General features: G+C 58.7%; 56 protein-coding genes and 2 tRNA genes (1 of these 58 cut by a window edge). 41 read left to right on the plus strand and 17 right to left on the minus strand.

The window, feature by feature from the left end; all coding sequences use genetic code 11:
* Window positions 1–608 precede the first annotated feature (608 nt).
* The 3 genes from B30_RS19415 to B30_RS19425 form a co-directional block, all read right to left on the minus strand.
* On the minus strand, window positions 609–1703 hold the full coding sequence (locus tag B30_RS19415; protein ID WP_009573904.1) for a quaternary amine ABC transporter ATP-binding protein: 1095 nt from the start codon (window positions 1701–1703) through the stop codon (window positions 609–611).
* Window positions 1696–2586 (minus strand): ABC transporter permease, encoded by an 891-nt coding sequence (locus tag B30_RS19420; RefSeq protein WP_009573905.1) that lies wholly within the window; start codon window positions 2584–2586, stop codon window positions 1696–1698. The genes B30_RS19415 and B30_RS19420 overlap by 8 nt, the downstream gene beginning before the upstream one ends.
* 73 nt (window positions 2587–2659) lie before the next feature.
* Entirely contained in the window at window positions 2660–3673 is a 1014-nt protein-coding gene (locus B30_RS19425) for a glycine betaine ABC transporter substrate-binding protein (protein ID WP_009573906.1), read from the minus strand.
* A 438-nt stretch (window positions 3674–4111) separates the two neighbouring features.
* On the opposite strand from B30_RS19425, the gene B30_RS19430 reads away from it, so the two are divergent.
* The 3 genes from B30_RS19430 to B30_RS19440 all read left to right on the plus strand — a co-directional run bounded on the left by B30_RS19430 (window position 4112) and on the right by B30_RS19440 (window position 6999).
* Window positions 4112–5899, plus strand: coding sequence for an ABC transporter transmembrane domain-containing protein (locus B30_RS19430; protein WP_009573907.1), 1788 nt, complete (start codon window positions 4112–4114; stop codon window positions 5897–5899).
* 76 nt (window positions 5900–5975) lie between these two features.
* Window positions 5976–6398, plus strand: a complete 423-nt coding sequence (gene lysM / locus B30_RS19435; RefSeq protein WP_009573908.1) for a peptidoglycan-binding protein LysM — start codon at window positions 5976–5978, stop codon at window positions 6396–6398.
* 241 nt (window positions 6399–6639) lie between these two features.
* A complete protein-coding gene (locus B30_RS19440; protein ID WP_009573909.1) occupies window positions 6640–6999 on the plus strand; it encodes a hypothetical protein in 360 nt (119 codons plus the stop codon).
* Here the strand turns inward: B30_RS19440 and B30_RS19445 are convergent.
* Complete coding sequence (locus tag B30_RS19445) at window positions 6963–8081, minus strand: beta-ketoacyl-ACP synthase III (RefSeq protein WP_009573910.1); 1119 nt, start codon at window positions 8079–8081, stop codon at window positions 6963–6965. The two genes, B30_RS19440 and B30_RS19445, sit on opposite strands and share 37 nt — an antisense overlap.
* 245 nt (window positions 8082–8326) lie before the next feature.
* On the opposite strand from B30_RS19445, the gene B30_RS19450 reads away from it, so the two are divergent.
* Together B30_RS19450 and B30_RS19455 are read left to right on the plus strand one after the other, a co-directional pair.
* Entirely contained in the window at window positions 8327–10225 is a 1899-nt protein-coding gene (locus B30_RS19450) for an acyl-CoA synthetase (protein WP_009573911.1), read from the plus strand.
* A gap of 219 nt (window positions 10226–10444) precedes the next feature.
* Window positions 10445–10657 (plus strand): hypothetical protein, encoded by a 213-nt coding sequence (locus B30_RS19455; RefSeq protein WP_009573912.1) that lies wholly within the window; start codon window positions 10445–10447, stop codon window positions 10655–10657.
* A 447-nt stretch (window positions 10658–11104) separates the two neighbouring features.
* On the opposite strand, the gene B30_RS19460 is transcribed toward B30_RS19455, so the two are convergent.
* Window positions 11105–11179 (minus strand) — tRNA-Thr (locus B30_RS19460).
* A 209-nt stretch (window positions 11180–11388) separates the two neighbouring features.
* Here B30_RS19460 and B30_RS22420 point away from each other — a divergent pair.
* From B30_RS22420 to B30_RS19550, 19 genes are all read left to right on the plus strand, one after another.
* Window positions 11389–11547, plus strand: a complete 159-nt coding sequence (locus tag B30_RS22420; RefSeq protein WP_009573913.1) for a hypothetical protein — start codon at window positions 11389–11391, stop codon at window positions 11545–11547.
* Between the two features lie 6 nt (window positions 11548–11553).
* Window positions 11554–12819: a UDP-N-acetylglucosamine 1-carboxyvinyltransferase gene (gene murA / locus B30_RS19465; RefSeq protein WP_009573914.1), complete on the plus strand. Its 1266-nt coding sequence runs from the start codon at window positions 11554–11556 to the stop codon at window positions 12817–12819.
* Between the two features lie 10 nt (window positions 12820–12829).
* Entirely contained in the window at window positions 12830–13309 is a 480-nt protein-coding gene (locus B30_RS19470; protein WP_009573915.1) for a DUF2948 family protein, read from the plus strand.
* Between the two features lie 75 nt (window positions 13310–13384).
* Window positions 13385–13828: a hypothetical protein gene (locus B30_RS19475; RefSeq protein WP_009573916.1), complete on the plus strand. Its 444-nt coding sequence runs from the start codon at window positions 13385–13387 to the stop codon at window positions 13826–13828.
* A 117-nt stretch (window positions 13829–13945) separates the two neighbouring features.
* On the plus strand, window positions 13946–15259 hold the full coding sequence (hisD, locus tag B30_RS19480) for a histidinol dehydrogenase (RefSeq protein ID WP_009573917.1): 1314 nt from the start codon (window positions 13946–13948) through the stop codon (window positions 15257–15259).
* Complete coding sequence (locus tag B30_RS19485) at window positions 15252–15728, plus strand: UPF0262 family protein (RefSeq protein WP_009573918.1); 477 nt, start codon at window positions 15252–15254, stop codon at window positions 15726–15728. Before hisD ends, B30_RS19485 begins: the two co-directional genes overlap by 8 nt.
* Before the next feature lie 5 nt (window positions 15729–15733).
* Entirely contained in the window at window positions 15734–16192 is a 459-nt protein-coding gene (locus tag B30_RS19490) for an arsenate-mycothiol transferase ArsC (protein ID WP_009573919.1), read from the plus strand.
* Between the two features lie 12 nt (window positions 16193–16204).
* Window positions 16205–16618 carry a ketosteroid isomerase-related protein gene (locus tag B30_RS19495; RefSeq protein WP_009573920.1) on the plus strand — a complete coding sequence of 138 codons (414 nt, stop codon included), beginning with the start codon at window positions 16205–16207 and terminating at the stop codon, window positions 16616–16618.
* The gene (locus B30_RS19500; protein ID WP_009573921.1) at window positions 16615–17202 is read left to right on the plus strand and encodes a hypothetical protein; all 588 of its coding nucleotides are present in this window, start codon (window positions 16615–16617) and stop codon (window positions 17200–17202) included. Before B30_RS19495 ends, B30_RS19500 begins: the two co-directional genes overlap by 4 nt.
* Window positions 17199–18074, plus strand: a complete 876-nt coding sequence (locus B30_RS19505) for a nitrilase-related carbon-nitrogen hydrolase (RefSeq protein WP_009573922.1) — start codon at window positions 17199–17201, stop codon at window positions 18072–18074. The genes B30_RS19500 and B30_RS19505 overlap by 4 nt, the downstream gene beginning before the upstream one ends.
* 87 nt (window positions 18075–18161) lie before the next feature.
* Entirely contained in the window at window positions 18162–18380 is a 219-nt protein-coding gene (gene infA / locus B30_RS19510; protein WP_009573923.1) for a translation initiation factor IF-1, read from the plus strand.
* Window positions 18381–18402: 22 nt separating this feature from the next.
* On the plus strand, window positions 18403–18981 hold the full coding sequence (locus tag B30_RS19515; RefSeq protein ID WP_009573924.1) for a Maf family protein: 579 nt from the start codon (window positions 18403–18405) through the stop codon (window positions 18979–18981).
* On the plus strand, window positions 18978–20018 hold the full coding sequence (locus B30_RS19520; RefSeq protein WP_009573925.1) for a ribonuclease E/G: 1041 nt from the start codon (window positions 18978–18980) through the stop codon (window positions 20016–20018). The genes B30_RS19515 and B30_RS19520 overlap by 4 nt, the downstream gene beginning before the upstream one ends.
* On the plus strand, window positions 20015–20221 hold the full coding sequence (locus B30_RS19525; RefSeq protein ID WP_009573926.1) for a DNA gyrase inhibitor YacG: 207 nt from the start codon (window positions 20015–20017) through the stop codon (window positions 20219–20221). The genes B30_RS19520 and B30_RS19525 overlap by 4 nt, the downstream gene beginning before the upstream one ends.
* 190 nt (window positions 20222–20411) lie before the next feature.
* Window positions 20412–20486, plus strand: a tRNA-Phe gene (locus B30_RS19530).
* Between the two features lie 322 nt (window positions 20487–20808).
* Window positions 20809–22455, plus strand: a complete 1647-nt coding sequence (locus B30_RS21580) for an FkbM family methyltransferase (protein WP_193217642.1) — start codon at window positions 20809–20811, stop codon at window positions 22453–22455.
* Window positions 22456–22562: 107 nt separating this feature from the next.
* Window positions 22563–23285: a DUF484 family protein gene (locus B30_RS19540; protein WP_009573928.1), complete on the plus strand. Its 723-nt coding sequence runs from the start codon at window positions 22563–22565 to the stop codon at window positions 23283–23285.
* The gene (locus B30_RS19545; RefSeq protein ID WP_009573929.1) at window positions 23282–24220 is read left to right on the plus strand and encodes a tyrosine recombinase XerC; all 939 of its coding nucleotides are present in this window, start codon (window positions 23282–23284) and stop codon (window positions 24218–24220) included. Before B30_RS19540 ends, B30_RS19545 begins: the two co-directional genes overlap by 4 nt.
* An 87-nt stretch (window positions 24221–24307) precedes the next feature.
* Complete coding sequence (locus tag B30_RS19550; protein WP_009573963.1) at window positions 24308–24541, plus strand: hypothetical protein; 234 nt, start codon at window positions 24308–24310, stop codon at window positions 24539–24541.
* 123 nt (window positions 24542–24664) lie between these two features.
* Here B30_RS19550 and ileS read toward each other — a convergent pair whose 3' ends face one another.
* Window positions 24665–27652 (minus strand): isoleucine--tRNA ligase, encoded by a 2988-nt coding sequence (gene ileS / locus B30_RS19555; RefSeq protein ID WP_009573965.1) that lies wholly within the window; start codon window positions 27650–27652, stop codon window positions 24665–24667.
* 99 nt (window positions 27653–27751) lie between these two features.
* Window positions 27752–27931: a hypothetical protein gene (locus B30_RS19560; RefSeq protein ID WP_040403020.1), complete on the minus strand. Its 180-nt coding sequence runs from the start codon at window positions 27929–27931 to the stop codon at window positions 27752–27754.
* On the opposite strand from B30_RS19560, the gene B30_RS19565 reads away from it, so the two are divergent.
* Window positions 27930–28349, plus strand: coding sequence for a group III truncated hemoglobin (locus B30_RS19565; protein ID WP_009573966.1), 420 nt, complete (start codon window positions 27930–27932; stop codon window positions 28347–28349). The two genes, B30_RS19560 and B30_RS19565, sit on opposite strands and share 2 nt — an antisense overlap.
* A gap of 77 nt (window positions 28350–28426) precedes the next feature.
* Window positions 28427–29617 (plus strand): FAD-dependent oxidoreductase, encoded by a 1191-nt coding sequence (locus B30_RS19570; protein ID WP_009573967.1) that lies wholly within the window; start codon window positions 28427–28429, stop codon window positions 29615–29617.
* Here the strand turns inward: B30_RS19570 and B30_RS19575 are convergent.
* The gene (locus B30_RS19575) at window positions 29602–30627 is read right to left on the minus strand and encodes a YcjF family protein (protein WP_009573968.1); all 1026 of its coding nucleotides are present in this window, start codon (window positions 30625–30627) and stop codon (window positions 29602–29604) included. The two genes, B30_RS19570 and B30_RS19575, sit on opposite strands and share 16 nt — an antisense overlap.
* The gene (locus B30_RS19580) at window positions 30624–32027 is read right to left on the minus strand and encodes a YcjX family protein (RefSeq protein ID WP_009573969.1); all 1404 of its coding nucleotides are present in this window, start codon (window positions 32025–32027) and stop codon (window positions 30624–30626) included. Before B30_RS19580 ends, B30_RS19575 begins: the two co-directional genes overlap by 4 nt.
* Before the next feature lie 106 nt (window positions 32028–32133).
* Here B30_RS19580 and truA point away from each other — a divergent pair, with 106 nt between their 5' ends.
* The 3 genes from truA to B30_RS19590 all read left to right on the plus strand — a co-directional run bounded on the left by truA (window position 32134) and on the right by B30_RS19590 (window position 35099).
* On the plus strand, window positions 32134–32919 hold the full coding sequence (gene truA, locus B30_RS19585; RefSeq protein ID WP_009573970.1) for a tRNA pseudouridine(38-40) synthase TruA: 786 nt from the start codon (window positions 32134–32136) through the stop codon (window positions 32917–32919).
* Between the two features lie 87 nt (window positions 32920–33006).
* Complete coding sequence (locus B30_RS22270) at window positions 33007–33156, plus strand: hypothetical protein (protein WP_157789845.1); 150 nt, start codon at window positions 33007–33009, stop codon at window positions 33154–33156.
* A gap of 194 nt (window positions 33157–33350) precedes the next feature.
* On the plus strand, window positions 33351–35099 hold the full coding sequence (locus B30_RS19590; protein WP_009573971.1) for a sugar phosphorylase: 1749 nt from the start codon (window positions 33351–33353) through the stop codon (window positions 35097–35099).
* An 83-nt stretch (window positions 35100–35182) separates the two neighbouring features.
* Here the strand turns inward: B30_RS19590 and B30_RS19595 are convergent, their stop codons facing one another.
* From B30_RS19595 to B30_RS19630, 8 genes are all read right to left on the minus strand, one after another.
* Window positions 35183–35899, minus strand: a complete 717-nt coding sequence (locus B30_RS19595) for a sugar transferase (protein WP_009573972.1) — start codon at window positions 35897–35899, stop codon at window positions 35183–35185.
* A gap of 374 nt (window positions 35900–36273) precedes the next feature.
* Window positions 36274–37596 carry an amidohydrolase family protein gene (locus tag B30_RS19600; RefSeq protein ID WP_009573973.1) on the minus strand — a complete coding sequence of 441 codons (1323 nt, stop codon included), beginning with the start codon at window positions 37594–37596 and terminating at the stop codon, window positions 36274–36276.
* Entirely contained in the window at window positions 37593–38477 is an 885-nt protein-coding gene (locus B30_RS19605; protein ID WP_009573974.1) for an aromatic ring-hydroxylating oxygenase subunit alpha, read from the minus strand. Before B30_RS19605 ends, B30_RS19600 begins: the two co-directional genes overlap by 4 nt.
* A 25-nt stretch (window positions 38478–38502) precedes the next feature.
* A complete protein-coding gene (locus B30_RS19610; protein WP_009573975.1) occupies window positions 38503–39912 on the minus strand; it encodes an 8-oxoguanine deaminase in 1410 nt (469 codons plus the stop codon).
* Entirely contained in the window at window positions 39909–40844 is a 936-nt protein-coding gene (locus B30_RS19615) for an ABC transporter permease (protein ID WP_009573976.1), read from the minus strand. Before B30_RS19615 ends, B30_RS19610 begins: the two co-directional genes overlap by 4 nt.
* Before the next feature lies 1 nt (window position 40845).
* Complete coding sequence (locus B30_RS19620; RefSeq protein ID WP_009573977.1) at window positions 40846–41913, minus strand: ABC transporter permease; 1068 nt, start codon at window positions 41911–41913, stop codon at window positions 40846–40848.
* On the minus strand, window positions 41910–43481 hold the full coding sequence (locus B30_RS19625) for an ABC transporter ATP-binding protein (RefSeq protein WP_051130671.1): 1572 nt from the start codon (window positions 43479–43481) through the stop codon (window positions 41910–41912). Before B30_RS19625 ends, B30_RS19620 begins: the two co-directional genes overlap by 4 nt.
* Before the next feature lie 3 nt (window positions 43482–43484).
* Window positions 43485–44609 (minus strand): BMP family ABC transporter substrate-binding protein, encoded by a 1125-nt coding sequence (locus B30_RS19630; protein WP_009573979.1) that lies wholly within the window; start codon window positions 44607–44609, stop codon window positions 43485–43487.
* Between the two features lie 361 nt (window positions 44610–44970).
* Between B30_RS19630 and B30_RS19635 the strand changes: the two genes are divergently transcribed.
* The 12 genes from B30_RS19635 to B30_RS19690 form a co-directional block, all read left to right on the plus strand.
* Window positions 44971–45234 carry a hypothetical protein gene (locus tag B30_RS19635; RefSeq protein ID WP_009573980.1) on the plus strand — a complete coding sequence of 88 codons (264 nt, stop codon included), beginning with the start codon at window positions 44971–44973 and terminating at the stop codon, window positions 45232–45234.
* A complete protein-coding gene (locus B30_RS19640; RefSeq protein WP_009573981.1) occupies window positions 45231–45890 on the plus strand; it encodes a Rieske (2Fe-2S) protein in 660 nt (219 codons plus the stop codon). Before B30_RS19635 ends, B30_RS19640 begins: the two co-directional genes overlap by 4 nt.
* Window positions 45887–46516 carry a glutathione S-transferase family protein gene (locus B30_RS19645; RefSeq protein ID WP_009573982.1) on the plus strand — a complete coding sequence of 210 codons (630 nt, stop codon included), beginning with the start codon at window positions 45887–45889 and terminating at the stop codon, window positions 46514–46516. The genes B30_RS19640 and B30_RS19645 overlap by 4 nt, the downstream gene beginning before the upstream one ends.
* Window positions 46516–47439 carry a LysR family transcriptional regulator gene (locus B30_RS19650; protein ID WP_009573983.1) on the plus strand — a complete coding sequence of 308 codons (924 nt, stop codon included), beginning with the start codon at window positions 46516–46518 and terminating at the stop codon, window positions 47437–47439. The genes B30_RS19645 and B30_RS19650 overlap by 1 nt, the downstream gene beginning before the upstream one ends.
* Window positions 47440–47540: 101 nt before the next feature.
* Window positions 47541–48041 (plus strand): thiamine pyrophosphate-binding protein, encoded by a 501-nt coding sequence (locus B30_RS19655; RefSeq protein ID WP_009573984.1) that lies wholly within the window; start codon window positions 47541–47543, stop codon window positions 48039–48041.
* On the plus strand, window positions 48038–48646 hold the full coding sequence (locus tag B30_RS19660; protein WP_009573985.1) for a thiamine pyrophosphate-dependent enzyme: 609 nt from the start codon (window positions 48038–48040) through the stop codon (window positions 48644–48646). Before B30_RS19655 ends, B30_RS19660 begins: the two co-directional genes overlap by 4 nt.
* A gap of 14 nt (window positions 48647–48660) precedes the next feature.
* Window positions 48661–50199 carry a GMC family oxidoreductase gene (locus tag B30_RS19665; RefSeq protein WP_009573986.1) on the plus strand — a complete coding sequence of 513 codons (1539 nt, stop codon included), beginning with the start codon at window positions 48661–48663 and terminating at the stop codon, window positions 50197–50199.
* The gene (locus tag B30_RS19670) at window positions 50187–51557 is read left to right on the plus strand and encodes an amidohydrolase family protein (protein WP_009573987.1); all 1371 of its coding nucleotides are present in this window, start codon (window positions 50187–50189) and stop codon (window positions 51555–51557) included. The genes B30_RS19665 and B30_RS19670 overlap by 13 nt, the downstream gene beginning before the upstream one ends.
* A gap of 11 nt (window positions 51558–51568) precedes the next feature.
* A complete protein-coding gene (locus B30_RS19675; protein WP_009573988.1) occupies window positions 51569–52420 on the plus strand; it encodes a phenylpropionate dioxygenase in 852 nt (283 codons plus the stop codon).
* The gene (locus B30_RS19680; protein ID WP_009573989.1) at window positions 52417–55479 is read left to right on the plus strand and encodes a molybdopterin cofactor-binding domain-containing protein; all 3063 of its coding nucleotides are present in this window, start codon (window positions 52417–52419) and stop codon (window positions 55477–55479) included. Before B30_RS19675 ends, B30_RS19680 begins: the two co-directional genes overlap by 4 nt.
* Window positions 55476–55937, plus strand: a complete 462-nt coding sequence (locus B30_RS19685; protein ID WP_009573990.1) for a (2Fe-2S)-binding protein — start codon at window positions 55476–55478, stop codon at window positions 55935–55937. The genes B30_RS19680 and B30_RS19685 overlap by 4 nt, the downstream gene beginning before the upstream one ends.
* Window positions 55934–56962, plus strand: the 5' portion of a protein-coding gene (locus B30_RS19690) for an aldehyde dehydrogenase family protein (RefSeq protein ID WP_009573991.1). It continues 480 nt past the right edge of the window; only the first 1029 of its 1509 coding nucleotides appear in the window; its start codon is at window positions 55934–55936; the stop codon falls past the right edge of the window. Before B30_RS19685 ends, B30_RS19690 begins: the two co-directional genes overlap by 4 nt.

Raw genomic sequence — 56962 nt, forward strand, 5'->3', positions numbered from 1 at the left:
GCAACCCCTTTTTTCAGTTTTATGACAGAAGATCGGATATTTTCTCTGAAACCCCTTATTTTATGGGCGATGCAGCATAATTTTTTTGCATCTGCGAAGGCTGATTTCGGCTTTTTGGGGCGATACGCAGGTGAATCACCGAGTCCTCTCAGGGTGTTTGCGAGGTGAATCGGCAAATCACTCGCCCCATAGGTGCAAATCACCCAAACATGCCCCAACGTAAGGCGAGTGATTTTGTGAATCAGCGGGTGAATCGGGCGAGTCACCCGACTCGCAAACCATCTGATGCGACTCACCGGGTCGCCAAAACGAAAGCGATGAGCGATTCATTCAATGATCTGGTTGTTCACAGGAACCGGGAAAGCCTCATCCATTGGCTTTAAGTAGGGGGCCCCTCTTCCGCATCTGCGTCACAGGTAGCCACGACATTCTCCTGCAAGATCAGCCGCACTGTCATAGACATCACCACTGTCGTTGCGCGGATATTTTAAGAGTGCCTTTACCAAAGGCTGCCAAACCAATCTGTCCCCAAAGACCATCACATGTGTTCGCATAAAAAAGGGCGAGGTCTCCCCCGCCCGTCTTCCTATACATATATATGTGCGCGCTCAGGCGTACCGCACGTCATCCCCTTCGCTCTCCGGGGCTTTGAGCGCCTCAATCGCCGCATCAATGGTGACATTGCCGCAGACCGTGCCATCGGGCCGCTGCACCGGACAACACTTGCTTGGCGATCTGTGCAGCTTCGGCAGCGCGTCTTCGATCGAATCCGTGGTCAACACAGGTTTGCCTTGAGAGTTCGCCGGGGCTTTCATGATCGAACGAATGCGCACGACCTTGGCACGGTTCACATCCTTGATGAAATCGGTGATGTAATCATCGGCCGGGTTCATGATGATCGCTTGCGGATCGCCGGACTGGATGATCTCGCCATCCCGCAGGATCGCGATCCGATCGCCGATGTTGAGCGCCTCATCCAAATCGTGGGTGATAAAGATGATGGTCTTATGCAACTCCTCTTGCAGCTCCAACAGGATCGACTGCATATCGGTGCGGATCAGAGGATCAAGCGCCGAAAAGGCTTCGTCCATCAACAGGATGTCCGCATCGGTCGCCAAGGCACGAGCCAGACCCACGCGCTGTTGTTGACCACCGGAGAGCTGTGAAGGGTATTGATCCTCAAACCCGGCCAGACCGACCCGATCCAACCATTTGCGCGCCCGTTCCTCTGCTTCTTTGGCTTGCACGCCTTGGATCTCCAGCCCATACATCGCGTTTTCCAACACTGTGCGATGAGGCAAGAGGCCGAATTTCTGAAACACCATCGACATTTTAAACCGACGCAGATCACGCAACTGTTTGTCATCCATGGCCAGAACATTCTCGCCATCGACCCAAATCTCCCCGGCGGTCGGTTCGATCAGCCGATTGAGGTGACGGATCAAGGTGGATTTCCCCGATCCCGACAGGCCCATGATCACTTGAATCTTACGCGCCGGGATATCGAGGTTGATGTCATTGAGTCCCAACGCATGATTGTGAAGGTCCATCAGTTCGGGTTTGCTCATCCCGGCGCAAACATGCTCCAACACAGCTTCGGGCATTTCCCCAAAGATTTTATAGAGCCCTTTGATGCGGACCTTCGGGGCGTCTTCACCCGCATCCGCACGCGGCACCGCCTCTGTCATATGAACCTCAGCCATGCCCCGTCTCCCGATATGCTTGCAAGCGCTTGCCGTAAGTCTGGCTGACGCGGTCGAAAATAATCGCCAAAGCGACAATGGCGAGGCCATTCATCAAGCCCAAGGCAAGATATTGGTTGCCAATTGCACGCAACACCTGTGTGCCAAGGCCATGCACGCCAATCATCGACGCGATCACCACCATGGAGAGTGCCATCATGATGGTTTGGTTCACGCCCGCAAAGATGTTCGGCAAAGCCAGGGGGATTTGCACGCCAAAGAGTTTCTCGCGGCTGGACGCGCCAAAGGCCTCCGCCGCCTCCATCACATCGCGGTCCACCAAACGAATGCCCAGATTGGTCAAACGCACGATGGGCGGAATGGCGTAGATGCACACGGCGATCAGCCCCGGCACCTTACCGATGCCCAAAAGCATGACGACCGGAATAAGATAGACGAAGGACGGGATCGTCTGCATCACATCGAGGATCGGGGTGACAAGCGACTGCGCCCGATCACTGCGCGACATCAATACGCCGATGGGAATGCCCAACGCCACACACAAAGAGGTGGCCACCGTGATCATCGCCAAGGTGGACATGGTGTCTTCCCACATCCCAAAGATGCCGATCAGCAAAAGCGAGATGACAGCACCCGTGGTGATTTTCCAACTGCGCGCGCCAAACCATGTCAGCGTGGCGATCACCAAAATGACCAGCGGCCATGGCGCGCCGGTTAAAACATCCTCAAACCAGATGAGGAATTGAAGAAGGGGATTGAAGAAGGCCTCGATCGCCTCGCCATTGGCGCGCGAAAAGGTGCGAAATCCTTCATCAATCCCCTGCTTGAATGACGACAAATCCTGTCGGCCAAGAGAAGGGAATTCTGTTAAAAACTCCAGCATATGTGTGTTCCTTATATATGGAAGAAGGGCCCGCAACCAAGTTGCAGGCCCTCGATATCCTTCAAACGCGGACTTAAAGCGCGTCCTTGACCTTTTCGGCCACCTCAGGGGTCACCCACTGGGTCCACACGTCTTCATGCTTCGCGAGGAACTCATATGCGGCATCTTCACCAATCGCTTGGTTCTCGGTCATGTAGACCAACATCTCGTTCATCACCTCACCGGGGAAAACGCGGGATTTGAGATAGGTGAGAACGCTCTCCGGCGCAATGTCCGGCACATCGGCGGTGACAACCGTCGACACTTCGGATTTGGTCCAGCTCGACGGCTTCGGATCCATACACTCGGATTCGGATTTCACGATACATCCGTCCCAGTTCTCAGACCCCGCCCATTCGGTTTCAAACGCCAAAGGCACCAGTTTGTATTTGCCGATCACCGCGGTCGGGTTCCAGTAGTAGCCAAACCACGACTGCTCACGCTCGGCCGCTTTCGCGATGGAGCCTTCGAGACCTGCGGCAGAGCCCGGATCTACCAGAACCCAGCCTTTTTCTTCCATGTCAAAGGCACGGAACATATTGGCGTTGGCGGGCTGACAGCCCCACCCCGACGGGCAGCCCATAAAGGCACCTTTGCTTTTGTCCTCAGAGTAGGGGAACAGCTCCGGGTGTTCGATCAGCTTTTCAACCGTATCGAGTTCCGGGTGCTCGGCGGCAAAAGACGGTGTCACCCACCAGCCCTCGCCCAGACCCGTGATCGGGCCATCAAGCAGTTTGATCATACGACCGTCTTCGACCGCTTTCGCCAAAGGTTCGCGCACCGCATTGGTCCAAAGTTCGGGCGCGATCTGCGGTTCGCCTTTTTCATTCATCGAGGCAAACAATGTATTGGTGCCACCGTTGACCAGTTCAACGTCACAACCAAAGCCTTCTTCAAGGATGATGGCATCCACGTTGGCCATCAACTCGCCCGACGCCCAGTTGAACTCTGCCACTTTGAGATCACCACAGTCCTCAGTCGCGAAAGCGCCGCCGGCCATGGTGCCGAGTGCCAATACACTGGCCGCAAAAAATTTAGTATTAGTCATAAGGGGGACCCCCGCTTACTTCGTGTGTGTTCCCCGGCCAGACGCGAACGAATGCGTCCCTCGGACCGGCCACCACCCCGAATTGGGCGATTTCTCCGCGCTTGCCGTTCGTAGCCCATGAAAGAGCACCCAGAGCACGCCCCTATATATAATGTGTACAAAACCACTCCCGTGACACACTCATATATAGAGGCCCCGAGGCACGAGCCGGCGGAGCGTGGCCCTAAACGAACACATCACACCTCGTGATGCAACCCGATAGCCCGGCTGATGCATCAGCTTTTCCCGATATATCCGCAAACTCCACCTATCTCACGCCATTGTCGCAGTTCACACGGTCGTCGCCCTTTTCCACACTTGGCAGCGGTTGCGCGGCCCGGCGCGGGGGTCTATCTGTCGAACACCCCCCACGACTGTCACGGGACAAAAGGATAAAGCATGGCCGCTGACCGCACCCTTACAGACGCCGCAGAGCGTGAAAAATCGAAACGGGTTGGCGCGCTCGCCGAGCTTTGGCCCTTTATCAAACCCTATAAGCGCCTGATGAGCGCGGCCTTTGCCGCCCTCGTCCTCACGGCCTGTATTTCCCTGATCCTGCCCGTCGCCGTGCGCCGCGTGGTCGATGGGTTCCAAGAGGCGGGCGGGTTGTTGTTGGACAAATATTTTGGCGCGGCCTTGATGATCGCCGGGCTTTTGGCCCTTGGCACCGGGATGCGCTATTATCTTGTCACCCGCTTGGGTGAACGCGTCGTCGCCGACATTCGCAAATCCGTGTTTGACCGGATGATCCGCATGTCGCCGGCGTTCTATGAAAAGATCATGACCGGCGAGGTGCTCTCAAGGATCACCACCGACACCACGCTGATCCTGTCCGTCATCGGCTCGTCGATCTCTGTCGCGCTGCGCAACACTTTGATCATGATCGGTGGTTTGGCATTGATGCTGTTCACGTCGGCCAAACTCACCGGACTCGTCCTGTTGATCGTGCCCGTCGTGATCATCCCAATCATCGTCCTGGGTCGCCGCCTCCGGGTGTTGTCGCGCGAGAACCAGGATTGGATCGCGTCTTCGTCGGGCACCGCCTCCGAGGCGCTTTTATCGGCACAAACGGTGCAATCCTTCACCGCCGAAGACCCACAGGCCGCCCGGTTTGACGAGGTCACGGAGAAAAGCTTCACTGCCGCCCACACCCGGATCAAAACCCGCGCCGTGATGACCGTGATCGTCATCGCGCTGATCTTTTCCGGCGTTGTTGGCGTGCTTTGGATCGGCGCACGCGATGTGCGCAATGATGTCATGTCCATCGGTGAGCTGGTGCAATTCGTGATCTACGCCATCATGGTCGCCGGGGCTTCCGGGGCCTTGTCCGAGATTTGGGGCGAGTTACAGCGCGCGGCGGGTGCGACCGAACGGCTGATCGAACTGCTCTCCTCCGACGACCCGGTCCATGACCCGGCCGATCCCAAACCTTTCCCAACCCCCGCCAAAGGCGCGATTTCCTTTGACGATGTGCGGTTCTTTTACCCGTCACGGCCCAACAGCCCGGCCTTGAATGGCGTGTCTTTTGACATCAAACCCGGAGAAACCGTGGCGCTTGTGGGTCCCTCGGGAGCCGGGAAATCGACGATTATTCAATTGCTTCAACGGTTTTATGATCCGCAGCAAGGCGTGATCTCCATCGACGGGATGCCGATCTCCGAGATGCTGCGCGCCGATTTCCGCCAGCATCTCGCGCTTGTGCCGCAAGACCCGGTGATCTTTGCCGCCTCTGCCGCCGACAATATCCGCTTTGGCCGTCCTGACGCCACAATGGAGCAAGTCATCAAAGCGGCCAAAGCCGCAGCCGCTGACGATTTCATCGCCAAACTGCCCGAGGGCTACGACAGCTATCTGGGCGAGCGCGGCATCATGTTGTCGGGCGGGCAAAAGCAACGGGTCGCCATCGCTCGCGCGATCCTGCGCGATGCGCCGATCCTGTTGTTGGACGAAGCCACCTCTGCGCTTGATTCCGAGAGCGAACAAGCCGTGCAAAAAGCGGTCGAAGATATGGCCCGCACCCGCACCACCTTGATCGTGGCGCACCGTTTGGCCACGGTGAAAAAGGCCGACCGCATTTTGGTGTTCGAAGATGGCCAGATCGTTGCCATGGGCACCCACGAGGCGCTTGTCGCCGAAGGCGGGCTTTATGCGCGCTTGGCCAAGTTGCAATTCACAAACGGGGAATAACACGCGGATTTCCCGTTTTCATTTTGTCACGAACCGCTGATACTTGGTAAAACCACCTGAAACATAGGAGTTGGGTATGGGGATCTGGAATTTTGTAAAAGGCGCCGGCAAGAAGGTCTTTAAGAAAGAAGAAGACAAGCCGAACGCGGATGACCTGTTGGCCGAAATCGCGGCACTTGGCCTTCAGGCGGATGGCATCGACGTGGCCGTGGATGGCGACAAGGTTGTCTTGGGTGGCACCGCTCTGTCTCAGGAAGCCAAAGAGAAAATCATCATGGCCGCGGGCAACATCGAAGGCATCGCCTCGGTCGAAGACACGATTGCGGGTGCCGATCCAGTGTTTCACGAAGTGAAAAAGGGCGATACGCTTTGGGCCATCGCTGCCACAACCCTTGGCAACGGCAGCCGCTACACCGAAATCTTTGAAGCCAACAAACCGATGTTGTCACACCCGGACAAAATCTATCCGGGCCAGATGTTGATCATTCCGCAGGCCTAAGTCGCGCGAGGGTGACCTTACTTTGTCTATCGTGAAAGGCGTCCCCCATGGGCGCCTTTTTCATGTCTTCTCACAACACGCTCAGACACCTCCCACCCTCTAGATGCTGTCGCATGAGACAAATCCACCTAATTTTGCTTTTTGGTCGCACGCAGTTACCAATAGCGAAACAATGTCTTGGTCCGACTCATACCCAGCGTCTAATCTTATCAGGTATTTACGAGGAATCGGGCCGCAGGCAGTGGGTACGAGTGAAGAGCAGGACAAGCTGGAGGAGACAATCATTCAGCAACTGGTGTTTGACCGCCAAAACCCGGGCACTGTGGTGCGTGGGCTTTTATCTGGTCCAAACCCACCTGACCCGCTGCAAACCGTCTTTGCTCTGACCACCGTTGCCGCCGACCTGTCGGGCTGGCACGAACCCGAACTGCAAGACCTGTCATCGCGCTGTTTCGAAGAGGCCACTCTGATGATTTGCGAACTTTGGGCCGCGGGGTTTCGCCTCACCAAACCCAAAGTGGCCAAAGACCAGACGGCAGAGCAAAGGGAAAAACGGAAACGGTCTCAGACCTTTTCCACCACCACAGAGCCAACCGAATAGCCCGCCCCAAACGAACAGATCAGCCCCAGATCGCCAGCCGTCATGCCATCCGAATGTTTGGCAAAGGCAATGATCGACCCCGCCGATGAGGTGTTGGCATAATCCTGTAAAATATTGGGTTGCTCGCCCGGCTCCGGCACCCGGCCCAGGACCTTTTTGCCGATGTAATCGTTCATCGCCTTATTGGCCTGATGTAACCAAAGACGCTTGAGCGCGGTCGCATCTAGGCCCTCCTCCTCCATATGCTGCGCAATATGGTGTGACACCAACGGCAGCACCTCTTTGAACACTTTGCGACCGTTTTGCATGAACTGCATGTCGCGACGGTCGTCCATTTGATCATGCGCCCGACGCAAAAAACCCATGTTGTTGCGAATGTTGTTGGAGAACTGCGTCGCACAGCGGGTCGAGCGCAGTTTGAACAGCGGCTTTTGCGCCGCCTCCGCAGCCTCAAGCACCACGGCAGTCGCCACATCGCCAAAGATGAAATGGCAATCGCGATCGCGCCACTCCAAATGCCCAGAGGTGATTTCAGGACAGATCACCAACGCGCGTCGCACAGAGCCTGCGCGGATCATATCGGACGCGGCCTGTATCCCGAACGTGGCCGACGAACAGGCAACATTCATGTCAAAGGCAAAACCGCCCGCACCCAAAACCTGTTGAATTTCAACGCCTATCGCCGGATAGGCGCGTTCCATATTGGAGGCGGCACAGATGATCAGGTCGATGTCCGCGGCCTCAACCCCCGCCATATCAAGCGCCTTGGTCGCCGCATCCAATGCCATTTCTGCCATCATGGAGGGGACGTCGTCGGCGCGCGGCGCATAGCGCGGGCACATCCGGGTCGGGTCTAAAATCCCCTCTTTGTCCATCACGTAGCGGGTTTCGATTCCCGAAGCGGCGGTGATGAACGCCGACGAAGACGGTGCCTTGGCCTCCACCGTTCCCGCCGCGATTGCATCGGCGTTTTCGGCATTATAAAGCTCGACATAGGCGTTAAAGGAGGCGACGAGTTCGTCGTTGGAGATGGCATAGGGCGGCGTAAACACCCCGGTCCCACTGATCACAACCTGTTGCATCATTCCTCTCCCCTATGGCGCTTTGAGTGCAGGCAACCTAGTCGCGCACATCCCCGTCGTCCAGCGTTCACACCGGACACTGCCACAAACTGACGTTGCGTCGAGCCGGTGCAAGGCCTGATTAATAAACGATGACGCTGCGTTGCAGGCCATGGGCGGCGTCTTGCGCGCGCTCCGGTTTCCCCGCATCATAGCCGTCGAGGAATACATCCGGGCCTGGACCCGGAGGAGAAGGGGAGGAGACGATGCCGCAGGACTTTAGTTCGCTTGAGGCGCGCAATGCGATTGAGGCCGAGATGGAATGGGAGGCGCGTGGCGAGCCTGTGACCATCTACGAGCGGGTGACAAAAACGGCCGAGACATTCGCCGACCGCCCCGCGTTTTCCTATCAAATCACCTCCGGTCCAAAAGACAAGGCGGAGACGATGAGCTGGCGCGAGACCCAGCAAAAGATGGTTCAGGCCGCCAATATGTTTCGTGCTCTTGGCATCGGCGAAACCGATGTTGTGGCCTATATCATGCCCAACGCCAACGAAACCGTCGTCACCTTTTTGGGCGGGATGGTGGCCGGGATCGTGAACCCGATCAACCCGCTGTTGGAACCGGAACAGATCGCCGCGATTTTACGCGAAACCAACGCCAAAATTGTGGTGACGCTCAAGGCCTTTCCAAAGACCGACGTGGCCCAAAAGGTGGCCGAGGCAGTGCGCCATGCCCCCAATGTGAACACGGTACTTGAAGTCGATCTTTTGCACTATCTCACACCGCCGAAAAAATGGATCGTGCCTTTTATTCGCCCCAAAAATCCAACCGCCGTGGCGCATCACGCCGATCTCTTGGATTTCACTACTGAGTTGGCGAAATACCCCTCGGATCGGTTGACCTTTGAGGACAGCAAAGCCGACCGCGTGGCGGCCTATTTCCACACCGGCGGCACCACAGGGATGCCGAAAGTCGCGCAACATAAATACTCGGGCATGATCTACAATGGCTGGCTTGGCAGCCGCTTGTTGTTCACCGAACAAGACAACATCATGTGCCCCCTGCCCCTGTTTCACGTCTTCGCCTGTCAGGTGATCGTGATGTCCCAGATCACATCTGGCGCACATGGGGTCTATCCAACGCCGGCGGGCTATCGCGGTGAAGGCGTGTTCGACAATTTCTGGAAACTCTGCGAACGCTGGAAAATCTCGTTTATCATCACCGTGCCGACCGCGATTTCGGCGATGATGCAGCGCAAAGTGGATGCCGATATTTCCACCGTCAAGATCGCCTTTTCAGGCTCGGCACCCTTGCCCGTCGAACTGTACAAACGGTTCGAAGCGGCGGCAGGCGTTGAGATCATCGAGGGCTATGGCCTGACCGAAGCAACTTGTCTTGTGGCTGTAAACCCGATCGGTGGGAAAAAGAAAATCGGCTCTGTCGGCATTCCTTTCCCGCACACCGATGTCAAAATCCTGCGCCATACGCCCGAAGGTCCGGTGGAATGCGATGTTGATGAGGTGGGCGAGATTTGTATCGACAGCCCAGGCGTGTTCCCTGGCTCGACCTATACGGAACAGGACAAGAACCACGACCTGTTCCACCATGACGTCTATCTGCGCACCGGGGATTTGGGCCGGATTGATGCCGATGGCTACATTTGGATCACCGGGCGCGCCAAGGATTTGATCATCCGTGGGGGTCACAACATCGACCCCGCCGAGATCGAAGAGGCCTTGGCCGGTCATGAGGCCGTCGGCTTTGTTGGGGCGATTGGGCAACCCGACGCCCATGCGGGTGAAATCCCCTGCGCCTATGTCGAGTTGGTCGATGGCGCGAGTGTGACACCCGAGGCATTGATGGCCTATGCCAAGGTCCATATCCACGAACGCGCCGCGATCCCGAAACACATCGAAATTCTGGACGAGTTGCCGAAAACCGCTGTCGGCAAAGTGTTCAAACCGGACTTGCGTAAACGTGCAATCACGCGGATTTACAATGGCGCGCTTGAGGCGTCAGAGCTTTCGGCTCGGGTGATCCATGTGGTGGATGACAAAAAGCGGGGTCTGGTGGCGCAGGTTGATCCGCAAGCCAAATCTGAGGAGGCAACGGTGTCACAAGTCTTGGGGCGCTTCACCAACCCGTGGGAATGGGCCGAGTAAACTCCAAGCCTCAAAAGCCCGGCCATTGCCGGGCTTTTTTGCGTGTCGCTCACAGGGCGATGGCACGAAACGGCTGAAAACCCTGAAAATTTGAGCCAGATCATGTCGGGTTAACCGAATTTCAACCTCTTATACGCCATGATTGTGCCCAGATCGCTGATTAGCGTGGTCTCATTGCGATCAAAGCCCGAACAAAAGGGCCTCATGAAAGGCAAACCCATGGTTGTTGGACTTATCCTTTTCTCATCTTTAGTTGCAGCCCTCATGACCGGGCTGGGCTTGGCGTTTGGGATGCCCATTTGGGCAGCACTGATCACCTATGCCGTGGTCGGATCGCTCACATTGCTTTGCGCTGCGGCCGTTCTCTATGCCCGCGCGCAAGCGACATCAAATCAGGATTGCGACCACCACAAAGATCTCGCCACCGTCTGAATCGCTGTTTCAGAGAAAATTACCTAAGGGCCTTTAAACTGGCTCAACCCCTTTAAAGTTGCGTCACAGTTTGAGGCTGCGTCACGGTGCTTCGAACCACTCATGTACAAATGTTGATGTTGATGTCACCTCGCCGCAAGGCCGCCCAAACATCCGTTTCGGGCCAAGCCTACGTCGTCAGCAATGCTGGCATCGCTCTCAAACTCCAGCAACATGCTATCCCTGATCGAAACTCTGCTGAACGCTTTCCATGAAACCAAAAGGCGCGCCGATTCCTCATGAACAGCAAGGCCTTATACGGGACAAAGCCCGCAGTTCTTCGCACAATGCCTACAGTGCATCAATAGAACCTATCAGCGCTTAAAACGCACATCCTGGTTGATCAGCATGCGAAGAAACCGCTCTAACCAAAGTGATCGCACTCAACTCAGACAATCTCTTGAAAAATGGTGCTGCTGGAGAGAATTGAACTCTCGACCTCTCCCTTACCAAGGGAGTGCTCTACCTCTGAGCTACAGCAGCGCCGGACCGGGTGGGCAAAAGCCCCTCACCGTGGGCGGCTAATTAGACGTGATCGGGCGGCGGCGCAAGCGCAATTTCGTGAAAAATTTGACCTTGAGCGAAGTTTCTGATGTCGCATGCAAAACGGTGTGCGCGAGAAACAGACCACAAAGGACGCAAGGGCGTGCAAAGGCTGGACGTGACAGCGCGCTTTGGCTACATGAAACCCCATGGAAAACAAATCCGATCCCACCCGGAAAAGCGGCAAATCTGCGCCCAAAGACCGCGAAGAGCGACTCAAGGCGGCGCTGAAGGCGAACCTTGCCCGGCGCAAGGCCCAAAGCCGCGCCCGCAGGACTTCCGAGGGTACGGACAATAAAGACGAGTGAGGCGGCATGGATTCGATTTTGGTGCGCGGCAATGGGCCGGTGACTGGGGATATTGAGATTGCGGGGGCGAAAAACGCCTGCCTGACCCTTATGCCCGCCACGTTGTTGTCTGAGGAGCCGCTGACGCTGACCAATGCGCCGCGCCTCTCGGACATCAAAACAATGACCGCGCTTTTGACCTCACTGGGTGCCGAAATCAGCAGCCTGCAAGAGGGCAAGGTGTTGACCATGTCTTCACATGCTGACCTCAACCCGGTGGCGGATTACGAAATCGTACGCAAAATGCGCGCCTCCAATTTGGTGCTCGGCCCGCTCTTGGCGCGTTTGGGTCATGCGGTTGTGTCCCTCCCCGGCGGATGCGCGATTGGCGCGCGCCCGATGGATTTGCACACCACGGCGCTTGAAGCCCTTGGCGCAGAGATTGAATTGAAAGACGGTTATCTGCACGCCACGACACGCGGCGGTCTCAAGGGCGCGGTGCATAAAATGCGCTTTCCGTCTGTGGGCGCGACCGAGAATTTCGTCATGGCCGCGAGTTTGGCCAAGGGCACATCCGTATTGGAAAATGCCGCGCGTGAACCGGAGATCGTCGATCTTGTCGCCTGTCTGAAAAAGATGGGTGCACAAATCGAGGGCGAAGGCACGGATCGGATCGAGATTCAGGGTGTGGACCGTCTGCATGGCGCGACCCATCCGGTGGTGACTGACCGGATCGAATTGGGCACATTCATGCTGGCCCCCGCAATCTGTGGCGGCGAAGTGACCTGTTTGGGGGGCAAACTGTCCTTGGTCGAGAGCTTTGTCACCAAATTGAACGAAGCGGGCATCGAGGTGACGGAAAGCGCGCGCGGCCTGACCGTCAAACGCACAGGAGACCGGGTGAAGTCCGTCAATGTGACAACAGAACCCTTCCCCGGCTTTCCGACCGACCTTCAGGCGCAAATGATGGCCCTGTTGTGCACTGCGACGGGCACGTCGGTGTTGGAAGAAACCATCTTTGAAAACCGCTTTATGCACGCCCCCGAATTGATCCGCATGGGCGCACAGATCGAGGTCCACGGCGGTCATGCCACGGTGCACGGGGTTGAACGCCTCAAAGGCGCACAAGTGATGGCGACCGACCTGCGCGCCTCGGTGTCGTTGATCTTGGCGGGTCTGGCCGCCGAGGGCGAAACCGTGGTCAGCCGGGTCTATCACTTGGACCGTGGCTATGAATTCGTCGAGAAAAAACTATCCGGCATTGGCGCTCATATCGAGCGGATCAAAGCGTAAAGGAAATCCCATGGTCGAAGACGCCCGGTTCGAAGACGGCGGCGAAGAGCCGATTTATCTCAAGGCCCTAGATGCAGAAGATCTGACCGTGATTTCGGCGCTCGCACAGGATGCCATCGTGCCGATGGGCGAGATTTCCTATGACGCGACCCAGCGCCGCTTTGCCATGTTGATCAACCGCTTTCGCTGGGAAGATGTCGAGACGGCTGCCAAGCGCGGCCGCCCGGTGGAACGAGTCCAAGCGGTTTTGGTGTTTGACGATGTGATGATGGCGCGCTCCTCTGGCATCTCGACGGCGGACAAAGACATGGTTCTGTCGCTCCTGAACATCGTCTTTGTCGCCGGCCCGGACGGCACAGGTTGCGTTGAGGTCACACTCGCCGGCGACGGTCAAATCGCGCTGGACATCGAAACGATTGACGTCACACTCAAAGACGTCACACGCCCCTATATCGCACCCTCACATAAGGTTCCGACCCACGACAGTTGATCTCAATTTCGACGATCACGCATTTTAAACCGGTTTAGCGACCCTCATTTCATATCAACGATAGAAAGATTTTTCATGAAACAGATTCTTTTGGCCTGCATCTGTGCGCTTTCTCTCATGGCAACAACACACCCCGCTCAATCTGCGGCCAGCGGCGGGTCGGTCGCCATCGACAAAGATTTCGGCATGTACACCATCACATGGGACCCGCGCGGCACGACGTTGGTGCGTTGGGAAGTTTACAACAATGATGGTCTCATCGCCATTTGCGGTGGCTATTCCAGCTCAGGCGGAAGTCTTGCCTATGAACTGTCGGAAATGGCCATGAAGGACGCTCGGATCAAACTCAACGGCAAGGTGATCGCCAGAAATTTGACCTTCTTCTCCAAGCTGAAAAATCAGAAACAAAAGGTTGAGCATGTCGGAGATCCGGCCAATTGCGTTGTCACCGATGTGCCTTCCCCGAAAGGAAAAGCGGAGTTCGAACTCTACTTTGTGAAAGACACCTACCGCTATTGACAGTGAGTGCAGCGCGGCCACTTGCGCATTGGCCGCCCTGCAACACACAATCGCTCTGCCGGAGCCGCTTGAGCCGCCGCGCTAGCCGGGGTATGCCCTGTTTCGAAGGAGACCGTCATGCCCCAGTTCCTGTCCACCACGGACCCCGATTTCGAAACCCGCTTTGCCGCTGTTTTGACGATGAAGCGCGAGGACAGCCCCGATGTAGATGACATCGTGGCCGGGATCATTGCCGATGTGCGCGCGCGCGGCGATGCGGCGGTGTTGGAGCTGACGGCCAAGTTTGATCGACTCGATCTGACGCCAGAAACAATGCGCTTCTCCGACGATGAGATCGCGGGCTATTGCGCACAGGTCTCTCCTGCGGACAAGGCTGCTTTGGAACTCGCCGCCGAGCGCATCCGCGCCTATCACGTCCGTCAAATGCCCGACAATGCGCTCTGGACCGACCCGGACGGGGCCACTTTGGGCTGGCGCTGGTCGGCCGTGTCAGCGGCGGGGCTTTACGTGCCGGGTGGCGTGGCTTCTTATCCGTCTTCGGTCTTGATGAACGCGATCCCTGCCAAGGTCGCGGGCGTGCCGCGCCTGTGCATCACCGTGCCAACACCGGATGGCGTGGTGAACCCTTTGGTCCTGATGGCCGCGCGCATTGCGGGCGTCGACGAGATTTACCGCATCGGCGGCGCACAGGCGATTGCGGCGCTGGCCTATGGCACCAAAACCATCCCTCCTGTCGATAAAATCACCGGGCCGGGCAATGCCTTTGTCGCCGCCGCAAAGCGCCGGGTGTTCGGCAAGGTTGGCATCGACATGATCGCCGGTCCCTCTGAAATCTTGGTGATCGCAGACAAGCACAACGACCCCGACTGGATCGCGGTCGATTTGCTATCACAAGCCGAGCATGACGAAAGCGCACAGGCGATCCTGATCACAGATGACGCCAAATTCGCCCAATCCGTCACCGCCGCCGTTGAAAAGCGGCTTGAGACATTGGAACGGCGCAAGATTGCCGGTAAATCTTGGGAAGAGTTCGGCGTGGTGATCACCACGCGCGATTTGGATGAGGCAGCTCGGCTCTCGGACCGTTTTGCCCCCGAACATCTGGAACTTTGTGTCGAAGACCCGGATGCTCTGTCCGCCAAAGTCACCCATGCCGGGGCGATTTTCCTAGGCGCATTCACACCAGAAGCCATTGGTGACTATGTTGGCGGGCCAAATCACGTCCTGCCCACGGCGCGTTCAGCGCGGTTTTCGTCGGGCTTGTCGGTTTTGGACTTTCTCAAACGCACAACCTTGGCCAAGATGTCCCCTGCCGCTTTGGCGGCGATTGGCCCGGCGGCAGTGCGGTTGGCGACATCCGAAAGCCTTGAGGCACACGGATTGTCGGTGCAAGCGCGGCTTGATCGGTTGAATGAGGGCGGCAATGAGTAAACTTCTATCTGTTGAGATCGACGAGGCCGGCCTCGCCCCTCCGACGCCTGAGATCGAACAAGAACGCAAAGTCGCGATTTTCGACTTGTTGGAAGACAACAGCTTTGCCCTGCCCGCCCGTGACGACCGGACGGTGCCCACGGGTCCGTTCAACTTGCTTTTGGCCATTCGCGAACGCCGTCTGGTGTTTGATCTGACCTCCGAGAGCGGCGATAAGGCGGCCGAATTTCACCTCTCTCTTGGCCCGTTTCGGCAGGTGGTCAAAGACTATTTCCAGATTTGCGAAAGCTATTTCGACGCGGTCAAGAAAATGCCCCCCAGCCAGATCGAAGCCATCGACATGGCCCGGCGCGGCATTCACAACGAAGGCGCGCGGGTGTTGCAAGAGCGGCTTGAGGGCAAGGCCGAGGTTGATATCGATACGGCGCGACGCCTGTTCACCCTGATTTGCGTTTTGCACTGGGGATAGGCAGCATGGCGACAGACCTCCCGCATTCGGTTTTGTTCTGTTGCGATCACAACGCGGTCCGTTCGCCTATGGCGGAGGGGCTGATGAAGAAATTTTACCCCGGCGCCGTCTATGTTCAATCGGCAGGCGTGCATTCCGATCTTGAGGTCGACGGGTTTTCCGTTGCGGTCTGTGATGAAATCGGGGTCGAATTGCACCGCCATCGGGCGCGCTCTTTCGATGATCTCAAAGACTGGGGCGATGACATTTCCTCCTATGATCTGGTGATCGCGCTGTCTCCGGCCTCACAAAGACAAGCGCTCGAACTCACACGATTTTACCATCTGGACGTCGAATATTGGCCGATCATGGACCCCACTGGCATCGGCGAAACCCGCGAGGCCAAACTTGACGCCTACCGCCAAGCCCGCGATCAAATCATCGCTCGGATGCTGGCCCGATTTGGCCCAGCCCAAAGCTCCTAAAGGACCGCTCCCATGACTGCCGCACAAGACACCACCCTTGCGCTATTGACCCGCTATTACGCCGCCTTCGCCACGCAGGATCACGCCGCGATGCTTGATTGCCTCACCGACGATGTGGTGCATCACATCAATCAAGGCGAGGCCGAGACTGGCAAAGCGGCTTTCGCGGCATTTCTTGACGTGATGGACACCGCCTATTGCGAACGTCTCACCGACATGGTGCTCTTTGCCTCAGAGGATGGCACACGCGCCGCCGCGGAATTCCGGGTTTTGGGCACATATCTCAAAACCGCAGAGGGCTACCCGGAGGCGCATGGTCAGACCTATGATCTGCCAGCGGGCGCGTTCTTTAGCCTGAAAGGCGGTAAAATCGCCCGAATTTCCGTCTATTACAATGCCGCTGACTGGGTCGAGCAAGTGTCATGAGCCTCACTTACCGCACCCTGCGCGGGCCGGATGTGACGGCGGCTTTGGATGACTTGGCACGGCTGCGGATCACGGTGTTTCGCGATTGGCCTTATCTCTATGACGGCTCGCTGGACTATGAGCGCAGCTACATGGCCAGCTATGTCGGCAATCCCCGCGCCATTTTGGTCGCGGCGTTTGACGGCGACCGTCTGGTCGGGGCCTCCACTGGCTCGCCCTTGATAGATCACGCCGATGATTTCGCAAATGCCTTTGCCACCAGTGACTTGCCCTTGGATCAGGTGTTTTATTGCGCCGAATCCGTGCTTTTGGACGCCTACCGTGGCCAAGGCGCGGGGCACAGGTTCTTTGACGCCCGCGAATCCCATGCCCGCGATATGGGCTTTGCCACTTCGGCCTTTTGCTCGGTGATCCGCCCGGAGGACCACCCGCTGCGCCCCAAAGATACGCGCAGCCATGATGCGTTTTGGCGCGGACGCGGCTATGCCCCCTTGCCTGAAGTTGTAGCGGAATTTGACTGGAAAGATGTAGATCAGGCGCAATCGACCCAAAAGCGCCTGCAATTTTGGGGGAAAGCCCTGTGAGATTGATCGCCGCTACATGGGCCCCCGTCTGGCATGACGCGCCGGACCTGTGGCTGGACCGCTACCGCGCAGCCTTAGCTGAGGTCAAAGCCGATCACGACACATTGGTGATCTTCCCCGAATATGCCGCCATGGAGGCGGCGTTTTACGGCGATGCGCCATTGGATGCACAGGGTTGGATGCGCCGGGGGGCGGATCATTTCGCACGCTATTGCGACGGCATTCGGGCTTTGGTCGCAGAAACCGGCGCGACAATTTTGAGCGGATCGGGCTTTGCCGCCTCACACGACAGCTATGTCAATCGCGCGCTATTTTGCGGCCCCGAAGGCGAGACCTTCGTCGAAAAACACATGCCCACCCCCTATGAGCGCGCCCTCAACATGGCTGCGGGGCGGCCCGGCCCGGTGATCGATACACGCTTTGGTAAGATCGCCGTGCTGATTTGTTATGACAGTGAATTCCCGCACTTGGCGCGCCGATATGTCGAGGCAGGCGCAGAGATCCTTTTGGTCCCGTCTTGTACCGACACCGAACAGGGGGCAAGCCGGGTTGAGATCGGATGCCGCGCCCGGGCGCTTGAGGGGCAGGTCTTGGTGGCGATGGCACCCCTCGTTGGCGAGGTCACGCAATGCGAGGTGATCGACGTCAATCTGGGTCAGGCGCGGGTGTTTTGCGCCCCCGATGTCGGCGCACCCGACGATGGGATATTGGCCCAAGGTCCGCGCAATGCACCGGGGTTTGCCATTTTGGATGGGCTTGAACGCCGACTCGGTGCCGGGCGCAAAGAGACGCATGTCAGTGTCCCAGACCACTGGCCAGAGAGCGAATCCATCGCTTTGACGTGGGATTGTACCCCCCTTGTGCTGAAATAACGCGAAATCCACCTTGAAAAGCGGCTGTTAAAGGCGCATTTACTGCGTCGCCCGTATACTGACGGGTGGAACAACTATGGAGTGAACATGGCCAAGGAAGAAATGCTCGAATTTCCCGGTGTCGTTAAGGAACTCCTGCCGAACGCGACATTCCTGGTCGAGCTGGAAAACGGCCATACGATCATCGCTCACACGGCAGGCAAAATGCGCAAGAACCGCATCCGCGTTCTCGCAGGCGACAAAGTTCAGGTCGAAATGACCCCCTACGATCTGACCAAGGGTCGGATCAATTACCGTTTCCGTTAAACGCGGGTTCAACGGGTCCCCTATGAAACTGATCCTCGGTTCAGCCAGCCCGCGCCGGAAAGAGCTTCTGGCGCAGCTGGGGCTTGTCCCCTTTGACGTGCGCTCCCCCGACATCGACGAAGACCCACACAAGGCCGAATTGCCGCGCCCCTATTGCGCGCGCATGGCCCGGGAAAAAGCGATGGCGGTGCCGCGGACCGAAGACGAGATCGTGCTTTGCGCCGACACCACCGTAGCCCTTGGACGGCGGATCATGGGCAAACCTGTTGACGAAAAAGAATGTGCCGAGTTTCTTTTGGCCATGTCCGGGCGACGTCACAAGGTGATCACCGCCGTGGCCGTGGCTTATGGCGATCGCGTGTGGGAGGCCGATGTGGTCACCACCGTGAAAATGAAACGCCTGTCTGATGTCGAACTCAACAGCTACCTCAACAGCAATGATTGGCGCGGCAAGGCGGGCGGCTATGGCATTCAAGGGCCTGCGGGTGCGTTCATCCCGTGGATTCAAGGCAGCTATTCGGCCGTGATGGGCCTGCCCGTGGCGGAAACCGCAACCCTTTTGATGACGGCGGGCTATCCCGTGTATGGAGACCCGCGATGATTGGCAGTGTGATTGCGCTTGGCGAGATCAACGGACAAAAGGCCGCCGCATGGATTGTAGACGGTCGACTGGAAGACCTGATTGTCGATGCGGGCGAAGATGCCCCCCCTGCCCCCGGTGCGATTTTTCGCGCCAAAGGCGGGCGGTCTTTAAAGGGCATGGGCGGCGCGTTGTTGGACCTACCGAATGGCGAACAGGCCTATCTGCGCGGCAACAAGGGCCTCAAACCCGGCGCGCCGATGTTGGTCCAAGTCAGCCACATTGCTGAACCCGGCAAGGCCGTACCAGTGCTGACCCGGCTGTTGTTCAAATCGAAATATGCGATCATCACGCCGGAGGCCCCCGGCCTGAACATCTCGCGCCAAATCTCCGATGACGAGGCGCTGATCCGGCTGCATGAACTGGCCTCCGAGGGCATGGATGGCGCGGATGAGACGCTTGGCCTGATCCTGCGCTCTGCCTGCGAAGGCGCGACGGATGAGGCCGTCGCCGACGACATCGCCGCCATGCGGACACTCGCCGAGGCCGTTCTGGCCGACCTGCCTGGCACGCCCGAATTGCTGGTCGATGGGCCGGATGCCTGGGAGGTCGCTTGGCGCGATTGGCCCGAGGTTGACGTGTTTGACGACAGTGAACAGGCGTTCGACAATCACGGCGTACACGAATTGATCGACGCGGCACTTGATCCACGCGTGCCGCTCAAATCCGGCGCATCGGCCTATATCGAACCGACCCGCGCCCTTGTCGCGATTGACGTGAACACCGGTGGCGATTTCTCTCCGGCGGCGGGCACCAAAGCCAATATCGCCCTCGCGCGCGACTTGCCGCGACAGCTTCGCCTGCGCGGCTTGGCCGGGCAGATCACCATCGATTTGGCCCCGATGCCGAAAAAAGACCGCCTGCCGTTCGAGCAGGCCCTCAAAGCCGCATTCAAATCCGATGGCAATGACACGGTTTTAGCCGGATGGACCCCGCTGGGCCATTTCGAAATCCAAAAAAAGCGCACCCGCGTGCCGCTGACACAGGCGCTTTCATGAGCTGCCCCATCTGCAAAGGCGAAGCGGTCGCCAAATACCACCCCTTTTGTTCCAAGCGCTGCGCCGACATCGACCTTGGCCGTTGGATGAACGGCACCTATGCCGTCCCCTCCGGGCGCGAGGAAGACCCCGAAGAAATTGCCGAAGCCTTGGAAGAGATGCTGCGGAGCTCTGAGGCGGATGAGGCCAAAAAGCCGCAATAAAGCCTACTGCCACTGGCCTGAGGCTGGGATATGGCCAGGCCCACAGCGCCGATCAACATGGCATGCACAGCGTCCAAAATCCCAGAGTCAGTTTTTTAAAGAGACGCTTTAGAAACTTCACTTTCCCTCTGGACAGTCCCGCCCCCTCCGACTAGAAACCCGCTACCCGAACGACACGTCGTTCTCCGGTGCCCGGGTAGCTCAGGGGTAGAGCAGTGGATTGAAAATCCTCGTGTCGGTGGTTCGATTCCGCCCCTGGGCACCATTTAAGTCCCATATACATATGAACTCGCGCTGCACAGGCGTGCCCCCATCACAACACAGCTCTGCGCGTCTGTGTTGGCAAGTCGCGCAAAAGGCCATCGTTTTGCGGCGGGATCAACGTGAACCCCATTGAAACCCTCCCAGAAATAGACGAGTCTGAGAGGGTATTCTTTTAAACAGTCACCGGCAGGCACCACATGTACGCGTATGACGAGACACTCACGATTCACGGCATAAAAGTAGCCTTTGTTCCCGATATCATCACCCCAACGATCGAAAAGCCCATGCGAAAGGGCAAATACGAGAAGGGGGAGGTTGAGATCATGCGGGCCATTTTGCAGCCCGGAGATCGGCTTTTGGAACTTGGTGCCGGTGTCGGAGTGGTGTCAAGTGCTGCGGCCTCTGTTGAGGGGGTCGAGGCGGTTTTGTCGATTGAGGCCGACCCGAACCTTGTGCCGATGATCAAAGAAACGTGGCGGCTGAATGGCATTGAAACCGCTGAGCTGCGCAATGGCGTGGCGATGGCAAAGGCCGGCGATCCGGTGAAATTTTACATCCGCGACAATTATTGGGCCAGTTCAATGGAACCGGACTCGCGGCCTTATTCGCGTATCGAAGAGGTGCCCTCAGCAGGCATGGACGCGCTGTTTCAGGAGTTCCGTCCCACCGTATTGTCCTGTGACATCGAAGGCGGGGAACTTGGGCTTTTGGATGAGGTGGACCTGTCCGGACTGCGCCATATCGTGATGGAAGTGCATCCAAAGGTCTATGGCCAAGAGGGGCTGCGCAAGATCGTTGAAATGCTTGGAGCCAAAGGGTTTTTGCCCTCCCCTGACACCAAACCCGACTCGTCGGTCAAGCGCTTTGATCGTGTCTTGGTCGAGGGGAAAATGATCGAAGGGGCGGCCCTGCCTCGGCGGCCATACCGGCCTTGGGGGGCTGAGGCCCCGCGCATTCTGATCCCGACCTGCATGAAAAACGAAGGCCCCTTTATCCTTGAATGGATCGCGTGGCATCGCGCCGTCGGGGTCACGGATTTTCTGGTGTTCACCAATGATTGCACCGATGGTACGGACAAGTTGCTCGACCGGCTCGATGATATGGGGATTGTGCGGCATATGGCCAACCCGGCTCTGGGATCGGATGCGACGAATTTCCAACCCGTGGCCTTGCGCTATTTGCCTTACACCCGCGAAATGCGGGAGGTTGATTACGTTATTTCCATGGATGTGGACGAGTTTATCAACATCCGTGTGGGTGAGGGTCGCTTTGAGGATTTATTTGCGGTCACCGGGGAATTCGACGTGTTGTCGATGTCCGAAATCAATCACGGCTCCAACAACAAGCTGGCTTACGAACGCAAATGGGTGACCGAAGCCTATCCGGGTCATCAATCCACCACACCGGGCAAACAGAAAGCGCACCGGGGCGTCAAAAGCATCACCCGCCTCAGCCCCCGCGTCAACGCGATCCGCAATCACCGCCCGGACGTTTCGCAAAACTTGGGCCAGGCGATTTGGCGCGATGGATCGGGACGCGCGCGTCCCGGCTTTCTCAAAGACCCGGAGATGAATGGGTGGGATTGTCGCGGGGCCTATGATCTTGTGTCCTTGGATCATTTCCCTCTGCGCTCACTGGAGTGTTTTCTGGTCAAAATGCATCGTGGGGACGTGGTTGTGGCCGACAAGAGCGTGTCCAACCGCTATTGGCGCACTCGCAACAATAATGGCGAAACCAGCTCTGATCTCACCCGGTTTGGCGCGCTGGCCCGCAAGGAATATGACCGCCTCCTGACTGATCCCACATTGGCAAGCCTGCACGAAGCCTGCTGTACGGCGCATGAAGCACGGATCGCGTCACTCGCTGGTGTTAAGGAATTCGAAGAGCGCAAAAAATGGATTTTCAGCGAGGCGTGGGACGGAGAGATCCCCGAAGCCTATCGTCAGCCGACCTCGGAAGCCGCCGAGTAAGCCGCGATTCAGAAAAGATGCGCGGGACTTAAGCGACTTGAACCGGACTGCTTTGCTGGGCATAATGGCGTCAACGACCGGAAACCGGCGATAAAGAAAGAGGCAGTATGAGCACCCGACTCCCCCGAGCGATGTCGCCGATGGCTGAAGACCTGCGTGAAAAAATTATTTCCGATCCGGATATGATTTTAGACGATCTGGACGTGATGCGCGCGCTCATCGCCGCCAATGAACGCACTTCTGGCGACAATATCGTGGATTTGCGCGGCATTGCCATGGAGCGGCTTGAGGATCGGCTGGACCGTTTAGAAGACACCCATCGCGGGGTGATTGCCGCCGCATATGAAAACCTTGCCGGCACAAACCAAATCCACCGCGCCGTATTGCGCCTGTTGGAACCTTCTGATTTCAAATCATTTCTCACCGCATTGTCTGGCGATGTCGCCAACACGCTACGCGTCGATGCGGTGCGGCTTTTGTTGGAAACCAAGGTCGAAGACGCCGATCCCGCCGTCAAAAAACTGGGCGATGTGTTGATCACCGCCGAACCGGGGTTCATCGACACCTATATTACCTTTGGCCGCAACATTCCCGTGCGGCCCGTCACCTTGCGCCAGGTCTCGCCCGAGGCGGACCTCATCTACGGCACTTCCGCGGGCTATATCCATTGCGAAGCCTTGATGAAACTCGACCTAGGCGCGGGCCGCCTGCCCGGCCTGTTGATTTTCGGCTCCGAAGACCCGCATATGTTCCGTCCGGCGCAGGGCACGGATTTGTTAAACTTTTTCTCGGGCGTATTCGAACGCATGATGCGCCGCTGGCTCGGATGAGTCTCGCGCTCACAGACGGGATGCGGGACACGCTTTCCGACTGGCTTGACCGCGAACGTGCGCTCAAAAACGCCTCTGAGCACACGATCACCGCCTATACCCATGACGTCACTGGCTGGCTTGCCTTTCTGGCCAATCATCTGGGCGGAGGGTTTGGTCCCGCCCGTCTCAGCACACTCACGCTCACCGATATGCGCGCGTGGATGGCGCATGAACGCGGGCGCGGCGTGGCCCCCCGGTCGCTGGCGCGCGCGCTGTCTGCGGTGAAAACCTTCACCCGGTTTCTGGCCGAACGCGACGGGTTTGATGCCACGGCGATCCTGTCCACCCGCTCACCTAAATTCCAACGCAAACTGCCCCGTCCCTTGACCGTTGAGGCGGCGCAGTCGTTGCTCTCGACGGTCGAGTTGCAATCCGAGGAGCCATGGATCGCCGCGCGCGATGTGGCGGTGGTGACCTTGCTGTACGGCTGTGGCTTGCGGATTTCCGAGGCGCTGTCGCTCACCGGCGCGGATGTGCCAATGGGCGAGGTGATCCGCATCATCGGTAAGGGCAACAAAGAGCGCATTGTACCGGTTTTGCCCGTCGCCCGGCGCGCCGTTGCGGAATATGTCCGGCTCTGCCCACATGAACTGGCGGCGAAAGCCCCCCTGTTTCGCGGCAAACGCGGCGGGCCACTCAATCCGCGTTTGATTTCAAAGGTCACGGAAGCCGCGCGGATGCAGCTGGGCCTGCCCTCAAGTGTGACACCCCACGCGATGCGCCATTCTTTTGCGACCCATTTGCTGACCGCAGGCGGCGATTTACGGGCGATTCAGGAGCTATTGGGCCATGCCTCGCTGTCCACAACTCAGGCCTATACGGCGGTGGACACAGCGCGTCTGTTACAAGTGTACGAGGCCGCCCATCCGCGCGCAAAAAACGGTTCATCTTGAACCTCCTCCACCTTTTGTTCATCTCCTCTCTCTTAAACTGAATGACAGCTTAGACCACAGGCTGTCACAGCGAAAAGGGGATGGGACATGACAGACAAAGTGCCGACGTTTTTCTCCAAAAGCCCCGACGGATCGGACACGCCGCCTTTGACAAAGAGCGGCCCGAGTTTGCGCGAAGTCGCCGTGATCAGCCGCATCACCCAAGAGGATTTCCTGACGCAACTGTCGCGGGCGTTGGCCGATTATGACAAGGACGGTGATGGGCTTTTGACCGAGGAAGAATGGCGCTGGGTTGAGGACGGGTTGAAAGACGGGGGATGACCGTCCTTAAATTCTCATCAAAGAGTGCACGGGCAAGCGCACTCCTTAACGACACCACCTTGGCATGACAAAAAGGGCACCCAATCGAGTGCCCTTTTAAACAATTTAGAGCAACGCCTTAGTTTACCCCAGCGCCTCATCGCAACGCGCGCACACACCGGCGTGGCTGTGCGTGCCAACGTCAGGCAGGATTTTCCAGCAACGCTGACATTTCTCGCCCTCGGCCTTTTCAAACACAACCCCAATCCCTTCGACCTCGCCAAGGCGGAACGCCTCAGACGGGGCGGCATCTTGGGTCAATGTCAGCGCGGAGGTGATGCAAAGATCGGCAAAATCAATGGATTTGAGCGCTGACAACACGCCCGCATCCTCGACATGCACGATGGGAGCCGCCTCCAAAGAGGCCCCGATCACCTTGTCCTGGCGTTGGATTTCCAAGGCGGCGGTGACGACACGGCGCGCTTTGCGGATGTCGGCCCATTTCGCTGCCAAATCACCGTCCAACCAGCCAGAGGTGGTTTCCGGGAAATCGACCATGTGCACGGAACTGTCCGCACCCGGGAAGCGCTCCAACCAGACCTCTTCCATGGTGAAGGTCAGGATCGGGGCAAGCCATGTGGTCAGGCGGTGATAGAGGATATCCAACACGGTGCGTGCAGCGCGGCGACGCGCGGTGTCGCCATCGCAATAAAGCGCATCTTTGCGAATGTCGAAATAGAAGGCCGAGAGATCGACCGTGGCAAAGTTGAACACCGCGGTCCAAACGCCGGAGAAATCAAACGTCCGGTAGCCTTCGCGCACGGTTTGATCGAGTTCCGCCAAACGGTGCAACACCCAACGTTCAAGCTCGGGCATATCCGCCACATCGACACGATCCGCCTCGGTGAAATCATTCAGCGAGCCCAACATATACCGCATGGTGTTGCGCAAACGGCGATAGCTGTCGGCCACACCTTTGAGGATTTCCGGCCCAATGCGTTGGTCCGCGGTGTAATCCGCCTGCGCCACCCAAAGCCGCAAAATATCGGCGCCGTATTGTTTGACGATGGTCTCCGGCACGATGGTGTTGCCCAAGGATTTGGACATTTTCATGCCCTTCTCGTCCAAGGTAAACCCATGCGTCACAACATTTTTATAGGGCGCACGGCCCTTGGTGCCACAGGCCTGCAACAAGGACGAATGGAACCACCCACGGTGTTGGTCGGTGCCCTCCATATAGACATCCGCGATGCCATCGGGTGTGCCGTCTTCGCGGTCGCGCAGCACGAACGCATGGGTGGACCCCGAGTCGAACCACACATCCAAGACGTCGAACACTTGGTCATAGGCGTCCGGGTCGGCGATGCCATCGAGCATCTTCTCCTTGAACCCATCCTCATACCAAACATCCGCGCCGTTTGCGTCGAACGCGGCTTTGATGCGGGCGTTCAGATCGGCGTTTTTCAACAAGAAATCGGGGTAGGTCGGCAGCGCACCTTTTCTGGTGAAACAGGTCAGCGGTACACCCCACGCGCGTTGACGCGAGAGCACCCAATCCGGGCGGCTTTCGATCATCGAATAGAGCCGGTTGCGGCCGCTTACAGGCGTCCATTTGACCAGCTCGTCGATGGAGCGCAGCGCACGTTCGCGGATGGTGTCGCCATATTCGCCCATGCCATCGTCGAGTTTGCGATCCACAGCGGCAAACCATTGCGGCGTGTTGCGGAAGATGATCGGAGCCTTTGAGCGCCACGAATGTGGGTAGGAGTGGGTCACGCGCCCGCGCGCGATGATGCCACCCGCCTCAACGAGTTTCGCGATCACGGCCCCGTTGGCTTTGCCCTCTTTGCCCTTTTGATCGAACACGGTCAGCCCGGCGAAAAACGGCACATGCGGCAGGAACTCGGATTCTTCGCCCACGTTATGGGTCATCCGGTCGATCCAGTTGCGTTTGACGAAACAGTCGTAGTCGTCGGCACCATGGCTCGGCGCGGTGTGCACGAACCCCGTACCGGCATCCGCCGTGACATGATCGCCGTCAATCATCGGGACCTCGTAGTCCCAAAAGCCGTCCGCGCCTTCGATCCCCGCGAAAGGATGCGCCAAGGTCAGCCCGCCAAGCTCTTCGGAGGTGACATCGCGCACACGGGTGAACTCGGTCACACGGGATTTGCCCAAAGCGTCCTCGGCCAAAGCATCAGCAAAGACATAAAGCTCGCCGGGGACGGTCCAGCTTTCGTCCTCAGTGGCTTCGACTTTGTAGAGCCCGTAGTTGATTTTGGGGTTATAGGCGACGGCCTTATTCGACGGGATGGTCCAAGGGGTCGTGGTCCAGATGACGACGCGGGCTTTTTCAAGATCACGTGCATGATCAGACTTCCCGCCGGACGAAATAATCGGCATATCGACACCGTCGTCCTCGATGAATTTCGCAACCGTGGGAGCAAACGTAACCTTAAACGGCACCCAAATCGTGTGTGACTTGTGATCGTGATACTCGATCTCGGCCTCGGCCAGCGCGGTTTTTTCAACAGGCGACCACATCACGGGCTTGGAACCCTGATACAGCGTGCCATTCATCAAGAATTTCATGAATTCGTCGGCGATCACCGCTTCGGCATGGAAATTCATTGTCAAATAGGGATCGTCCCAGTTGCCATAGACGCCCAGGCGTTTGAATTCTTCGCGCTGGATGTTCACCCACTCATCGGCAAAGGCGCGGCATTCCTGACGGAAATCAATCACCGGAACGTCGTCTTTGTTTTTGCCCTTTTGGCGATATTTTTCCTCGATCTTCCATTCAATCGGCAGACCGTGACAATCCCAACCCGGCACATAGCGCGCGTCAAAGCCCATCATTTGATGCGAGCGCGTGATGATGTCTTTGATGGTTTTGTTCAACGCATGGCCGATGTGCAAATGCCCGTTGGCATAGGGGGGGCCATCGTGGAGCACAAAAGAGGGGCGGCCCTCGGTTTTGCCCTTTTCACGCAGGCGTTGATAGAGGCCCATCTCCTCCCAGCGCGCCAACCAATCGGGTTCGCGTTTGGGCAAACCTGCGCGCATCGGAAAGTCGGTTTTAGGCAGATTGAGCGTGTCTTTATACTCGGGCGTGGTCGTCTCGGAACACATATCAGAAGTCCTTGGGGAATGGCATGGATCATTGGGATCATTGGGGCGATCGAAGGGCGGCGCGGGTCACCATACGCCTTGTCCCGGCGGCTCAGTGGATCAGAGCGCCGGGCTGCTAATTCGAATAATCAGGGCAGCCATGAATGTCATATCCGCCTTATAGGCGGGGGGCGGCGCTTGGGCAAGCACACTTGCCTGCGCCTTTGCCGCATTGCAGCCCGCGCCAAACCCGCGCAAGATCGACAGGCTTACACTCAGAGGTTCCACAGAGGCTCCCATGTCCGAAACACGCTCCGCCCTGCCCCCGAAATTCGATATCTCGCATGACGACATGGACCGCGTTTTGGCCCGGTTTTACGCCAATGTGCGCCGCCACCCCGAACTGGGTGCAGTGTTTGGTGCACATGTCAAAGACTGGCCCGCACATGAGGAAAAAATCGGACGCTTTTGGCGCAACGCGATTCTGCATGAGCGGCAATATGACGGCTTTCCTCAGCGGGTGCATCTGATGGCTCCCGAGGTGAAAGAACATCATTTCGCCCTCTGGCTCGGCCTGTTTGACGACGCACTCACCGCAGAACTCGACGCAGAAACAGCGGCGAAATGGTCAGAAATTGCCCACCGCATCGGTCGGGCGTTTCGCATGGGGATTGCACAACGCGACCAACCCCAAGACGCGCCGCCCAAGCTCTTTTAATAAAACCGTTTTAAAACGGACCCATATCCGCCATATCGCGTTGAACCAAAGCAAAACGACGGACCCCAGCGGTGACCATGCCCCAAACCACCCCCCTCACCATTGCCATTGCAGGCGCAGGCATCGGCGGGCTGGCCGCTGCATCCTTGCTGGCCGATCAGGGTCATCACGTGACACTATTCGACCAATTCGACACGCCGCGCTCTGTTGGCTCTGGCCTTGTGATCCAACCTGTCGGACGGCGGGTTTTGGATGCGGTGGGCGCGGGCGGCACGGCGCGCGCTCTGGGTCATAACATTCAACGGATGCTGGGACGCGAGACCCAAAGTGGCAGACGCGTTTTGGACGTCAGTTACGGCTCAAGTTACGGTTTGGCGATCCACCGCGCTGCTTTGTTTCATAGCCTGATGGAAGCGGTTCAGACCCGCACTGTGACGCTTATGTCCGCGCATAAGGTCACGGGCCGCGAAGGGTCCTATCTGACATTCGAGGCCGGTGTGCGCAGAGGTCCGTTTGATCTGATCATTGATGCCAGCGGCGCGAATTCTGTGCTCAGCCCGATCAAAACCCGCCCCCTGCCCTATGGCGCGATTTGGACCACCGTGGACTGGCCGAACACGAGTCTGCCGACCACGGAGCTGTCTCAACGCTACCGCCGCGCCAACCGGATGATCGGCGTCATGCCAATCGGGACGCTCCCCGGTGAAACCAGCCAAAAAGCGGCGCTGTTTTGGTCGCTGCCGCGCGAAGGCTATGCAGACTGGCAAGACCGCGGCCTTGCGCGCTGGAGATCGGAGGCCTTGGCGCTTTGGCCCGATCTCGCCCCCTTCATGGATCAAATCACTGCGCCCGAGCAAATGGTCATGGCGCGCTACACCCATGGCACTTTGCGCAAACCTTTTGGCGACGGCATCGCCCATATCGGCGACGCCGCCCACCGCGCCTCACCGCAATTGGGCCAAGGGGCCAATATGGCACTTTTGGATGCCTGGGCCTTGGCGCAAGCGATCCGGTATTTCCCGCTGGACACCGCCCTGCCCGCCTACGCCCGCGCCCGCCGCGCCCATGTGTTCGCTTATCAATCCATGTCGGCGGCGTTCACGCCACAGTACCAATCCGACAGCCGGATTTTGCCCTTTGTCCGTGACCGAATTTTGTTCCCACTTTCGATCCTCCCACCCGCTAAACAGCTTTTGACCGCTCTGGTCAAAGGCTCACTCCTGCCACCCTTGGGCTATCTCACACCGCAGGATCACTCCGACGTCTGACCCTTATCAAACAACCCGGTCAAAGCCCGTTTCACTGTGCCGGAGACAGAGGGTTTGGTGCCTTTGGTGAACGGCAGCGGGCGACAGACCTCGATCGCGGCAACGCCGACGCGGGCGGTCAGCGCGCCGTTGACCACGCCCTCGCCAAAGCGGCGCGAGACTTTCGACAACACGCCGCCCCCCGCCATGGTGCCGATCAAATCGTCGCCCACGGCCACGGCACCGGTCGCAACCAAATGGGTCAAAACGGATTTCGTCACCCGCCATGAGCCCAAGGTGCCCGAGCGACCGCCATAAATCTCCGCGATCCGCCGGATCATCCGCAGGTTCGAAGTCAGCGCGGCAAAGACATCGGCCAGCGCGAGCGGCACAAGCGCCGTGACGGTCGCCACTTGGCGCGCCGCGGCTTCGACCTCGCGACGTGCGGCGGCATCCAAAGGCGAAAGGAGTTCAACCTCCGCCAAGCCCAAAAGCCCATCTGCGTCAAAGACTTCGCCTTTGCGTTCATTAAACCGATCCTTGCCCCAATTGATCTCGGGTCGATGAGCATAGAGGGTCAAAAGCCGATCCGTGACCGCCTTTGCACCGTGTAAATCCCCACGCGTCGCAGCCTCTGCGGCGGCTTTATGCAGCGTATCGATGCGTTTGAGCCGGGCAAACGCGGCCAGTTCTTTCAACGCGATCGCGGCCAAGACCGCCACAAACGCCCCGGTCAACGCCAAGGCGACATAGCCTAAAATTGCGTTGCGTTCGATCAGGCGCAGAATGAAATCATAGGCGGCGAACGAGATCACAAAGGTGAACAGCGCCGTGAACAACCGCCAAAACCACCGCGCCAAAGCCGAAGGGCGGCGCGTGGCCAAAACGGCCATCCGCTCCATCGCGGCCGGGCGCGCAAGTGGCGCGAGGTCCGGCACCGGATCGGCGGTGGACGGCGTTTGCACGGGCGCTTCGTCAATCTCGATCATGACCGGGCCTTTGCGCGAATGTGAGGCGGGGGCCTCTGTCATAACTTGTCTCCAATCAAGAAATCAGCGGCGCGATCAAGCCGGATATGCGGCGGCCCCTCGCCGGGGCGCAGGGTCAGACGCGCGGGTTGAAACCGCATGATTTCATACTCGCCGTCCAACCAATTTTGCGCCCCTTGGCGCGCAGGGGCGAGGATATGGCTTGGGTCTTCGGGCAATTCACCGGGATAAAACGCCGCCTGTTTGCCGCTTTCCGTCAGGCCCCGCACACAGTCCAAAGGCTTGCCCTCATGGGTCACGGTTTCCTCAACCGTGGCGCGCAAAGCGGCAATGGACATGGCCATCGTGCCGGCCCCGGCATAATCCGCCCGGTCGCGGGCATCGCGCACCAGCGCCTCCATGATCGCGGTCAGACGCGGGTGTTGCGCATGGTGGATGTGATCGGCTTTTGTGGCAGCAAACAGGATTCTACTGACCCGTTTTTGCCCCAGAAGCGACAGAATGCGCCCAACCCGACCGGGACGAAACGCGGCCAGAATATCCGCCAGTGTCCGGCGCAGGTCTTCGACCGCTTTCGGGCCAGAATGGATCGCGCCCAAAGCATCGACCAAAACGATCTGACGATCAATTTTGGCGAAATGGTCGCGAAAAAACGGTTTCACCACCTCGCGTTTATAGGCCTCATAGCGGCGCTCAAACTCCCGTGCCATGGACCCGCGCGGGGCCTCACCCGCAGGCAGCGGGGCAAAGGTCAAAACCGGTGACCCATCCAATTCACCGGGCAATAAAAACCGCCCCGGCGTGCAATCGGAATACCCCGCCGCGCGCGCCGCCTGCAGATAGGCGGTGAAACTTTGGGCCAGTTTTTTGGCCTCCGGCTCCGCGTGTTTGGTGGTCGCATCAAACGCCGCCAAGGCCTCGGTAAACCCCGCCCCCTCAGGACGGGTGGTGGCGGCGGTCAACGCCTCGGCGGACCACTCGGCAAAGCTCTTTTCCATCAGACCCAGATCCAAAAGCCACTCGCCGGGATAATCGACAATATCGAGATGCACGGTGCGTGGGCCAGACAGAGAGCCCAAAATCCCGGTCGGGCGCACTTTGAACGACAGGCGCAGCTCGGAGATGGCACGGGTACTTTCGGGCCACTGCGGCGCAGGCGCCGTGAGGGCGGCAAGATGGGTTTCATAATCAAACCGCGGCACGGTGTCGTCGGGTTGCGGTTGCAAATAAGCGGCGGTGATCGCGGTGCCCGGACCGAATTGCGGCATCCGGCCCCGGTCCAAAAGATTGGCGACGAGCGAGGTGATGAACACCGTCTTGCCCGCCCGCGACAGGCCGGTGACACCCAACCGCACCACGGGCTCAAACAGCGCCTCATGAACGCCGTCCTGGACCGTTTCAACGCCCCGGAAAACCCTGTCTGCAATATCGTTCAGGATCAAATCCCGCCCCTTCTCATATGTTTATGGCTTTAAGATAAGCACGAGAGGGCGGGGTTAAAAGGGAGAAAGGCTGGACGGCTTCCCCGTGCCGGGGTAAACGCGCGTTATGCCCAGATATGCCCTCTTGATCGAATACAACGGCGCGCCTTTTTCCGGTTGGCAACGTCAAAAGCAACACCCCTCGGTTCAGCAGGCGGTGGAAGAGGCGTTGCGCAAACTGGAACCCGACTGCCCGGGGATCGGCGCGGCGGGGCGCACGGATGCGGGGGTGCATGCCTCCGGTCAGGTGGCGCATTGCGATATGACAAAGGAGTGGGACCCGTTCCGGTTAAGTGAGGCGCTCAATCATCACCTCAAACCCGCGCCCGTGGCGATTTTACACGCAGCCCGTGTTGCGGATGACTGGCACGCAAGGTTTTCGGCCCATGAGCGGCGCTACATGTTTCGGCTGATTTCCCGGCGCGCGCCCTTGGTGCATGAGGCGGGTAAGGCGTGGCATATCAACCATCCGCTCGACCGCGACAGGATGCAAGCGGGGGCGGATCGCCTGATTGGCCTGCATGATTTCACCACCTTTCGCTCGACCATGTGCCAAGCCGACAGTCCTGTGAAAACATTGGATGAATTTCGGATCGAAGCGCACGCCATCCCCTATGGGACCGAGTATCGGTTTTACCTGCGGGCGCGCTCGTTTTTGCACAACCAAGTCCGGTCTTTTGTCGGGACCTTGGAGCGCGTTGGCGCGGGATCGTGGACGCCTCAGGATGTCACGACGGCGCTTGAGGCCTGTGATCGCGCGGCCTGTGGGCCGGTCTGTCCGCCGCAGGGATTGTATCTGATGGGTGTCGGTTACGCGGATGATCCGTTTGCATCCTCCGCTACGCCCACCTAAGCGACGTCGAAAAGCCGCCCCAAGCCTGCCCCATTTCGGCCCGATTCACCTGTCAGCAAATGTCGTGTCGTATAAAGGAGCCTTGTCATGGACCTCACCGCCATCACATTTGATCAGTTGGCTTTGGCCATCATGACCACAATCGCAATCCGCGAAGTAATGATCGTGGCATTGCCGGACCGGATTGCAGGACCGGGTGGCTGGTTGATCGACACGCTCATCAGCGACCGTGTTTAAGGCAAAGTATCCTCAAAATGGGGCCAAATTTACCGAAACTGTTTCGTTCGCCGTATTTTTAGGCGAATTTTCAACATCCCCACGCAAAGTGCTCCGTTTTTGCTCAGGAAACTGTCGCTTTGGCCTCTGCTGCATTGAACCTGTGCAAGTGGTTTGATCTACCCCAAGGAAAGCAATCAGAGAAGGGGACGCCCATGGCCAAACCGTCTTCGCAATTCAGTGCGCGCCTGTGCGGACTTATCGAACAAATCTATCCCGATCTCGATGCGAAAGCGTTGAGCCAACAGATCACTGCGGCCTTTTGGCCCGAAGGCTCCGGGTATCGCTCACGCGCCCGCGCGCCGGGACACAATCTGTGGAATGAGACTGACACATTGGTCATCACCTACGGCAACACATTGGTCGATGGACAACACAAACCCTTGGATTTGTTGCGTGATTTTCTAAACCGTTATCTGCGCGGTGTGATCAATGGCGTGCACATCCTGCCGTTTTTCCCTTTCACCTCTGACGATGGCTTTGCGGTCACCGACTACCGTTTGGTCAACAGTCAACTGGGCGATTGGACCGATATTCAACGGATCGGCGAAGAATTTCGTCTGATGTCCGATCTGGTGCTCAACCATGTGTCGTCGCTCTCGACTTGGTTTTCGGAGTACCGTCAGGGCCACGCCCCCTATGACACGTTTTTCGTCGAAGCCTCGCCAGAAGATGATCTCTCCGAAGTGGTGCGCCCGCGCACCTCGCCCTTGTTGCGCGAAGTGATGACGGCGAATGGCCCGAAACATGTTTGGTGTACCTTTAGCCACGACCAGATCGACGTGGATTTCCACAATCCCGAGGTCTTGTTGGAATTCCTGCGGATCATGCGGCTGCATATCGACAATGGGGTGCGGATCATTCGGTTGGATGCGGTGGCCTTTGTTTGGAAAGAGTTGGGCACCAATTGTATCCACCTGCCACAAACCCACGCCATTGTGCGGTTGATGCGGCTGCTGTGCGATTACGCCGAAGAGCGCGTGGTTTTGATGACCGAAACCAATGTGCCCAACGCGGAAAACCTGAGCTACTTCGGCAACCGCAACGAAGCGCATATGATCTATAATTTCTCGCTGCCGCCCCTGCTGTTGCATGCACTGTTGTCGGGCAACTCATTACACCTCAACCAATGGCTGATGCGGATGCCACCGGCGCAATTGGGCTGTGCCTATCTCAACTTCTCGGCCTCACATGACGGGATCGGCGTGCGCGGGGCGGAGGGGCTTTTGTCCAATGACGAGTTGGATCAGGTGATTCAATGTGTGCGCGATGCGGGCGGATTGGTGTCGATGCGGGCCTTGGCCGATGGATCGCAAAAGCCATATGAGTTGAACATCACCTATTTTGACGCGCTCAAAGGCACGATTGAGGGCGGCGAGGACGGGCTTCAGGTGGCGCGGTTTATCTGTTCGCAAACCATTGTGATGGCGCTTGAGGGCGTTCCCGCCTTTTACATTCATTCGCTTTTGGCGACCCATAACGACCATGCGGGCGTCGAAAAAACCGGCGTGAACCGGGCGATCAATCGTCATCGTTGGGATTACCCGGAACTACGTGCCCTGCTTGATGATCCCGAAAGCCTCAACGCCCAAGTTCTGGCCGCGCTCAAGGATCGGATCGCTATTCGCACCGCACAAAAGGCGTTTCACCCGAATGCGACGCAGTTCACCATGCAGCTAGGCGATGCGTTCTTTGGCATCTGGCGGCAATCTCCGGCCCGCGATCAATCCATTTTCGCGATCAACAACCTGACCAACCAGGATGCCGAAATTCCGCATATTTCGATCAACCTGATCGAGGGCGAGGATTGGTATGATTTGCTATCCGGCGAAAAGATTGACCTCTCCTTGCCAAATATCCGTTTTGCGCCCTATCAAAGCCGCTGGATTTCCAACCTTAAGTGAGGGCGGCGCAGACTGCGACCAACAAAAAGGCCGGACACATCAGAGTCCGGCCTTTTGAAACTATCGCAGTCCGCTGTGCGGCGTTAGTGACCTGTGCGGTTGAGCACCACAGCAAAGGTTTTCCACGTCAATTTCACGTCGGTCGCAAAGCTCAAATCGCGCTCATAGCCTTCGTCAAAGGCAACGCGGTCGGCAAAGGTGGTTTCGCCTCGACCCGATACTTGCCAAGGTCCAGACAGACCCGGACGCATGTTGAAATAGGCTTTGCCTTTCGCCGAGGTGTAGATCGACATCTGCGACGGCATGAACGGGCGCGGACCGATCAGGCTCATATCGCCCCGGAACACGTTCAAAAGCTGAGGCAATTCATCCAGACTTGTGGCGCGAATGATGTGACCGATCCGGGTGATCCGGGGATCATTGGAAAGCTTTTGAAAGGTGGTCCATTCTTCGGCCACCGCAGGGTCTTCGCGACACAGCCGCTCAAGCACCTCTTCGGCGTCCACACGCATACTGCGCAGTTTGTAGCATTTAAACACCTTACCATTCATACCCACACGTTTTTGCGCAAAAAACGCCGGGCCACCGTCGCGTTTGACCAAGAGAGCCAAAACCAAGACCACGGGCACAATAATCGGCGCCGCGATCAAAAGCAGCAGCATATCAAAGATGCGTTTGCCATATTTTCGATAGAATATTCTTTTGGGTTGCGCGGTCTCCTGAGAGATGTAGCAATCCGATCTCGTCGCGGTGGCTGCGAGCACGGGTGAGCTCAGAGAACTGTTTGACGTATCCAACATAATATTTACGGACCCTTGAACGGCGAAACGCTCGCCGCCTCGAATCCCCCCAAATGGCTGACCATTTCTTCATACATTATTAAGGACGTCATTTCCGTGAAACTTGCTAAGAATTGTTTGGGGTTCGAATTTATCCTTTAAAAACGAGCCTTTTCTGCACTTGCACAATAAGTTACGCGTATTTTTCAAGCAGACTATGAACAAAAATATTTCAAAACTACGTAAAACCTTACCCGAATCGAAAGCGAAAAAAGTCAACTACAATTTGTAAACGTAACGTAACGTAAAAATGACACAGCAACTTAGCCTAAGCGGATTTCGTCAACACCACATTCCTGCTTTTGACCAAGGCCACCGCCCTTCGCCGCACCGCGCTATCCAACACGACGCAAACCATCGACCCAGACCGTGGCAATATTGGCGCGCGAGATGGAATAAAGCAGCTTTTCCAACACCAGATCACCGTCGTAACCGGGCCAAAGCCGGATCGTGCCCTTGGCGGCTTTCGGGTCAATGGCGATGGCATCGAACTTCATTCCCGGCTCGAAACTCCCGACCGGAAGGCCAAGCGCCTTGGCCCCGCCGCGTGTCGCCAGATAAAAAGCGGTGCGAAAATCAATCCGCGCCGCGCCCCGGCCCCGCGCCTCAGGCGCAACAGCGGCATCCACACCGCTTTCCAACATTCTAGATGCCGCAATCGCCATCCGGGCCGTTTCCCAGATCGAGGCCACAGGCCCGCCGGACATATCCGAACCAAGCCCGACATTGAGACCGCGTTCCAAAGCGGCGCGCAGCGGAAAGACCGCCCCTGAGAAATAGGCATTGGACAGCGGGCAATGCGCCACCCCCGCCTGATGGGCGATCATCAGGTCCATATCAGAGCCGGAGAGATGCGTGCCGTGGGCAAAGACCGAATGCGGCACCATCAGGCCAAAGTCCGCCAGCGCCTCCGCATCAGAACGCCCCGTTCGGACACGGACATAGTCATGTTCCCAATCACTTTCCGACACATGGCTTTGCACCCGCGTGCCGGTTTTTTGCGCCAAAGCGCCAAGGCCCGAAAGACACGCATCGGTACAAGACGGCACAAAGCGCGGCGTCACCACCGGATGCACCATCCCGTCATTGCCGGGCATGGCGTTGATATACTCAATCACCGCGCGCGTGCCCGCAATCGCGTCTTCGGCAGAGGCATCGCGATACTCAGGCGGGCATTGGTCCGGGTCATCCATCACCACTTTGCCAATCAACGCACGCTGCCCCTTGGCCAGACAAAGATCGGCCAAAAGCGTGGTAGCCGGGACATGAACGGTGGCAAAATGCAGCGCGGTGGTGGTGCCAAGCGCCAACATGTCGTCGATCAACGCACTGTAGACCGCTTTGGCAAAATCGAGATCGGAAAACCGCGCCTCAAGCGGGAAAGTGTAGGTTTGCAGCCAATCCTCAAGCGGCACGTCAAGCGCGGTGCCAAGTTGCGCGTATTGCGGCGCGTGCACATGCAGATCCACGAATCCCGGCAAGATCAACCAGCCCGTTGGCAGGATCGTCGCCCCGGTCGGATCGCCGTCCGGCTCAAAACCAACAATGCGCCCCGCGTCATCCAATGTCAGAACGGCATCTTCAAAGGCTTCAACCACACCCAGGGTTGGCGCATGAAACCCCGAGACCAAAATCTTTTGTCCGCGCAGATCCTTCATGCCGCAGTGACGGTAAATGTATCCGCCGGCCCCAAAGTTGTACCGTAAACACAGCCCTTTTCTTTCAACCAACGGCGATACGCGATGGAGGAGGCATCGGCGCGGGTCGGCGTTTCGAACCGCGGTTCCAACGGCAAAAGACGCGGGCGTTGGTTTTCCAAAATGATCCGGTCTTGCAGAAAGATCACCTGTTGAAACCCGATCAGATCGGCATCCGTGCTGGTCTCATCCAGCAAGAACATCACCGGATGTGCGCGACACAGGCCCGGCTCCATCGGTTGCACAAACAGGCAAATCACATCCCAACGCGTCTCGGACATCGGGCAGGTTTTATACAGCAACACGGTAAACGGCGTGGTGATACGGTAGATATAATCGGTCCGGATCGCGCCACTTGCGGATTTGGCGGCCTGTGGTTGAGTAAAAACGCAATCGGTGGCCCAGACCTCGTCCACATCGCGGCGGATTTCGCATTTGTATTTCTCAACCTCGGGGTGCGCCTCAGAGCCAAGAATATCCGTATGCACAAAAGGGAAATGCGCCATATCCAGAAAATTCTCGATCACGCGCGGGGCCGAGGATTTCACCTTCACCGCGCCGCAAGGGACATAGCGGCGATCCGGTTCATCCGCCTCTGAGATATGCGGCACATCGGTGTTGGGCGCGCCCAAGGTGACCCAAAGATAGCCGTATCGCAGTCGCACGGGCAATTCCCTATCCCCACAGCGCGCCACCAAAGCCTCGCCGCCCGTGATGAAAATATCCTGACCCAAAAGCCGGGTCGTCAGCCCAGAGGGCGGGATTTCGGCCAGATTTTGAATGCAATACCATTGATCGAGCGTGGCGGGGTCCAGCACCGACCCATCTGTCTCTGTCGTCATTTTATGCATCCTTTGAAATTTGGGCTCAGGCGTAAATACGATCCATCGTTGCGGCATGATCGGCCAAAGCGGCCGCCACGTCCAGACGCGTGAACGCACCTTGGTCAATGATCTGCACCCCATTGATGAAGGAATGATCAACCTCAAACGGACCGCACATCACAAGGGCAGCCAAAGGATCGCGCTGGGTGCCTGCAAGGCCAAGCCGCGTGCGTTTTATGGCAATGAGATCGGCGGATTTGCCGGGGGCCAGTTGCCCAATGTCGTCGCGCCCCAAAAGTTTCGCTCCCGCCCGCGTCGCCATCCAAAGCGCCTCGCGCGCCGACAGTGCCCCCGGTGTGCCGCCAAATCCGCCCCGCCCACCGGGGACCTCGGACAGGTAGCGGTCCGGCGCGACCCGTTGCAAATACTGCGCCATGCGCGCCTCCATGAACATGTTGGAGGTGTCGTTTGAGGCCGACCCGTCGACGCCCAAACCCACCGTCACGCCCGCGTCCAACATCTCGCGCGCCCGCATGATGCCAAGGCCGCAGCGCATATGGGCGGAGGGACAAAAGGTGGCTCCGGTGCCGGTCTCGGCAAAGGTTTTGATCTCGGCGTCATTGAGGAAAATCGCATGGGCAAACCACACATCGGGACCGAGCCACTCACAGCTTTCGGCATAGGCGACCGAACGCATGCCGTAGGTGGCGATGCAATATTCCTCTTCGCTCAGCACCTCGGCGATATGCGAATGCAGCCGCACACCGGGATGCATCCGTGCCAATCGCGCCGCGTCTTTCATCAAGCCTTGGGTGACGGAAAAGGCCGAACAGGGCGCCAAAACAATCCGCGTCATCGCGTGATCTGACATGTCATGATAGCGGTGGATCAAGCGCTCGGCATCCCTCAGGATCGCCTCTTCCTCCTCCACGCAACTGTCGGGCGGCAACCCGCCTTTGCTTTCGCCCCGGCTCATCGCGCCCCGCGCCGCATGAAAGCGCAGACCCATCTCCTGGGCCACCCGAATGGGCGTGTCCAAGGTGCAATCATTGGGCATGATATATTGGTGGTCCGAGGAGGTGGTACAGCCGCTCATGATCAGTTCGGCCATGGCCATGCGCGAAGCGGTTTCCATCGCCCGATCATCAAGCTTTGCCCAAATCGGATAGAGGGTTTTGAGCCAGACGAAGAGTTCGTCATCCTGAACCATCACCCGCGTGAGGTTTTGGTAGAAATGATGATGGGTGTTGATCATCCCCGGCATCACCACATGATCGGACAGGTCCAACACCCGATCCGCCACCACATCGACAAACCCCGACATCGGCCCGACAGCCGCAATCACATTGTCGCGGATCAATACGCCCCCATCGGTCATTTCGCGACCGACCTCGCCATAACCGTCATCAAAGGTGGCCAGATAGGAGATGTATTTAAGGAAAGTTGTGCTCATCTTTGATCTCGAAAATAGGGGACTGTGAGACTGTCGGGTGCGGCCATCAGGCGGCGCATCCGTTGCCATGCCAGAACAGGCACGATCATCAATGCCATGGTGCCCAGATAGGGCAACATCGAGAGGATCGAGGCGGCAATCGGCCAATTATGCGCCTGACCGACAAAGCCCAAGGCGGTGACAAAACCGAATAACAGCCCGGCAAGTACGGCGTTGATCGGGCGAAATCCGGCGAAAATCACCAAGGCGACCGCGATCCAACCGCGCCCTGCGACGACGCCCTCGGACCAGCTTGGGACAAAGACCAAGGTCAGATAGCCCCCGGCCCCTGCCGCCAAAGCCGACCCCAATGACACATACCAAAACCGCATTTTCATCACTGAAATCCCCGCGGCATCTGCCGCCGCCGGATTTTCGCCCACGGCGCGCATGTTGAGACCATGACGGGTGTGAAAGATCAAAATATGCAGCGCCACCGGCAGCACGAGGAAGATCAGATAGACCAAAAGCGAATGGCTAAAGAACGCGCGGCCCAAAAACGGCAGATCGGACAGGATTGGGATATGGATGTCCTGAAAGGTCGCGGACACAGGCGAGCCAGAGATCGGTTTGCCCAAGGTGGCGGCCAAACCCATCCCCATGTAGGTGAGTGCCAAGCCGCAGAGCACCTGATTGGCGCGGATGATCACCGTGGCCACGGCAAAAATCATCCCCGCGATCAACCCCACGCCCATGGCGACCAAAAAGCCCAGCCATGGGTGCGGCGTGATCACCACCGTGGCCACCGCTGACATCGCGCCCAAGGCGATCAGCCCCTCGACGCCAAGGTTCACCACACCCACACGTTCGGCCAAAACCTCGCCCAAAGCCGCCAGCGCCAGAACGCCTCCGGCCAAAAAGGCGGTTTGGATCAGACCTGCAAGAATATCCATGTCAGCGCGCTCCCTTGGGTGTGACTTTTCCAGTCGTTGGGATCAATTTGTAGCGCGCGACCTCGTCAGCGATGGCGGCGTAAAACAGGATCAGCCCGGTGATGGCCAAAACCGTATGGGTTGTAAGCCCTTGAGATTGCAAAACGATCCCACCATTCAGGATCACCGCCATAAAAAATGCTGTGGCAATCACCCCCAAAGGGGCGGCGCGGGCCAGAACCGCGACCATGATGCCCAGATAGCCATAATTGTTGGAAATCCCGCCCTGAAGCCGCCCGACGGTGCCTGCAACCTCCATCATGCCGCCAAGCCCGGCGATGGCGCCCGACATCAACATGACGAGGATCAGATGACGCTGTACCGGCATCCCGGCATAGGCTGCGGCACCCGGATTGGCGCCGCCGATGCGCACCTCATAGCCCCAACGCGTATAGGCAAACATCACGGCCAAACCAACCGCCAACATCAGCGCCACGGGCAAGCCCCAATGCACGATCCCCCAGACATAGGGCACCGAGACGGACAGTCGCGCGGTGGTCGCCAAAGCCATGCCCGACGGATCGAGCCAAGGGCCGGTGGCAACCCAATAGACCAACAAAAGCGCGACGAAATTCATCAACAGCGTGGTGATCAATTCGGACACATCGGCATAGGCTTTGGCCAAGGTCGGGATCAAAATCCAAAGCGCGCCACCGGCCATGCCCGCGAGCGCCATCAGCGGCACTAAGAGCCACGCGGGACCCGGCACGAACAGCGCCACGCCAGTTGCGGCAAACGCCCCAAGGTTGAATTGCCCCTCCGCCCCAATGTTCCACGCACCGATGCGCAGGCCAACCGCAACCGCGAGACCACAATAGAGCAGCGGCGAAAACAACAGGCCCAAATCCTCAAGCCCGAAACGCGACCCGAAGGTCGATGACAACACCTTGCCGCCCAGCGCGATTGGGTCTTTGCCGGACAGCGCCAACACGGCGGCGGCGGTCAAAAGCGCCAAGATCACCGACAGCACCCGCGCGGAGAACAACACGCTTGGGGCCGCGACCGGCATACGTTGCAAACGGTAGCTCATGCGGCCTGTCCCTGTTGTCTTTGTCCGCCCATCATCAGGCCGATTTGTTCGATATCCGCGCCTTGGGCCGGAACCACGCCCATAATCTCGCCATGAAACATCACGGCAATCCGGTCGGCGAGGTTCAGCACTTCTTCCAACTCCTCGGAGATCAGGACAACGGCGACGCCACTGTCGCGCATCTCAACAAAATAGCGCATCATCGTGTTGATCGCGCCAACGTCCAGCCCGCGCGACGGATAGGCCGCGATCAGCACCTTATCGGCAATGCGCATTTCGCGCCGCGCGACCAGACGTTGTTGGTTGCCGCCCGACAGGTTGCGTGCAGGCATGGCGAAATCCGGCACCATCACCCCGGCAATCCTGGCAATCTCGCGCGCCAAAGCCAGCGCTCGACGCGGCGCATACCACGGCCCGTTCGAGAGTGGCGGCAGGGCGTATTCGCGCAGCACCGCATTGTCGGTGATCGACAGGGTTGGGGCCATCCCGGCATAAAGTCGATCTTCGGGAATATGACCCACGCCCTTTTGCGCAAAGACCCGCGCGCCAGCGCGTCCGATATCTTCGCCATCCAGTGTCACCGTGCCCTTGGAGGGCGCGACAAGACCACTCAGCACATAGGTCAATTCACGCTGACCATTGCCCGCAACCCCAGCGATGCCAAGGATTTCTCCGGCGCGCACAGAGAGCGAGACGTTTTTCAACACAGTGCCATACTCAGATTTCAGCGTGACGCCTTCAAGTGTTACCATCGGCGCGCCAATCTTGCGCGCGCCGCCATCGCCACGCATGTCGTTGAGCACGATTTCGCGCCCGACCATCAATTGTGCCAAGGATGTCTCCGAACAGTCCGAGGTCCATTCGGTCGCGATCTTGCGGCCCGCGCGCAAAATGCTCACCCGGTTGGAAATCTCCATCACCTCGTCGAGTTTATGCGAGATGAAAATCACCGCGTTTCCCCGCGCCACAAAGGCCCTGAGCGCCGCAAACAGGTCGCGTGCCTCCGAGGGGGTCAAAACGGCGGTGGGCTCATCAAGGATCAGAACTTTGGCGTCACGCGCCAACACCCGCAGGATTTCGACCCGCTGCTGTTCGCCCGTTGACAGATCGGCCACAATCGCCCCCGGCTTGACCGCAAGGCCAAGCGTGTCGGCTAAATTCATGGTCCGCTCTTCCAGCGCCTTGCGCGAAATCCGCGCCGGGGTGGCATCCCAACCCAAGTGGATGTTTTCGGCCACGGTGAAGGCTTTGACCAATTTGAAATGCTGATGCACCATGCCAATCCCGGCGGCGATGGCATCAATTGGCGAGGCAAAGCGGCGACTTTCCCCGTCCATGATGATCTCGCCTGCATCCATGTGATAGATGCCGGTCAATACATTCATCAGCGTCGATTTCCCGGCGCCGTTTTCGCCCAAAAGCGCGTGAATCTCGCCGGGATAGACCGCAAGATCCACGTCCTCATTGGCGATCACGCCGGGGAAATATTTCGACACGCCTTTGAGGGCGACCAAAGGCGGCGTCCCGGGCGCAAGCCCGAGACGCTGTTGGATCGAATCCTCGTGCATCACTCAGTTGTCCAGACCGGAGACCCCTTCGATCGACCAGTTCCAATGGTAAAGCTCTTCCTCCGTCATGGTCTGGCCTGCGGCGACTTTGATCGTGCCTTTGGAGTCTTTGATCTCGCCCATGAACGGGTTGAACGACCCATCCAGGATCGTGGCCTTGACCGCATCCGCCTTGGCCGCGACATCGGCGGGCACGCTGTCGCCCCAAGCATCGACGTCCACGCCGGCCCCAAAGGGCAAGAGGTCATAGGTCGGCATCCATTCGCCCGCCAAACGGCGACGCACTTGTTCAACGTACCATGGACCGAAATCGACCATGATCGAAGAGATGTAGGCATTGGGACCATAGCGACGCAGATCGGTGTTCCACATCACGGCCTTGGCACCCCGTTCTTCGGCCACCTGAAGGTAACCGGCCTCATCCATGATCCCAAACAGCACATCACAGCCTGCATCAATCAGCGCCACTCCGGCTTGGGTCGCGGCCTGCGGGTCGAACCAACTGTTGATGACGATGGATTGTAGCGTGGCCTCCGGGTTGATCGTGCGCGCCCCCATGAGGAACGCGTTTGTGCCGGAATAGACCGAGGGCACAGGGAAAGAGGCAACATAGCCGAGTTTTCCGGTGGTCGACATCGCCCCCGCCGCGATCCCGGCGACATAGGACGGATACCAATGGGCGACGTAATAAGTGCCCAAATTGTCCATCGGATTGCGGCCATCGCATTCGTAAAACGCCACCTCGGGGGCACGTTTGGCAACGTCGTACAAGAAATCACCATAGTTCGAGGTGGCGAAGACCATGCAGGCATCATCGGCGACGAATTGACGGAAAATCCGGGTGGCATCGGCCGAATAGGGGATCGACTCGACATAGGAGGTGCGCAGCGCCGGGAAGGCGGCTTCGACTGCCTTCATCCCTTGGTCATGCGCCCAGGTCCAGCCTTCGTCCGACGTTGGCCCAGTGTGACCAAAGGCGATATGCGCGTCAGCTTCGACCACGGGTGCCAAAGGGCCCGCCGCATTGGCAGGTCTGATCACCCCGGTTTTGGGCAGGATCAAACTGGCCCCGGCAGCGGCACCCATATTGAGAAACCCACGGCGGGACAGGGATTTGGTAGAAATCATCGAAGAGGTCCTCTTGGCTGTTTGAACGCTTTTGACATGTCCCATCCGGCCTTGGCCGGGGACGCGCTATGAAAGGTGCGCGGCGCTTCGCCCTCTGCGGGGAGATAGCGCCAGGACCGCCTTGCGCCCGGACGATCCGTCGCCAAGGTCACGAATGTGGGGCGGCCACGTCGCATGTGCAGGACCACGTTTCCAGAGTGCTGTGACCGTGAATAGCCGTAAAATTTCGATACAGATGTTGCGTTTAGAACAACACTTGACGGTCCAGATTTTCCACGCCTAACTGCCGCGAACACCTCGGAAAAAATCGCCGTTTTTCCTATAAAAAAGGGGTTTTCTCGAATGATGAAAGCACAGAGACATGCAGATTGACCACGTGACATTCACCTTTACGGGACAGATTCCACGCGAGAGTTTTGCCGAGTTTGCGCAACACCGTGCCTCAAGATTGTCCATCACCCTCACAACTGTGATGCAAAATGATGCAGTTGCGAAATTGCAGGTGATTGGTCAGCGCGATTTGGTGGATGCGTTTGAAATGGCGCTCAGCCTCGGGCCACAGGATTGCATCGTCCACAAGGTCACACGACAGGCAGACAACCCCGCCAAAGGAGAAGAGACATGAGTGAAACCGGATGGGTGCCCATCGCCCTGTCACGCTTTATTGCCCCCGGCACATCGGCCGGCACGGCGGTGCATGGCGCGGAAATCGTGGTCTGGCGCGACACCGGCGGCAAAGCCCACGCGTGGGAGGACCGCTGTCCGCATCGCGGCATGAAAATGAGCTTTGGCTTTGTGCGTGGCGATCACATCGCCTGTCTTTATCACGGCTGGGAATATGACGAGACCGGCACCTGTCGCTACATCCCGGCACACCCGGATTTGGAAGTGCCACCGTCAATCTGCGTCACGCGCTATGCGGTGACGGAGGCGGGTGGCATGATCTGGACCGCGCTGCCTTTGGGCGACATGCCAGAAGTGGAACCAAACGCGCCTGAGATGGACGGGCTGCGCAGCCTCTACATCGACGCGCCTCTGGATGCGGTCTTGGCCGGGGTGAAAACCGTGGCCTCGGAGGTCTCGCAGACCGGCGCGCTGATCACCGCCACGCTGGGAGAGACCCCGCTGACCCTCGGCTTACAAACCGTCGACGCCGACCATTCGGCGTTGCACATCACCCTGCCCTCGGACACACCGACCGCGACCCGCCTCAGCCTGCTCGACCAATTCGCCACCCTGCGCCGCAACGTCGAATCCCCCCTCAAAGAGGCCGCTCAATGACCCAGCTTGTCTTGCACAATTATGATCTGGATGACGCCTGCTATCGCGTGCGGCTTGTGGCCTCCTGTTGCGACCTTCCGGTGGAATTGCGCAATGTCGACATGTTCCCCGGTATGGAACAGGTTTCCCCGCCCTATCTGAAGCTGAACCCTTTGGGGCGCTTGCCGATCTTGGAAACGGCGGATGTGACACTGCGCCATACCGGAGCGATTTTACTCTATCTGGCGGGGCTGGACCCGCAAAAGCGGCTTTTGCCGACAGAGGCCTCCGCACTGGCCCAGATGATGGATTGGCTGTTTTTCGCGGAACATGACCTATCGGTCTCCACCGAGGCCCGCGCCATTTCGATCATGGATCTGCCCGGTGACGGGCCCCAAACCATCGCCCAAACCCGCGCTTTGCTGCGGATTATGGAGGATCACATGAGCGCGCAAGAGATCAAAGGTCTGAGTTTCTTCGCCGGAGAAGAGATTACGCTGGCCGATATTGCGCTGTTCCCCGCCTTTGCGCTGAGCCGCGATTGCAATATTGACCATGACGCCTTTCCCGCCCTGCGGCTTTGGGCGCGACGGGTGCGTGCCACGCCGGGCTTTGTTGTCATGCCCGGCATCCCGGATTACCACTGATGGACCTGCATCGGCTTGGTCTCGTGTCCTCGCGCGTCCACCACTTTATGTTGGTGGCGCGGCTGGGGTCGATCCGGCAGGCGGCGCTGTCGCTCAATGTCGCGCCCTCTTCGATCTCGCGCACCATCAAACAACTCGAAGAAGACCTCGACACCCCCCTGTTTGAACGCACCAAACAACGGCTGAAACTGACCTCAGCGGGCGAACTTTTAGCCTATCACATCGGGCAATCCACCGGCGAAATGAACCGGGCGCTGACCGAGATCAACGACCTGCACGGGCTGCGCCGGGGCACCGTGACCCTGGCGGTGATCGAAAGTGCCGCACGCGGGCTTTTGCCCGAAGTTCTGGCCGGGTTTTGGGTGCGCCATCCCGAAATCAGCGTCGATGTCCGCGTCACCGGCTCGCAAGAGGCCGTCGATTTGGTCAATCAGGGCGAGGCGGATTTGGCCTTGGCCTTTGACGTGCGGGTGCCGCGCAATGCGCGGCGTTTGGCCTCCGTGGCTTTGCCTTTGGGCGTATTGGTGCCACCCGGCAGTGCCCTGACCAAAGAAAACCGCCCCGTAAAAGCCTATGAATTGGCCGGTGAGCGAGTGATCCTCTCGGACGCCTCTTTGACGCTCGGCAGTTCGGTCGAACAGATGTTTTCTGGCTCTTTCGTCGAGTTTTCCCGCCGCGCCCGGACGAATTCCATCGGCTTGATGATTGATCTGGCCATTCGCGGGCTGGGCACGATCCTTCAGACCCGGCTTGGTGTGCAAAATGAAATCAGTCGTGGCCATCTTGTCTTCATCCCGCTTGCGGATGCGGGTCTTGGTCTGCGCCGCCTGTCGCTGATTGCCCGCCCCAAAGGCGAAGCCTCTGAGGCCGCCTTGGCGCTCTCTGCCTCGCTCACTTCCACCATGGAGGGTCTCAAATCCTAAGTGTTGCGCCAAAGCGAACATCTCGTTGAGAAATCATCGTCTTTTCGGAACACAGTCACTCTGACAGGTTGATTTTGTAGCGTGAGATTTGGAGGTTCGATATGCAGCAAAGCGCCGTAGATGCGGTGATCCGAGGGCTCAAACGGGCGGGTGTGAGTATCGTATGTTACCTGCCGGATTCGCTGTTCAAAGAACTCTATCCGGCGCTCGATGCCGACCCGGACATTCGCACCATCCAAGTCACCAACGAAGGCGAGGGGGCGGCCATTTGCGGCGGTGTGTTCCTATCGGGCAAACGCGCGGCTTTGGTGATGGAAAACTCCGGTCTGCGCGCCTCGGTCGAACCGCTTGCGCGGATGGGCTTGGGCGCGGGCATCCCGGTTGTGATGCTGATGAGCTATCGCGGCGATATGGGCGAAAACAATTGGTGGGCGGTGCCACATGGCGTGACCATGGAACCGGTGCTGCAAGCCCTGCGCATCCCCTATGTGGTCGAGCGCGAAGAGGAGCGGATCGAACAAGCGATTTTTGACGCTTATGAGCTGGCCTATTCGTCTTATTACCACACCGCCGTGGCGCTTTCGGGGAGTATCGTGCGATGAAACGCTTTGAGTGTATGACAAAATTGGCCGCCCGCCTCTCCGACGAATTGGTGATCCTCTCATTGGGCGCCTCTGTTGACGAATGGTACAACGCCGCGCCGCACATGCGCGCCGCCTCGCTGTTTCAACAACAATTGGGCTGTGTCACGCCGCAGGCGTTTGGACTGGCGGCGGGCCTGCCGGAGCGTCAAATCATCTCGCTCGACACCGATGGCGGGCTGTTGTTCAACCTCGGCATACTGGCCACTTTGGGCAATGAAAGACCGAAAAACCTGTTTGTCGTGGTCTGGGACAATGAAATGTACCAATCCATCGGCGGGCCCAAAACCCACACCGCCTCGGGCACCGTCGATCTGGCCGCCATTGCGCAGGGTGCCGGGGTGACACACGCCTACACCGCCCGCACTTTGGACGAGTTCGACGCCCATTGCGAAGCGGGTTTGGCCAGTGACGACCCCTATATTGTCGTCGCCAAGGTCGCGGGCACTGTTCAGCCCGAGATCAAGCGCAAACACTCAGATGGGCGCGAGGACAAATACATCTTTGTGCGCCATGTCGAAGCCACCGAAGGGATCACCATCATGGGCCCTTCTGAACATAACTAATCCACGGGACCGACATGAAAACCGCCTTTGATTACATCGTGATCGGCTCTGGATCGGGCGGCTCTGCCGTGGCGCGTCGGCTGCATGATGCGGGGGCGGATGTGGCGGTGATCGAGGCGGGAAAATCCACCTTTGGCGTGACTGAGATCGAAGACCCGAGTGCGTGGTTTGCTCTGCAATCCGGCGCATGGGATTGGGGGCATCATTACACCCCCACCGCGCGGGTTTTGAATCGCACTATCCCGATCCCACGCGGCAAAGGCTTGGGTGGCTCGTCGGCCACCAATGCGATGATGTGGTATCGCGGCGGACCCGCCGATTATGCCCGATGGGACGCTGTGGCGCCGGGATGGTCGTGGGAGGACTGCCTGCCGAGCTTTCAAGCCTGCGAGACATGGCAGAGCGGTGCGAGCGCCTTGCGCGGCAGCGATGGCCCGCTCAAGATCACCCGCCCGGACCCGGATCATCCCCTGACCCAAGCCATGCTCAAAGGTGGGGCCGATATGGGCTTGCCGATGGTGGATGACCCGAACGGGCCGGAGCCCTTCGGCGTCAGCCTTGCCAATTTCAACATCTCGCCCGAGGGTCTGCGTTGGACCTCGGCGATGGGGTATCTTGCTCCAATCATGGCGTCCGAACGTTTGACGATCCTCTGCGAGACCCGCGCTTTGGCATTGGCGTTTTCCGGTGATCGCGTCCGTGGTGTCCGTGTGTTCAAAGACGGCGCGGAGCATCTTTTGACCGCACGGTCGGGCGTGATCCTTGCCGCTGGCGCTTTGGAAACCCCGCGGTTGTTGATGCTCTCTGGCATTGGAGATGAGGCGGAGCTGGTCCGGCTTGGCCTCAAAACCCGCCTCCACGCCCCCGAAATCGGTCGTAATCTTCAGGATCATCCGCTGCTGCGCGCCCTCAATTTCCGCGCCTCATCGCCGCTTGGGCCGATGAAAGGCAACGGCGGCGGCACGCTGTCGATTTGGAAATCCGCGCCCGAGTTGGACCAAGCCGATCTCTTGGCTTTCCCCATTCAAACCCGCTCTGCCGTGCCGGCGCTTTGGGATCATTACGATTTCGACGGTGATGTTTTTGCCATCGGACTGGGCGTCATGCGCTCCTATTCCAAAGGCTGGATCACGCTGACCGGGACCTCCCCGGATGACCCACTTGATATTCAGCCAAACCTCTTGTCGGACCCGCGCGATCTGAAGGCGCTCGTGTCCGGGGTGGAGTTCCTGTTGGACATGGTGCTCACCCCCGGCTTTTCACACCTCTTCGCGGATTTCGCCGCCCCGGACCGCAAGGTCTCGGGCGGGGATACCGTCACTTTCGTGCGCCGCGCCTGTTCGACCTTTTTCCACTGTTGTGGCACCGCCCAAATGGGCACACACACCGACGCCCCCGTGTCCCCTCGGTTGGGCGTCAAGGGCGTTCGCGGCCTCTGGGTCGCGGATGCCTCCGTCATTCCCGACATCCCCGCCTGTCACACCCACGCCCCTGTCACCATGATCGGAGAACGGGCGGCGCAATTCATATTGGAGGACGCATGTCTGACCTGATCCTAAGTGCCGAAGCCCTTGTCACCATGGACAAAGACCTGACCGTGATCCCCCACGGTGCGGTCTTGGTGCGCGGTGATACGATTGTGGCCACAGGCCCCGCGCGCGACCTGATCGCAGCACACCCGGAGGCCACGGTAAAGGACATGGGCCGAGCGGTGTTGATGCCCGGTCTGATCAATGCCCATGCCCATTCCGGCTTTCTGCGCGGCACCGCCGAACACCTGCCGGTTTGGGATTGGCTGACCCAACATATCAACCCGATGCACCGCGTGCTTTTGCCCGAAGAGGCGGAGGCCGCCAGCTATCTGTGCTACGCCGAAAGCCTCTTGGCGGGCACCACCACGGTGGTGGATATGTGGCGTTATATGGAGGGCTCGGCCCGTGCCGCCGAGATTCTTGGCAACCGGATTGTCGCCGTGCCTTACGTTGGCGAGCACCCCGATTACGACTATTTCGACACGCTCGATATGAATGAGGCGTTGATTGAGCGTTGGCATGGCAAGGCCGAGGGTCGGGTCACTGTCTGGGTCGGGTTGGAGCATCTGTTTTATGCCGATGAGGCCGGGCAACAGCGCGCTATCGACATGGCGAAAAGGCACAACACCGGCTTTCACACCCATTGTTCCGAGGCCGATATTGAACTGGCCGAATTTAAAACCCGCTATGGCAAAAAGCCGATGGAGGTGTTTCGCGATCTGGGGTTCTTTGAGACGCCTCTGGCGATGTTTGCCCATGCCGTGTGGTTTTCGCCCGAAGAGATCGACCTGATCTCAAACTACAACGTATCGGTCGCCCATAACCCGGTGTCGAACATGAAACTGGCCTCTGGCATCGCGCCCATTTCTGACATGTTGGCGGCGGGCATACCCGTGGGCATCGGCACGGATGGTGAGAAAGAGAACAACAATTTTGACATGTTCGAAGAGATGAAACTCACCTCCCTCAAGGGCAAATTGCGCCACCGCGACGCCGCCGCAATGGACAGTTGGGAGGTGTTGCGCATGGCGACCTCTTTGGGGGCCGAGGCCCTGGGGCTGGGCAATGTCACGGGGTCATTGGAACCGGGCAAAAAAGCCGACATCATCGCCCTGCGCGGCGACACGCCGCGGATGACGCCATTTCACGCCGATGGGCGCTGGTTCAACATTCACCACAACCTGGTCCATGCCGTACGCGGCTCTGACGTCAAAATGACCATGGTCAATGGCCAGATATGCGTCGAGGACGGCAAGCTGGTGAGCGGGGATGTGACCGAGATCATCGACCGGCTGAACCGCCTCACACCGGGGCATTTCACCCGCCGCCAGCTCTGGCTTGACGCCAATGGCGGCGGCACGACGCAATGGACCGATTGAGGAGCATCCAGATGTCACAGACCTCACAAGGCACCAAAGATTCCGTCGCCCTCAACCAATGGTATGCGGTCGCCACGCTCACCGATTTGGACCGGATGGAGGAGACAAAGCTCTTGGGTCATCCGATCACTATCGGTCCGGGGAAATCCGTGATGCATAATGGTAAACCCCTGCCCATTCGGGAGAAATTCGAGTGTCTTTGGACCACGCTCGGCGCACCAAATACTGAGATTTTCGAAATCGAAGAGCGGTTTGAGCCCGAGCGGCGGGTTGTCACCTGTGGCTGGGTGACCATGCGGGCCTCTGGCCTGCGTGTGGTCGAAAATTTCCTCGACATGGCGCATTTTCCCTTTGTCCACACCGACATTTTGGGCTCTGAACCGCACGCCGAGGTGCCCGTTTACAAATCCGAAATCCGCCGCAATGTGGACGAGGTCTGGGCCACCAATTGCACCTTTTTTCAACCGCAAATGACCACAGCCCGCCCGGAGGGCGAATTCGCCCAACTGACCTACCGGGTGCCCAGTCCCTTTGTCGTCATGCTCTACCGCGAAGCACCAGATCAACCCGCCCACCGCGATGCCATTGCCCTGTTCATCCATCCAATCGAAGAGGGGCTATGTCGGGCGCAACCGGTGATGTATCTGCTCGACCAGACCTCCAGCCATACCCAGCTTTTGCGCTTTGAACAGGTGATTTTCCTGCAAGACCGGATCATCGTCGAAAACCAACGCCCGCTGTTGTTGCCACTTGAGGCGCGCAGCGAAATCCCGACCCGCGCCGACAGTTCCTCGGTCGCCTATCGCCGCTGGTTGAAGGAAAAGGGGATTACCTTTGGCACGACCACGCCGGAGGCCGCATGAGGGTCAGCCACCCCCGCACATTGGCCGAGGCCGAGGCCCTGATTGCCACAGGCGCGCAGGCCGTGGTCGGCGGCACGGGGCATCAGTTTCGCTGGTCCCAAGGACAGACACGGCCCGATCACCTCGTCAACATAGGCCCACTTTTACCAAATGGGATCAATGGCTTGACCATCGGCGCGGGCACCTCCCTTGAGGACATCCGCCGCGCCGGATTGCCGCTTTTATCACAGGCGTGCAGGGATGTCGGCGCACCCAATATTCGTCGTCTCGCAACGCTGGGCGGCAATATCGGTTTTGGTGCGGGCTGTCTCATTCCGGCGCTTTTGGCACTGGATGCCGAACTGAACACCACACGCGGCCCACGTCCTTTGCGCGACCATCTGCGCGACCCAAAAGGCCTCATCCTCTCCATGACCCTCCGCCCGCTGGAGCGCTCAATTTGGCGCAAAATCGGACTGCGCGCCGCGTTCACGCCCGCAATGATCGTCAGCGCCGGAACACTCGCCTCGCAGGACGGTCGGATCACCGATCTGCGCCTCTCGGTAGGGGGCGGTATCGTCGCGCCGCAGCGGCTTACAGAGGTCGAAACATGGCTCATCGGGCAGGTTTTGACAAAGGTTGACATGGCCGATCTTGAGACGCGGGTTTTCGCGGCCATCGACGCGCCATCTTGTGCCTTTCGCAGTGCGGGCTACCGCAAACGTGTCGCCGCCAAAGTGATCTCTCATGGCCTGCTCGGGCCAGGCCTCAAAACCCATTGCCCCAAAACCCTCCGCCCCAGCCCAACCCCGCCCCTGGCTCTCGCCGCACTCTCGCGGCAGGGCGGCGGCGACCGCTGGCACACCCGCCCGGACATGCCCGCAAAGGTGCGTGGCGCCCTGCCCTATCTGACCGATGTGCGCGCGCCCGGCATGTTGGTCGGGCGTATCCTGCGCGCCGCTCACCCTCATGCCGAAATCCTGCGCATTGACACGCGCCAGGCCGAGGCACTGCCGGGGGTGCATGCCGTGGTCACCCATCGCGACATCACCGGGCTCAACGGCTTTGGCATCGTCTTCCAAGACCAGCCCGCGCTCTGTGCCGACAAAGTGCGTTACACCGGTGATCCGGTCGCCGCCGTCGCCGCGATTGATGCGCAAGTGGCTGAGGCGGCGCTGGCGCTGATCGAAGTCGAGTATGCGCCTTTACCCGATGTCACCGACCCGGAGATGGCATTGATGCCCGGTGCCGCGCGTGTGCATGACAGTGGCAATCTTGTCAGTGAGATCGCCCATGCCAAGGGCGATCTCACTGACGGCTGGGCCAAGGCCGTGCATGTGGTCGAAGACACCTACGTCACCCCGCGCCAGATGCACGGGTTTATGGAAACCGAAGGTGGCTGGGCCGCACCGGATGGGCCTCAGCACAACGGAATCTTAGTCTGTGCCGGGGGCCAGCATGGTGCCCGCGATCGGTTGCAACTGTCGCGCATTCTCGACCTCCCCGAGGACAAAATCCGCGTGATTTCTTCGCCCACGGGCGGAGCGTTTGGGGGCAAGGACGAATTGACGGTCCAACCCATTTTGGCACTTTTGGCGCGCAAATCCGGCCGCGCCGTGCGGCTACACCTCAGCCGCGCTGAAAGTGTTCAGGCCGGGATCAAGCGCAATCCGATGCGCATTCGGATGAAAACCGGCTGTGACGCAACGGGGCGTTTGGTGGCGCAAGAGGTCGATGTCGTCGCCGATTGCGGTGCCTATGCGTCGTTGTCGCCCGGCGTTTTAGAAACCGCGATGGAACATGCCGCCGGACCTTATGTGATTGAAAACATTCAAACACGCGGGCGGCTCGCCTATACCAACAATGGCACATGCGGCGCGTTTCGTGGCTTTGGTGCCAATCAGATGAGCTATGCGATTGAATGTCAGATGGACCGTCTGGCGGCAAAAGCGAGGCTTGATCCGGTGGCGATCCGCAGGCTGAACATGCGTGTGCCTGGCAGTCCCGGTTTTCTGAGCCAAAGAGTTGCGCCCTCTGAGCGCCTGCTTGAAATGCTCGACGCCGCCTCAAGCTCGCCGCTTTGGAGTGCCCGAGAGACCAATCCCGACGAGATCATCGGCACCGGCATGGCGCTGAATTATCAGGGCAACGGACTTGGCACTTTGCCCGAGGATGAGGCGGAATTTGCGCTGCGTTTGAAGGGCGGAAAAATCGAAGTGCTCTGTGGTCTCGATGAGATGGGTCAGGGCCTAATCGCCTCGCTTCATGCCGAACTTTCCACGCGTTTGGGCGTGGCCCGCGATGACAGTCGTGGGGTGTTTGGCGACACCGGAACCGCCCCCGACAGCGGTTCGACCACCGCCTCGCGCGGCGGCTATGTGGTCTGGCGCGGGATCAAGGAGACGGCACCGGCGTTTGAGACCGAACTCCTGTCGCAGGCAGGTGCCAAACTTGGCCTACCCCCTGCGGAACTGCGACTTGTCCCCGGCGGGATTGGCGCGCGCGGGGCCAATACACCCACGCCGCTGTTGCGGTTTGACGCCATGGCCGATAGCGCCACCTTCACCACGCAGTTCTCTTTTCCAAAGTCGGATTACACCAAAGGCAACGCCCGCCTGATTTTCGCTTTTGCCACGACATTGACGCGTGTGGCCGTGAACCGGATCAGCGGGCAGGTCCGCGTGCTTGATCTTGAGATGCATACCGCCGCCGGACCCGTGATCGACATGGCGTCCTATTTGGGCCAGATGGAGGGCGGGTTGATCCAAGGCCTGGGCTTCACCTTGACCGAGGATATGCTGATGCAGGATGGCCGCCCGGTGACCGCAAATTTTGACAGCTATATGATGCCAACGGTGCGCGATGTGCCCAACACCATGCGGATCACCGCTCTTGAAGATCTTGACCCCGGTGACCCCTATGGCCCGCGCGGAGCGGGGGAGTTGGGCATTGGTGCGGTGACGCCCGCGATTGCCAATGCGGTGTTTGATGCAATTGGACGCTGGCCGGTGGTGGCGCCGTTTGCCCCAGAGAGCCTTTTGGATGTGATCGCATCCTTTGAGGCGGAGGCCCAAACATGATCGGGTTTACACTCAATGGTCAGACCGCCGAGATCGCCCCGGATGAGAGCCTGTTGTCGACCCTGCGCGAAAGGTTAGGCCAGACCGGCACCAAACAGGCCTGCGAAATTGGCCGCTGCGGGGCTTGTACCGTTTTGCTCGAGGGTCACGCGATCAACGCCTGTTTGCTGATGGGATGGCAGGTGGCGGGCAAAGCCGTGACCACCATCGAGGCGCTGGAAACGCTGGCCGAGGGCCGGGCTTTGGTGCGCGCAATGGAGGAGGAAAACGGCTTTCAATGCGGCTATTGTGCGCCCGGCGTGATGATGAGCCTCGTTGGGCTGTTCACCCTCTCGCCCGATGCCACGGACGAGATGATCTGCACCGCCCTTGAGGGCAACCTGTGCCGCTGCACCGGCTATCACTCGATTTTGCGCGGGGCGTTTCGCGCCCGTACGCTTATAAAGGACAGGATATGACATTCACCTTGACCCCACATGCGCCCAAAACCGACGGTGCCCTGGCGTTTTTGGCCCGGCCCGCGCAACCGATTTGGATCGGCGGGGAATGGCAGATATTGCCCGATCAGTTTGACAGCCATGATCCCGCCACGGGCGGGCTTTTGACCCGCCTTTCCCGAGCAGGCGCAACTGAGGCCGATGCGGCGGTGGCGTCGGCGCATGAGGCGCTTGTCTCCCCCGCATGGCGCGGGATGCTGCCCGCCACGCGTCAGGCCTTGCTGTGGAACATCGCCGATCTGATCGAGGCCCACGCCGATGAATTGGCCGAATTGGAAAGCCTTGATCAGGGCAAAACATTCGCCACCGCGCGGTTCGGCGAACTCCCCGGTGCCATCGCGCAGTTTCGCTATTACGCCGGGTTTGCGACCAAATTGACCGGTGAGAGCATCACGCCTTCAATCGGTTACGCCCCTGCGGGCAAACAGGTCATGGCCTATACCCGGCGCGAACCTGTCGGCGTTGTGGCCGCGATCACGCCATGGAATTCGCCCCTTTTGATGGCGGCAATGAAACTGGCGCCTGCGCTTTGCGCGGGCTGCACCGTGATTTTGAAACCGGCCGAGGAAACATCACTGACCGCGATCCGGCTCTGTAAATTGATCGAAGAGGCGGGGATGCCCAAGGGCGTGGTCAACCTGTTGACTGGCTTTGGACATGAGGTCGGAGAGGCCTTGGCCACACATGCGGGTGTCGCCAAAGTGGCCTTTACCGGATCGACCGAAATCGGACGGCATTTGTTGGGCTCGGCCAAGGGCAACCTCAAAAAACTGACACTCGAACTCGGGGGCAAATCCCCGGCGATTGTGATGGCGGATGCCGATCTTGATCTGGCGGTGCCGGGTGTAGCGCGCGGGATTTTTGCCAATTCGGGACAGGTCTGTGTGGCCGGGTCTCGCATCTATGTTCAGCGCGCACTCTATGATCAATTTGCCGAACGGCTGGTGCAGGCCGCACTTGCGCTGCGCCTTGGGCACGGGTTGGCA

Source organism: Celeribacter baekdonensis B30 (assembly GCF_000299875.1).
Taxonomy (GTDB): domain Bacteria; phylum Pseudomonadota; class Alphaproteobacteria; order Rhodobacterales; family Rhodobacteraceae; genus Celeribacter; species Celeribacter baekdonensis_A.

Excerpts from the sequence above, each read along its gene's own strand:
- B30_RS19420 (WP_009573905.1), bottom strand. The coding sequence starts at position 2,586 with ATGCTGGAGTTTTTAACAGAATTCCCTTCTCTTGGCCGACAGGATTTG.
- B30_RS19590 (WP_009573971.1), top strand. The coding sequence starts at position 33,351 with ATGGCCAAACCGTCTTCGCAATTCAGTGCGCGCCTGTGCGGACTTATC.
- B30_RS19550 (WP_009573963.1), top strand. The coding sequence starts at position 24,308 with ATGACAGACAAAGTGCCGACGTTTTTCTCCAAAAGCCCCGACGGATCG.
- B30_RS19685 (WP_009573990.1), top strand. The coding sequence starts at position 55,476 with ATGATCGGGTTTACACTCAATGGTCAGACCGCCGAGATCGCCCCGGAT.
- B30_RS19565 (WP_009573966.1), top strand. The coding sequence starts at position 27,930 with ATGTCCGAAACACGCTCCGCCCTGCCCCCGAAATTCGATATCTCGCAT.
- B30_RS22270 (WP_157789845.1), top strand. The coding sequence starts at position 33,007 with ATGGACCTCACCGCCATCACATTTGATCAGTTGGCTTTGGCCATCATG.
- B30_RS19520 (WP_009573925.1), top strand. The coding sequence starts at position 18,978 with ATGATTGGCAGTGTGATTGCGCTTGGCGAGATCAACGGACAAAAGGCC.
- B30_RS19415 (WP_009573904.1), bottom strand. The coding sequence starts at position 1,703 with ATGGCTGAGGTTCATATGACAGAGGCGGTGCCGCGTGCGGATGCGGGT.
- hisD (WP_009573917.1), top strand. The coding sequence starts at position 13,946 with ATGCCCCAGTTCCTGTCCACCACGGACCCCGATTTCGAAACCCGCTTT.
- B30_RS19500 (WP_009573921.1), top strand. The coding sequence starts at position 16,615 with ATGAGCCTCACTTACCGCACCCTGCGCGGGCCGGATGTGACGGCGGCT.
- B30_RS19670 (WP_009573987.1), top strand. The coding sequence starts at position 50,187 with ATGTCTGACCTGATCCTAAGTGCCGAAGCCCTTGTCACCATGGACAAA.
- B30_RS19445 (WP_009573910.1), bottom strand. The coding sequence starts at position 8,081 with ATGCAACAGGTTGTGATCAGTGGGACCGGGGTGTTTACGCCGCCCTAT.
- B30_RS19450 (WP_009573911.1), top strand. The coding sequence starts at position 8,327 with ATGCCGCAGGACTTTAGTTCGCTTGAGGCGCGCAATGCGATTGAGGCC.
- B30_RS19615 (WP_009573976.1), bottom strand. The coding sequence starts at position 40,844 with ATGGATATTCTTGCAGGTCTGATCCAAACCGCCTTTTTGGCCGGAGGC.
- murA (WP_009573914.1), top strand. The coding sequence starts at position 11,554 with ATGGATTCGATTTTGGTGCGCGGCAATGGGCCGGTGACTGGGGATATT.
- truA (WP_009573970.1), top strand. The coding sequence starts at position 32,134 with ATGCCCAGATATGCCCTCTTGATCGAATACAACGGCGCGCCTTTTTCC.
- B30_RS19625 (WP_051130671.1), bottom strand. The coding sequence starts at position 43,481 with ATGCACGAGGATTCGATCCAACAGCGTCTCGGGCTTGCGCCCGGGACG.
- B30_RS19490 (WP_009573919.1), top strand. The coding sequence starts at position 15,734 with ATGGCGACAGACCTCCCGCATTCGGTTTTGTTCTGTTGCGATCACAAC.
- B30_RS19645 (WP_009573982.1), top strand. The coding sequence starts at position 45,887 with ATGACCCAGCTTGTCTTGCACAATTATGATCTGGATGACGCCTGCTAT.
- B30_RS19540 (WP_009573928.1), top strand. The coding sequence starts at position 22,563 with ATGAGCACCCGACTCCCCCGAGCGATGTCGCCGATGGCTGAAGACCTG.
- B30_RS19675 (WP_009573988.1), top strand. The coding sequence starts at position 51,569 with ATGTCACAGACCTCACAAGGCACCAAAGATTCCGTCGCCCTCAACCAA.
- B30_RS19665 (WP_009573986.1), top strand. The coding sequence starts at position 48,661 with ATGAAAACCGCCTTTGATTACATCGTGATCGGCTCTGGATCGGGCGGC.
- B30_RS19515 (WP_009573924.1), top strand. The coding sequence starts at position 18,403 with ATGAAACTGATCCTCGGTTCAGCCAGCCCGCGCCGGAAAGAGCTTCTG.
- B30_RS19660 (WP_009573985.1), top strand. The coding sequence starts at position 48,038 with ATGAAACGCTTTGAGTGTATGACAAAATTGGCCGCCCGCCTCTCCGAC.
- B30_RS19455 (WP_009573912.1), top strand. The coding sequence starts at position 10,445 with ATGGTTGTTGGACTTATCCTTTTCTCATCTTTAGTTGCAGCCCTCATG.
- B30_RS19545 (WP_009573929.1), top strand. The coding sequence starts at position 23,282 with ATGAGTCTCGCGCTCACAGACGGGATGCGGGACACGCTTTCCGACTGG.
- B30_RS19605 (WP_009573974.1), bottom strand. The coding sequence starts at position 38,477 with ATGACGACAGAGACAGATGGGTCGGTGCTGGACCCCGCCACGCTCGAT.
- B30_RS19630 (WP_009573979.1), bottom strand. The coding sequence starts at position 44,609 with ATGATTTCTACCAAATCCCTGTCCCGCCGTGGGTTTCTCAATATGGGT.
- B30_RS19495 (WP_009573920.1), top strand. The coding sequence starts at position 16,205 with ATGACTGCCGCACAAGACACCACCCTTGCGCTATTGACCCGCTATTAC.
- B30_RS19570 (WP_009573967.1), top strand. The coding sequence starts at position 28,427 with ATGCCCCAAACCACCCCCCTCACCATTGCCATTGCAGGCGCAGGCATC.
- B30_RS22420 (WP_009573913.1), top strand. The coding sequence starts at position 11,389 with ATGGAAAACAAATCCGATCCCACCCGGAAAAGCGGCAAATCTGCGCCC.
- B30_RS19575 (WP_009573968.1), bottom strand. The coding sequence starts at position 30,627 with ATGACAGAGGCCCCCGCCTCACATTCGCGCAAAGGCCCGGTCATGATC.
- B30_RS19610 (WP_009573975.1), bottom strand. The coding sequence starts at position 39,912 with ATGAGCACAACTTTCCTTAAATACATCTCCTATCTGGCCACCTTTGAT.
- B30_RS19655 (WP_009573984.1), top strand. The coding sequence starts at position 47,541 with ATGCAGCAAAGCGCCGTAGATGCGGTGATCCGAGGGCTCAAACGGGCG.
- B30_RS19635 (WP_009573980.1), top strand. The coding sequence starts at position 44,971 with ATGCAGATTGACCACGTGACATTCACCTTTACGGGACAGATTCCACGC.
- B30_RS19525 (WP_009573926.1), top strand. The coding sequence starts at position 20,015 with ATGAGCTGCCCCATCTGCAAAGGCGAAGCGGTCGCCAAATACCACCCC.
- B30_RS19640 (WP_009573981.1), top strand. The coding sequence starts at position 45,231 with ATGAGTGAAACCGGATGGGTGCCCATCGCCCTGTCACGCTTTATTGCC.
- B30_RS21580 (WP_193217642.1), top strand. The coding sequence starts at position 20,809 with ATGCGGGCCATTTTGCAGCCCGGAGATCGGCTTTTGGAACTTGGTGCC.
- B30_RS19475 (WP_009573916.1), top strand. The coding sequence starts at position 13,385 with ATGAAACAGATTCTTTTGGCCTGCATCTGTGCGCTTTCTCTCATGGCA.
- B30_RS19650 (WP_009573983.1), top strand. The coding sequence starts at position 46,516 with ATGGACCTGCATCGGCTTGGTCTCGTGTCCTCGCGCGTCCACCACTTT.
- infA (WP_009573923.1), top strand. The coding sequence starts at position 18,162 with ATGGCCAAGGAAGAAATGCTCGAATTTCCCGGTGTCGTTAAGGAACTC.
- lysM (WP_009573908.1), top strand. The coding sequence starts at position 5,976 with ATGGGGATCTGGAATTTTGTAAAAGGCGCCGGCAAGAAGGTCTTTAAG.
- B30_RS19560 (WP_040403020.1), bottom strand. The coding sequence starts at position 27,931 with ATGGGAGCCTCTGTGGAACCTCTGAGTGTAAGCCTGTCGATCTTGCGC.
- B30_RS19425 (WP_009573906.1), bottom strand. The coding sequence starts at position 3,673 with ATGACTAATACTAAATTTTTTGCGGCCAGTGTATTGGCACTCGGCACC.
- ileS (WP_009573965.1), bottom strand. The coding sequence starts at position 27,652 with ATGTGTTCCGAGACGACCACGCCCGAGTATAAAGACACGCTCAATCTG.
- B30_RS19430 (WP_009573907.1), top strand. The coding sequence starts at position 4,112 with ATGGCCGCTGACCGCACCCTTACAGACGCCGCAGAGCGTGAAAAATCG.
- B30_RS19485 (WP_009573918.1), top strand. The coding sequence starts at position 15,252 with ATGAGTAAACTTCTATCTGTTGAGATCGACGAGGCCGGCCTCGCCCCT.
- B30_RS19595 (WP_009573972.1), bottom strand. The coding sequence starts at position 35,899 with ATGTTGGATACGTCAAACAGTTCTCTGAGCTCACCCGTGCTCGCAGCC.
- B30_RS19470 (WP_009573915.1), top strand. The coding sequence starts at position 12,830 with ATGGTCGAAGACGCCCGGTTCGAAGACGGCGGCGAAGAGCCGATTTAT.
- B30_RS19620 (WP_009573977.1), bottom strand. The coding sequence starts at position 41,913 with ATGAGCTACCGTTTGCAACGTATGCCGGTCGCGGCCCCAAGCGTGTTG.
- B30_RS19680 (WP_009573989.1), top strand. The coding sequence starts at position 52,417 with ATGAGGGTCAGCCACCCCCGCACATTGGCCGAGGCCGAGGCCCTGATT.
- B30_RS19600 (WP_009573973.1), bottom strand. The coding sequence starts at position 37,596 with ATGAAGGATCTGCGCGGACAAAAGATTTTGGTCTCGGGGTTTCATGCG.